Raw genomic sequence first — 57,671 nt, forward strand, 5'->3', positions numbered from 1 at the left:
AGGAAGGGGATTGGGTGTAGGGGGTGTGGGGTGCTGTATGAGGATTTTGATGGGAAAAGCTTGAAATGCAATCATTGCGGAGGGAAGGAAAGTTATACCGCAGCGATCATGCGTGCTGCAGAAGAATATAAGCTACTTTTTCCGGATAGGAAATTGACTACTAATGGGATTTATGAGTGGTGTGGGGTTATTAAATGCAGTAGAACTATTCGGAAGGCACTATCTAGCCATTATGATTTAAAAGGACATGGCTACTCTTCTCACTTTATAGAACGCAGTTAGCCTTTCGGGGATGGAAGTCAGGGTTTTTTAAAAATGTGTTGATTTATAATACAAGGTTCCTGACTTTCTTTCTGGAACCTCTTTCTAATTTCAGTTTTCAATCCTAATTCTACTATAACACTGGTTAGGGAGCCTCACACCCTATTCTTAAGGCACTCTGGTTCTATGTTCTTCGGTGAGAGTGACTCATATTCTCTTTTTGAGGCACTCTGATTCTATGTTCTTTGGTTAGAGTGACTCATATCCTCTTTTTGAGGCACTCTGATTTTATGTTCTTTGGTTAGAGTGACTCATATTCTCTTTTTGAGGCACTCTGATTCTATGTTCTTTGGTTAGAGTGACTCATATTCTCTTTTTGAGGCACTCTGATTCTATGTTCTCTGGTTAGAGTGACTCATATCCTCTTTTTGAGGCACTCTGATACTAAGTTCTCTGGTTAGAGTGACTCATAAGGCACTCTGATTCTATGTTCTTTGGTTAGAGTGACTCATGACCTCCTTTTGAGGCACCCTGGCTCACTTTTCTTTGGTTAGGTGACCCATTCACTATCTCGAGACCTCTCTTTTTATTTTGTTCCAAGGTCGTCCAATTCCACCTAAGATAAAGACCGCTGCTCCTGCCTATACCAACCCTCCTGTTCCTATCACTACCTTCCCTCCTTCTCAGCCAACTCCCTCAACCCCTCAGCCCTAAACATTATAAACTCCCGCATATACCTCTCCAAAAACAGCTTATCAGCAGCAATTCCCAGCAGTCCCAAAGGCGATTCATATTGGAATGTATCAATCATTACCGTTCCTTCAGCTTCCTCGAAAAATTCATGAGTATGAACAAACGACTTGAAAGCGCCTTTCACCATGATATCGACAAAACGAAAAGGCTTTTCCATAACTGTCACTTTGGCCGTCAGCCTCTGTCTGATACCGAAATGCACGGCCTCCCAAGTTACCATATCGCCTTTTTCAAGCAATCCGCTGGTCACTCCTCCAACTGCCCTTTCCTGTGTTCTAGATGTTGTTTGCGTATGTACTTCAACACTTCTAGCAAGGTCAAAACATATTTCAATTGGTGCTTTGATGAATTGTGAATGTCTGATGGTTGGCATAATGGAGACTCCTCATTTTTTTCATTAATACTATTTTAACTCAACAACAAAAAAAGGACAGTCTTCCAAAGAGGACTGTCCTTTCCAGTTTAGGAGTTCAAATAATTATTCCAAATAAATCTTCTTCTTAATGAGGTGTATAGATATTCCTTGCATGGTCTCTGAAAGCACTAACTAATACAGGATGTCCTTACCTGCTAACAGCTATATCTGTTGTACTCAGCTAAAGAAAATAAGAACCTACTCCTGCCTGCTTAACACTCTCCCAATCTTATCAACGGACCGACGGGAAAGCGCATAGATTTTATGTGTATCATCAATATTCATAATCGTCCCATGACCTTCACCAATCCAGAGAAAATAAATCTTATTCCCCATAGCTACTTTGTAATCCGGCTCCGCCATATCTGCGATACCAGGTTGTTTCTTAGCGTTCCTGAAGGCATTCCTAAATATCTGGACTGATTTAGTGTCGGAAATTGTAATGGACCTTTCCCCTTCTAATGCATGCATCTTATACACTTCCACTTTCTCAACCTTCTCCGGCCACAGGTTCCAGCCGGCTAAAAGAACAAATGCCGCCAAAATAATCAGGAGTCTTTTTTTCAAAAAAATCACCTCTAACAGGTTAGACGTTTTTCCATTCAAGAGGTTACTTCAAGATTTTTCGACTAGCCCTTCACTTCCCAATCATCATAGCACTCTGCATCAACACTCAGCTTTTTAGTCCTAAGCCATTCAAATGCTTTGAGCACCAATGGCGACGCATTATCCCAGCTTGCTTCATACTCAGCAAGCCACAAGGCTCCAAACGAATCCTGACCATCAAACTCCAGCGGCTGAGTCAGTCTGCCAGTCCCCTCGACTTCATAAAAAACACAGATATGATGCACATGGGTATATTCCTTCCAACCCCAAGGAAGCATGAAATCAATAACGCCGATATTCCGGATGAATTCTATCTCTAAGCCTGTTTCTTCAAGAAACTCTCTCCTTAAAGCCATAGCCAGGCTTTCTGAATCCTCAAGGCTTCCTCCCGGCAGATCATAGCGATTGGTGTATGGACCGCCTTTTTTGTTTATCACCAGGAGTTTGTTTTTCTTGAAAAAGAGGCCATACACACCATAAGCCCGGTGCATTTTTGATTTCATATCAGCGGGCTACCACCAGTTTGCCTGCACGTAAAAAGTCAGGAGGACTCTTTTTAGCAAAGTGTCTTTCCACACTCATCAAAACCGCATCATTCCCCGGCAATGAGGCGGTTTCAATCGCTTCCGCAAATGACATCCATCTATAAGCTGAATGTTCATGATTTAAGATAACTTCCTGATGCTCCGGAACATAGCCGACAAAAACAGGCGCCATGTAAATATAATTGTCTTTCGCAGAGTATATCTGATCATATTGGTTGGATACATAAAGATAGGGCAGCGAGATGCCTGTTTCTTCTTTTATCTCTCTTAAAGCCGCTTTCCAGGCTGTTTCCCCTTCCTCTATGCTGCCGCCAATATAGCACCAGGCATCCGGCAGCACAGTTCCGGCTCTCTTTAAAAGTAATACCTTGCTTTCCTTCTCAAGCTTTTTAATTAAGATTGCTGCAATGCCTGTGCATCTTATTGCGACTTCTGACATAGATATACCTCCGAAAAATTTGTTAGCTTTTTTATAACGCATAGGTTTATTTCGCAAGATACTATCCAACCTTGGTCATTTTAAGTTGGATTTCAGGGGTATCTTCAGAAATATGATAAACCCTCCAATAAACCCCCACCAAAAAAATCCCCATTCCTACAAAAATAAAAGTAATCCCTATTTCCGGTATATATGCCATTGCCCAGATAAATAAACTGGAGATCATCCCTCCAACCGCCCCCACCAGTCCAAGGACTGATAGATGCTTTCCTCTTGAATGGGCAGGAAGCGATTTAGCGGTGATGGCCTGAAGGGTTGGCAGATAGATGAGCCCGCCGGCAGAAATGAAAAGCATACCCAGCATTAAGAGGGCTGGATGAATGAAATAGCTCAGGCAGATATAGCCCAGTACAAAAAGCAGCAAGCCCAGCATGAGGGACATTTTTTCCGAAAGCCTTTTGGTCAGCTTGAATATGAAGCCTGCTGCTATGGTGATGATGATCGTTTCTTCGAGATTCAGATAGCCGATCATCTTGTATCCTGAAATATCAATATCCCCAACAGGATATTTTGACACGATCCTGATGCTTAAATAATTGGGGAATTGTTCTTTCAATATATTGATAAGCAGCTGTCCTATGCATAAGAAAAGAAATAATTGTGAGGCAAAAATACTTAGTTTCTTTGCCGGTGCGGCTGGCAGCTCAGTGATTGCATCAGCAGCTTTAAGAGGAATGTCTTTTATCAGCAGGGAGGTCAATACAGCGGATAATATGGAAGTCAGGCCAACTATAAAGAACAGCATGGAAGAATGATTTTCAAAAAAGAATCCGCCCAATAAGCTTCCGCCGGCAAATGCAGTACTTGTAATCCACATAAAGTAGGTATAGATGATTTTTCTGTCCTTCTCATTGCTCGCATCAATGATCAAAGCAGAATAGGCGGGATTTGAGGCACTTTCAAAGAAATAAATAAAGCTGAATGCAACTACAATGGGAATGGCGTAAAAATGGTGGAGTGAATCAAAACAGTACACAATTAAAAAGCCGATTCCAGTCATCATTTCACTGGTGATGATGACTCTTTTCCGTCCGATCCGGTCAGCTGCTTGTCCGCCTAAAAGATATCCTATGATACTAATGATTCCAATGATGATAATCATCATAGTTGTTAAAGAAGGGCCAATTTTCGCTGCAAAATAGACAACCGTGTAAGGCATGACCATCGTATGAGCAAGCACGGTGAAAAATTTCAATAGCATTCTTACCCGGATGGTTACATCAAAAGATAAAAATTGTTTCATATATTTCTCCTCGCTAATTTAGAAAAAAGCACAGAGTATACCCCTGTGCTCCCCCTATTCTACACCTGATTGCCTCTCATAATTTCTGAATACCATTCCGCCGGCCCTAGTCATTCCCGCCTTCTCATAGAACGGAGCATGGGAATCATCACAAAGCAGATCAATCATATAAAGGCCATCAAGTTCTTTAAGCATCCTGTTTAACAGCTCTTTTCCTATCCCTTGGTGCTGATATTCCGGGAGGACTTCGAGCAATGGGATATACGCAGATAGAACATTGTCACTGATGGCAGTGATGAAGCCGGCTGCCTGCTCCGCTTTTTCATCAATGGCGAGGACCACTTTAAAGCTGTTTTCCAGCAATTTCAGATGCGTCTCCGGGGAGGGAGGATTCGGCCAATCTGCAAAAAAACCATTCAGCATGTCAGATGAAATGCCCTTTAAGGAAGATGTATAGATCATAAGAAATTCAACCCCTGTCATTTATTAGGTATGTCGATTTCCCGGATCTCAATAAAATAATAAGAACACAGACTACCTCCGAAATGTTTAATAAGGAGTATTTCGACAAAAATCTCTCAAAACCTTTTTCTTCCAGTAATATTTTTGCTAGTCCCGCAGCTTTTTCTCAAGGATGATTTTATGCATTCCTTTTTCATCTATGTATGTTTCCATTACATCAAATCCATGCTTTATGTTCAGGATCAGCATGTCCCGCCACTTGTTCATCGTTTTTGTCCGGACCAGCCTGTACCCGCACCCCTTGATATATTCATGCTGCATCTCCATCAGCCTGGAAGCGATTCCTTTCCCTCTGAACTCCTCATCCACACCGCCAAGCCAGCTGTAAAACTTGCTCTCCTCCAATTCATAGCCCATCTTGTAGCCAATTACCCGTTCTTGACAGGCCGCAACTGAAACAAGCAGCTTAGGCTTATCAGCCATCTTACTTTCCAGCTGGCCCGATTCCCCGAAAATGGAAACATGCAATGCAAGGATTTTGTCCAGCATTTCCTGTTTTGGCATTCCGGCATAAATTTGATAGTTTACTTCCACTGGCGCTGTCCCCCCTGATGCAAATCGTACCACTTAGGCCTCAATCTAGAGAAATAATCATGGTCTTCCAAAAACAGATACACTTTTTCCATCATTCCCTCAAGGTTTTCAGGGGTATGTTTTAATGTCCAGATAACCGTGGAAAAAGCACACATTCCCAGATAAACGGAATATAAGGTCCAAAACGCCTCTCCCGGTTCTTCCTGATTATGGTAGCCTTTTATTTGGCCAATTGAAAAAGGAATGCTTATATTACGGCTGAAGATGCCGATTTTTAGAAATTCATGTATCGGATCTCCCCAGTCAAACCGGTTAAAGTCAATAATGCCGGCCAGCCTTTTATTTTGGATAATCAGGTTACCCGGATGAAAGTCATCATGCTGAAAAAGGCTGGGACGTTTTTTCATCCTGTGAAGGTTTTTTTCAATAAACTGGATGATTTTATCATCATGTTTGATTTTTACACCGCATGAAGAATATGCTTCCATATACTTCTTATGCTTTTCTGCTTTCCTTTTATACCAGGAAGGCATTCCTTCAGGAGCATGAAGCTGATGCATTTTCCTTAATTGACTTCCGGCCTCTAACCCTATTGCATACTGATCCTGATCAGAAAGGAGCTTTATTTCTTCCTCCGCATCCTTCCCCTCGATAAACGAGGTTATCATATATCCTCTCCCTCCTGCCTCGCCCATCTCAATAGGCTGGGAGCAAAGGATGCGATAATCCTGCATTCTTTTTAAAATATCGAACTCTTGCCTTTTTGATGGAAGTCCTGACAAATAGAGCCTCAGAAGTAATTTGCTTTTATCCAAAGAAACCATATACTTCTCATCTTGTGAAAATCCTTTCTGTAAACGGACAATTCCGATGCTCTTCTTGAGCAGCGGTATTTCCTCTGCCAGCCTTTCCAGCATCCTGTCACCTCCGATGATAAAAAGGCCAAATCTCCGTGATTTGGCCTTCCGTTTTCAATTTAAACCCACTTCAGCATCACAGAATCAGCTGCCGGCTTATAGCCGATTTCCTGGTAGATATGATTGGAGGTTGGATTGGCTAAATCTGTGTAGAGTGAGCAAAACTTATAGGATTTCAGCAATTCCCTGCTCAATGCCGCCACACAGGCTGAAGCATAGCCTTTCTTCCGCTCCTCGTCAGGCGTATAGACGAGATTGACAACAACACCATGTTTGGTTGGCCTTGCTTTTTTCGCCATGGAAACCGGCCTGCCATCCTTTAGCCATAAATAAAGGGATCTTTCCGAGATAAACTGCCGGGCCTTTTTCCTTCCCTCTTCTATGCTCAGGGTATTTTCAGGAGTGGCTCTGCTGAAATCGGATATCCAGCCTGCAGCGAGCCCCTCATCCTTTTCAGAAGCCAGTGACAATGTTCCGCCTGCATATGGAAGATCGTTCACCTTCTCCAGGATATAAATCCTCTGATCCATCACAGTTTCGCTGCCTGCACCGGTCAATTTCTTCCATTCCGCTTCAGCCTTCCGCGCTGTTTCCTTTGGTGCCACGATTCCCGGAAAAGATATGTTTCTTTCAAAAAGCTCGCGCAGGACCAAAGCAGCCGCTTCATCAGGAATGTCTCCTGCAGACCATATCAGATAGTGCGGCGGTGTCATGATCAGTGCTGCTATGATTTCTGCCTCCCTTTCTGCCAATGCAAGGAAAGGATTTTTATAAGGGCTGTCAGGTTCTGCGGCCTGGTACAGCAGCCCAAGCGGAAGATTGTTTTCAGCTTCACGTTTAAGCAGGAACCTTTCTGTTCTCTGCAGAAATTCCTGCGGGTTTTCATATATTGTAAAACGCAGTCCCATTCTGCTTCCCCCAAGTCCTTTAATTATGTATTCAGCAGCTGCTCAAGGACTTCCTGCACTTTGTATCCTTGATTAAAGCTGACTATCCTTGCTTTTCCCCCATCAATGCTATGGCAGATTTCGCTGACAAGATCCATATCATTTTCACGCTCGACAGGCAGCATTTCTGCTTCAGCATCAATCGTGCTTTCAGCAAGCTGGCTCCAGTTTTGCAGATCAATGGTCCCTTTTTCTCCAAAAATCTTGAAAGAAATCTTTTCCTGCTGGCCGATCCCGCTCGCACCGTTGAAGACGACAGGAATATTCTCGCCAGCCGTCATCACTGCCACAAAACCTGTCTCGCATAAATCCGTATCTTCAGGATAGTCAACAAAGGAACGGACATCCTTAATATCGCCGAAAACGTCCATGATCATTTGGATATAGTGCGGCCCGACTTCGCGGATGAATCCGCCCTGCTCCCTGCCGGCGATCCAATTATTCTTCTGCCATTTCCTTGGCCATTCAGTGAAATGAAGATTTACTTCCACACGCTTAATTTCACCGAGCGACCCATCTGCTGCTTTTTCCTTTAAAAGGCGGAACACATTGCTGTACATCATTGGAAAATTGATTGCATTGACGATGCCGGCCGCCTCTGCAGCCTCTGCCATTTCCTTTGCTTCCTCAATTGAATTGGCAAGCGGCTTTTCACAAAGAATATGTTTTCCTTTTTTAATTGCATCCAAAGCGATCTGATGGTGGAATTTTGGAGGCACGGCTATGTATACTAGTTCGATTTCTTCATTATTTAATAGTTCCTCATAGTTGCTGTACAAAGCAACTTCCCCTAGTTCGCTTTTAAGAGCTTCGAGCCGGGTTTCGTTCGTATCGCAAAGTGCTGCGACTCTTGTTCCTTCATTATACTGAAAATTTCTCAGCACTCTCTCTCCGATGGCACCGAGTCCGATAATCCCCACATTTTTAGACATGCTAACACTCCTATTTCTAATCTTTTGACAATTTCTATTATAGCTTATTGCGGCGGAAATGGGGATTGGAATGTTTGAGCCTTTGTAGTTTACATAATAATATTATAAACTACAATAGATAGGCTATTCTTCTATGAAGCTCCTTAACTCTTATCCCCGCTGCTTCCCCCTGTTTTGGATCAATGCTTTCAGTATGAAATAACACGGCAAGCATTGCGGCTGTATCAAACTGATAAAGATACTGAACAGCCTCTGGCACCCTTGCTATTTCCAACTCCGCCCCTGCATATCCCAGGATAAATTCATCTGTCAGAAGCCCATAATCTTTTATTCTCATAAGCTCCAGGACAGGATCTCCAATCAGCGCATTTGTCCAGTCGATGACAGCAGCCGCCTTTCCTTTTTGGAAAATAAGGTTTTCCGGCCTCAGATCCATATGCAGCAGCCGCTTTTTCTGCTTGAATGAAGATAAGATCCCGAATATATCTTCCGGGTCAGGCAGCGGCAGGCTACACTTCAGAACCCTTTCAGCTGCTTTTGCCCTAAAGGCAATCCTCTCAGCCAATGACTGGTGTACATCCTGCTCAGAGATGCCTGACTCTGGCAAGATTTCAATGCTGTGCAGCTCCATTGCAATTCTTCCTATTTCTTCAATGGAGACACTCTGATCTCCCTCCACAAATTCCTGAACCAGAAAATCTGCTGTTTCACCAAGGTGCAGATGGCAGATGGCCGGCACCGGCAGGCCATACTTTCTGCCATGGCCAGTCAATGCATATTCTTTCAGTAATCCCACCCTTGAATCGCTGATGGTATCTGTTTCCCTATCAATCTGCCGGGACCAGGGAGTCCGGATGGCTACCTTTCCCCACTCAGGTGAATAGCCCTTGAACACGCAATTTTCAACACCAAACGCAAATGGTTCAATATCTGAAATGTGGGTTCTTCCTTCGCATTCTTCCTGTACATTCTTTAATAATCCTTTTATTCTCTCATCCATAGCAGGTCTCCTATTCTTTCTTTTGAAAAAGCGCAGTCAGCAGGCCGGAAACACCGAACTCTGCATCATCCCCGTTCTTCTTTTTCATCGGTCTGATTTCAACTGCTCTGTAATCTCTGAATAAATGGAGGAGTTTTTCCTCTGTGAAGCCGAGTCCGCCCTTCATGCTGCGTTCTCTATAGACATCCCAGTCTGATTGAGACGAGCCGCCCAGCTCCCCGTTTTCTTCAAAGCAAGTTAGCGCAAAAAAGCCATTTGGCTTCAGCCTGTCACGCAAGATGGCAAAGTAATCGGCTCTCCGATGCGGCGGGATATGGTGAAAGCAGCCTGAATCGTAAATAAAATCGTATCCGGCAAAGCTCTGGTCCAGCTGGAAAATATCCGCTTCAATGAAACGTATATTCGCAAGATTCTCCCTCGTTCTCTCCCTTGCCCAATTCAGTGCTTCTTTAGAAGAATCTACAGCATCCACCGTGCACCCTCTTTCTGCCATGTAAATGGCGTTCCTTCCTGGTCCGCAGCCGAGTTCCAGCACCCTGCCTGCTCTCACCTGTCCCTTATTGAAATAAGCAGCCAAATTCTCATCAGGAACATTCCTGAAAAATGGGACATGGTTTTCCCTTCTTTCATAAAATTGGTCCCATTGAAATGAAGTTTTCTCTTTAAGCAGGAGATCCAGCATGTTCATTACATCTTCTGCTGTTCTAATCGTTTCTAAGCCAGACATCTTTCTTCCCCCTTCATTGCAGAGACAGTAATAAATCTGGGTGAAGTCCCTGCAGCTCGTTTATTTTTCCCTCCAGCTTTGCAGCATCAAATCCACTCTTAAACACTTTTTTATCCGGCAGAAAGGTGATGCTCGTTCCCGTTTCATTTGTTTCCCCTATAGGAACCACCCGGGAAAGAGCCTTGCCATATTGATATTCCTGTCTGTAAATCATCGTGTCCTTTTTGATCAGCACTGTCAGCTTTTCTGAAAAAGCGTTGATTGCCGCAACAGGAATACCGGCTTTTTCATTCGATGAATCTTCCAGATAGTTTTTCTCAACATCTGTCAGCACGTCCTGCAGCCTGCTCATGCTGGTTCCCTCCAGCAGGGAAACCGGGATGCCGCGGCCATCATCGGAAACAGTCGCACTTCCATCACTATGCAGGTATATATTTATTCTGGACGCGAAACCTGCTTCATACTCCTGGACTGCGTGATGGATGAGTGAAAACAGCAATATGTTTGCGTCAAAATCTCCTTCAGTTTTCATGTCCATTTTTTCTGGTTCTTCCTTAAGCGCTTCCAGTGCTAAATAGCGGCTGCTCTCAAACATTTCTGCTGCGCCAGCCAGCTGGAGAAGTATTGGAAGAATTTTATCGCCTGCGATTGAATAGCTTCCTCCCCTTTCCTTCTGTTCAATAATGCCGGCATGCAGCAGCGGCTTCATGTGGTGGTAGAGCTTGCCGGTCGTCCCCATCCCGAGTTCTTTGACTAATTCCGCTGCATTCTTCGGCTCCTGCAAAAGAGACTTGATTATTTCTATTCTTTGTTTGTGGCCAAGAGAGGAGAGAATATTCGCAAGGCTGCCGCTGTCTGGCGCCAGCACTTCCCCGAGGGTTTTGGACGCCGGCCTCCATTTTCTCCTTCCTTCATCGGTTGTTATTGTCCCTCTATAGGAGATACTGGTAAACAGGCTCTCTTCTTCACTTTCTTGGATCAAAGAAACTGCATCTATGCTGTCTGCTTTCTTTATAAGAATCTCCAGCTGCTGCTTGATATGGTTAAGTTCTTCTTTGAATGGCATAATGACCTCCGTAGTTCTGCATCACCTTTTATGTTATTACGTAATTACATAATAGCATAATATCTACAAATGATCTTGATTTTTCAGAAAGTTTTATTTGTTTTCAACAAGGAATGTTTTTTTAAATATTTGATGACCATTCCGCTTGCTTACCTACCTTTAATTACGGTTATAAAACAAAAAAATCCCCCGCTTATAAAAGCAGAGGATTTCTCCAGCATATTATTTTCCAAATATTTCGGCCTGCAGCCTTTTTCCTGTTGGAGTGGCGGCAAGCCCGCCCTCTGCTGTTTCACGCAGTGAGGATGGCATTGTCAGTCCGATTTTATACATAGCAATGATGACTTCATCGCATGGAATCCGGCTGGTGATGCCGGCAAGAGCCATGTCTGCAGCCGTCATGGCGTTCGATGCTCCCATTGCGTTTCTTTTTACACATGGGACTTCAACCAGACCTGCAACTGGGTCGCAGACAAGGCCGAGCATATTCTTCAAGGTGATGGCCATAGCCTCTGCTGCCTGGGAAGGAGTTCCCCCTGCCAGCTCGACAATGGCAGCCGCAGCCATTCCGCTCGCTGAGCCCACTTCAGCCTGGCACCCGCCGGCAGCTCCGGAAATGGAAGCATTGTTAGCGACAACAAATCCAAAGGCTGCTGATGTGAACAGGAATTCAATCATTTCCTGCCTTGTCGGGTTCAGCTTTTCTTTTACTGCGAACAGGGTGCCAGGCACTACACCAGCTGATCCGGCTGTCGGTGTGGCACAGATGACGCCCATTGCGGCATTGACTTCGTTGGTGGCAACCGCTTTGCTGACAGCATCAAGCAGCAGGTTTCCGGATAAAGCTTTTCCACTTTTGATATAATTCTGCAAGAGGACCGCGTCTCCGCCTGTAAGGCCGGAAACCGACTTGACGCCTTTCAGGCCGCGTTCGACCGCTTCTTCCATTACGGTCAGGTTACGGTCCATCTGGGCAATGATTTCCTCGCGTGTCCGCCCTGATACTTCTATTTCCTGCTGAATCATGATTTCAGCTATTTTAACGCCCTTGCTTTCGGCAAGTTCGACTACTTCTGCTACATTGCGAAATAACATTGTATTCCCTCCCGGCTCCTAATCTTCTATTCTGCCATTCTGATGATTTGTGTGATATTAGGAAGCTGTTCCAATTCTCTGATCACGTCCAGATCGATGCGCTGATCCACTTCAATGACCATCATTGCCATCTGGCCCTTTTCTTTGCGGGAAACTTCCATATGGCCGATATTGATCCGGTGCATCGCCAGTACATGAGTGACAGCGGATATGGCGCCGAATTGGTCGTTGTGGATGACCAGTATGGCAGGATTTCCAGAAAGCTTTAGTTTGAACGAGTTAAGCTCTGTAATTTCTATAGTGCCACCGCCGATGGAGATGCCTGTCAGGTCAAGCTCATGCTTACCATCAGTCAAGTGAATGGATACAGTATTCGGATGGTCCATGACAGTGTCTTCTATTCTGAATTCAATGTCAAGGCCGGCTTCCTTTGCCAGGCCCAAGGACTGCGGAATCCTTTCATCGAATGTGTCGAAATCGAGAAGCCCGCCTACAATGGCCACATCTGTTCCATGCCCTTTATATGTTTTGGCGAATGAACCGTACAGGGAAATGACCGCTTTGTTTGGCATGTTTCCAAAAAGGGTCCTTGCCACCCTGCCGATGCGTGCAGCACCAGCAGTATGTGAGCTCGATGGACCAATCATGACCGGACCAATAATATCAAACGCAGATCTATATTTCATTTTGCAACCCTCGCAATATCAGATGATTTTCAGGCAACTTCCTGAACACTTTGGTTTTTTCCTTCTTTTAGTTCAGCTACTGTTCTTATTTTATAATTTTTAAACAAGATTGACCCAACAAGGCCGCTGACTGCTCCGGCAGCTGCACATGATAGGGCAATGATTGTCACTTTTACAGGGTCATTAAAACCATACATAACAGCCAGGCCGGCAATTGGAGTCGCTGTTCCTGTCGCATTATTGATCAAGCCTGACAAGGCAACAATAACGCCGGCAGCAGCGCCTCCAATGAAATTTGTCACATACACTGGAATTGGATTGGCTGAAATGATATGAGCCTGTGTCAGTGGCTCGATGGCTACGGAAATCGTTGTCTTGCGGTCACCGAATTTTAAGCGGCTGAACAGCACATAGTTCATGAAAGATGAGCCGAACACTGCGAGTGCCCCGATGGCCATGGGAACCCCGGTCAGCCCCAGCATGGCTGTAAGCGCCATGGAGCTTAATGGTGCTGTTGCCACGACAGTAATGACTCCTCCGAGTATGATGCCCATAAGAATCGGGCTGCTGCTGGCTGTTTCTGTAATGATACCGCCGATATTCAATAGTGTAGCATCTACAACAGGCTTTAGATATACGGCAATCAGCCTGACTAAAGGCGCCGCCACAATGATGGTCACAATTAAGTCAAAGCCCGCAGGCACTTTTTCTTCTATCTTTTTCACAATAAAAGCTACCAGATATCCTGCAATAAATCCAGGCAATAGTCCGAGCCCGGCACAAGATACCCCAAGCATTAAAGCATACACCGGAGAGACGCCGATTGCAAGCGCCACGAGTGCTGCAGCTGCAACTCCGCCCATGCTCCCGGCTGCATCCCCTACTTCCCCCAGGAAAGCAATCCCGAGGAGATCGCCCCCAACATATCGCTGAAAAGCTTCTACCAAAAAGGCAGCTACTGCAGCACTGGCAAGAGCCCCCATCGCTTTCATCCCTTTAGGTGCTTTAAAGCTGAATAGTGAAAAGAAGGCTAGTACAATTAATAATAAGACTGTTCCTTTTAAGATTTCCATTGCAAACACTCCTCTAAGCTGTCATAGTCCTGCTGCTGTTCACTGCTTTTGAAATTCACTTTCGGTGCGGATTTTCTGCAGATAGTTGTAGACCGTGAACTTGGAAACTCCCAGTACATTCGCTACATAATCTGTTGCTCCTTTTATTAAAAAGGCGCCTTTTTCCTCAAGCTGCCGGACGCATTCTACTTTTTCTTCCAGCTGCATGATAGAGGGAGATTTCTTAAACCCGTTAAGCACCTGTTCTACCATCCCGTGGATTACATCCTGCACAGACGAATAAAAATTCTCTTCTTTTGTTTCGCCCGAATGGATAGAAATAAAATCTTCTATTTCCCCTCCGAATTGCATGAATAGACTAATGTCGTAATTGATGCAAAGGGCGCCGACCACATGATTCTCCCCATCTCTCAGGAAAATGGTAGAGGATTTTAAAATCGCCCCTTTTTTTGTCTGTGTGCGGTAGTTTGGGATGTCATCAACTTTATCTTTTTTCTTTGCCAATTCATTCAGCACCAGATCTGTAATAGGCGATCCGATCTGACGGCCTGTCAGGTCGCCTGCTATATACACAAGCGAGTTCTTCAGGCTTGAAAAATCATGGACGGCTACTTCACAGCGCTTCCCGAACATGGCAACCAGCATGTCTGCTGTTCTCGAGGCTAAATCAAATACAGGCTTAGCAGACTCCTTCACAGCATTGCACCTCAATTCCTGTAATCGCTTTCAAATTATCGCAGGTTCATAATATCATAGATTCTATAAAGTTAAAATAATTTTTTAACCGTTACAAAAAAATTGTAACATTCAAAAGAAAAAGAATCTCCATCAATGGAAATTCTCAGGCTGTCGAGAAACTCTCGGCAGCTAAAACCGGCTGCCTGTCAGCAGGCAGCCGGTCTTCTTTCCGTTAAATCACTTACTTCAAAATGTCCTTGAACGCCTTTGCCCTGCTATCAAGCGATCGGGCTGCACTCTCTATGCCCTTGAATTCCGCCATTGCCTGTTCGTTCAGCAGTCTGCTTTTTTCAATTCCGTCCCTTGATTGCCTGGTGGCTTCACTGATATTTTTTACCTCGCCTGAAATGCCTTCGATATGGGCGTTCACTTCACCGATGGATTCCTGGACCCTGGTGGCAAGCTTTCTGACCTCGCCGGCAACAACATTGAACCCTCTCCCATGCTCGCCTGCACGGGCTGCCTCGATGGCTGCATTGAGTGCAAGAAGATTTGTCTGGGCAGCTATTTCGCGGATTGTTTTGACAATGTCGCCAATGGACAGTGCCTGCATTTTAAGAGTATCCAGCATTTTCAGATTCTCTCTTGAATCTCCAGCAAGCTTCTCGGATGCTTCCGCAGCTTCTTCGCTCCTGGTAATCCCGAGCTCGGCCCGATTTAGCAGCTCTCCCGCCATGTTTTGGAGTTCATTTGCAACCGCAACCGTATTGCTTTCTCTTTCATTTATATTTGTAGCCAGTTTTACCACGGCGATGACATTTCCTTCTTCATCTCTCACTGGGGTATATGTAGCTTCAAGCCAAATCAGGTTTCCTCTCTTCGTCACACGCTGGATTTTTTCCTGAAAGCTTTTGCCGCTCCGTAAGTTTTTCCATAGTACAGAATAAGCGGGACTGCTGGCAAATTCATCTGTACAAAATTTCCGGTGATGCATGCCCTTCATTTCGTTCACATCATATTCCATGGTACTTGCAAAATGATGATTTGCCCATAGCACAGTGCCTTGCGGGCTGAACTCAATCATCGCATGTGACCTTTCAATGGCAGCCAATACGGCTCCCTCGTCCAGAACCTGTGATGTGCTTGGAATATTGTTAGCTGGGACAGTCAATGTCATGCTTTTCCTCTTCTCCTTATATTTAGGCCGATGCTTCTGCGGCAGAGTCTCCGAGGAAGCATGTCAGCCTGATCCTGCAGGCCGGCTGCACTGCCGGCTCCTGCTCATGAAAGCGCCGAAACATACGTAAACTCCACGCCTCCACCTATATAAGACTATTGTACTAGCCAGTGTAAGCAGTAAACAACCAGGAGTGTTCCGCTAAATGTAACAAAACAGCTACACAGCTAGATTTGACATGCCATTTTTAAAACTATTCTCTCACATCTCAAAATAGATTTTCGCCTTTCAAAGCAGGACTGTCTCTTACCCTCTGCAGGTTTGTCCCCGGCACTGAAAGGGAATAGAAATGGAAATAAACCGAGGAGGTATCCCGCTATGAAGAAATTGGTGAAAAATATCATTAAATGGGCTCCTATAGCCTATCCGATCGTGAAAAAAATGTGGGGAAAAAGGAAAGCGCGCCAGTTAAAAGCATCGTCATAGTTGTGAGTAATCGAAGGAAGTCGGGCCGGGAGACCGGCGCCTTCTTTTTTTATTGACAGCTTCAGGACTGGAGTAGACTTAAATGTTTTTTGTATAAGCAGATGCTTTGACCCATTCAGCCTGACTAGCTATAATAGCCAATATCCACTTATTATCTTGAATTAAAAGTATTTAATCTGCGGAAAACTTCTTAGTAACTAACGGAGGAATTATTCTTATGTCAAACGTATTATTCATCAAAGCAAACTCACGCCCAGCTGATCAGGCAGTCAGCGTGCAAATGTACGATGCATTCCTAAGCAGCTATAAGGAGAACCACCCGGAAGATACCGTCACTGAACTGGATTTGTTTGAAGAAAATCTTCCTTATTATGATAATCTTCATATTACAGCAATGTACAAGCTAGGCCAGGGCATGGAGCTGACTGCAGAAGAAGAAGCTGCTGCAGCCCGCGTCACAAAGTATTTGAACCAATTCCTTGAGGCGGATAAAGCTGTGTTCGCATTCCCGCTCTGGAACTTTACGGTCCCAGCTGTCCTTCACACATACTTTGACTATCTGGCACAAGCCGGCAAAACATTCAAATACACTGAAAACGGTGCTGTAGGACTTCTTACTGATAAAAAAGTCGCTCTCTTGAATGCAAGGGGCGGAGTTTATTCAGAAGGCCCTGCTGCAGAGGTCGAAATGTCTGAGAAGTATGTAAGTACACTTCTGGCTTTCTTCGGAGTACAGGACGTCACTTCCATCGTGACCGAGGGGCACAACCAGTTCCCTGATAAAGCGGAAGAAATCATTTCTGAAGGCATCAAGCAGGCTGCTGATACAGCTGCAAAATTCTAAATACAAGAAGAGATTTCTGCCTGGCAGAAATCTCTTTTTTTCATGCTTAAAAGGTTTTGGCTTTCTCTTTCGCCTTTGCCACGCCTTCTTCTTTAATTTGCTGGGCGCGGTCCGGGAATTGATTGTGGCCTTCGATAAAGATGCCTTCAAAAGAAGGAATCCCAAAGAACTGCATAATGATTCCTATATAGCGGTGGCCCATTTCCATCTCTGCAGCCGGACCCTCGGAATAGATCCCGCCGCGCGCCTGGATATGAAGGGCCTTCTTATCAGGAAGAAGACCTACCGGCCCTTGTTCTGTATATTTGAATGTCTTCCCTGCTGTACAAACAGAATCAAGATATGCCTTCATCACTGGAGGAAATGAGAAGTTCCACAAAGGAGTAACAAAAACATATTTATCCGCAGAAACAAATTGCTCAGTCAGTTCAGAAAGCCTGTTCACTTTTTCTTTTTCTTCCTGAGACAAGTCATCAAAAGAGCTGCCTGTGCGAAGCTTGCCCCATCCGCTGAATACATCTGCATCAATCTGGGGAATATGCTCTTTATACAGATCAAGCCTTATGACTTCATCCCCTGGATTGGATTCACGGTAAGATTCAATAAATGCCGTTCCGGCAGCCATGCTGAATGATTGTGTTTCATCATGGGGATGTGCAGTGATATATAATAAAGTTGCCATAGAATACCCGCCTTTTTATTGAGATTTACCTTTTTAGCTTTCTCAAAATGGCAGGATTTCAGTTCTGTTAAATTCCGCCGTCCCTGTCAAATCCTTTTAGAAACGTATACCATGGACAAAAAGACCGTGCTGATTGTCAGGCCGATAAAATTTGCAGCAGCTCAAGCGCAGAAATATCAATAATCCCAAGACCAAGCAGCAGAAAAAAGATGAAGAAATAGACAATGAGGGCAAAATAAGCGTGAAAGAGGCCTTTCTGGCGGATCATCTTCATTCTTTCGTCCTTTTGCTTGAATTGAGGATAAAGGTATCCCATTGAAAAGCTCATAACTGTCATCGAAAGAAGTGTCCATGTCTGCGGCAGGATGCTTTCCCCTGCCGATATAGCAATGACGGCCATAAAGAGGGTCATGATTAAAAATAAGCCCCCGCATATATAGAAAGTCAGTCTTGATTCCATCCGTTCATTCTCCTTTCTTGTTTGTTTCTTCTTCATAGATAAAAATATGTTCAATCGTTGTATCAAAGGTCTTCGCAATTTGAAATGCAAGCGGAAGAGAAGGTGAATATTTTCCTTTTTCAATGCTAATGATCGTCTGCCTTGAGACACCCAGCCTGGCCGCAAGCCGGTCCTGCGAAAAACCATGCTTCTTTCTCAGCTCTGCCAAATTATTTTTCATAAACGTCCTCCTTGGTTTTACTATATTGTAAAGGGAACTTTACGTCAAGCGTGCTTTACATATGATACTGAGGGGTGGACAGTAATCACTATTTCTGCGAATAGCCATAATTGTGGTTCTAGGCATGCTCGCTGGGACCACTATTTCTGTGTAAAGTTAAAATAGCGGTTCTAGCCATGCTCGCTGGAACCACTATTTCTGTGTAAAGCTAAAATAGTGGTTCTAGCCATGCTCGCTGGAACCACTATTTCTGTGTAAAGCTAAAATAGCGGTTCTAGCCATGCTCGCTGGAACCACTATTTACGCGTAAAGCCAAAATAGCGGTTCTAGCCATGCTCGCTGGAACCACTATTTCTGTGTAAAGCTAAAATAGTGGTTCTAGCCATGCTCGCTGGAACCACTATTTCTGTGTAAAGCTAAAATAGCGGTTCTAGCCATGCTCGCTGGAACCACTATTTACGCGTAAAGCCAAAATAGCGGTTCTAGCCACGCTCGCTGGGACCACTATTTCTGTGTAAAGCTAAAATAGTGGTTCTAGCCACGCTCGCTGGGACCACTATTTCTGTGTAAAGCTAAAATAGCGGTTCCAGCCACGCTCGCTGTAACCACTATTTCTGCGAATAGCCAAAATAGCGGTTCCAGGCTAACACGCTGGGTCCACTACTTCGCTGAAAGACCACTAAAATAGCCAGCCATACTCCCAAAAATCACTTTTCTGACAAAAGAAAAGCTGAAAACAACACATCAAAAAAAGGAAGACCCCATATTTCCCAGGACCTTCCACAAAATATCAATCAAAGACTATCCCCCATCAGCTCAAGAAGCCTTTCTCCGCTCATTTCAGTTTCTCCGCCTCCCTGGGCAAAATGCTTGTTTCCCCCGCCTCTGCCATGAATGGCAGGAAGAATGGACTGGATGATCTTTTTCATATCTGCCTCCGTTTTTGTTCCGCTCGCACATACGGCCTGCAGCTGCCGGCCGTTTTCCGCTGCAAACAAGACAATCGCCTGGTCATTTTGAATGGCAATAGACTTGGCCAGTTTCTGAAGCTCCTTAACATTTCTATCGCGAAAAACCTTCCGGATGATGGGTGATCCATCAAGGACGCTTCTGGCATATTCCTTTCCTTCCTGCTCAAGCAGCTGGTTCTTTAGTTCCTCCAGTTCTTTTTCCATCTGTTTCTGCGTATCGAGCAGCTTGATGATGGCATCGGGTATTTCACCCTCAGGCGAACTGACCAGCTGGCTTGTCCGATTCACAATTACATTCTTAGTGTGCAGCTGCTTCAGCACCCTGCCGCCGCAGACAAATTCTACCCTGGTCTGCTTCTTCTGCCGGCTCCAGCCGAGAATTTTTATCGCCTGGACTTCCCCGGTAGCTCTTGGGTGGGTTCCGCCGCAGCCGTTATAGTCAAATTCAGGAATGATAACAAGGCGGATATTCTCTTTTACCTTAGTTTCTTTTCTTAATGTGTAGGCCGCAAGCTCACTCTCACTGACCCATTTGGTTTCGATCGGAAGATTATCGGTAATAATTTCATTCGCTTTTCTTTCTGCCCTTGCTGCTTCTTCCTCACTCAGGTTCTCTGTTTCAATATCGATAGTCAAAGTCTCTTTTCCAAGATGAAAGCTGACAGTCCTGTACCCAAACAGCTCATCAAAGGCAGCAGATAGAATATGCTGGCCTGAATGCTGCTGCATATGATCGAATCTTCTCTGCCAGTTAACCCTTCCATCGACTTCTCCTGATTCCGGAAGCCTCTCTTCAAGATAATGCCTGATTTCGCCTTCTTCTTCTTCAACATCAGTTACAGAGATACCGTGAATCGTCCCTGTATCAAAGGGCTGGCCTCCTCCGGTCGGATAAAAAGCAGTCCGGTCAAGAACTGCATACCACTTACCGTCAGAGTTCTGATCCTGGCAGATGACCGAAGCTGTAAATTCTTTTATGTAAGGATCTTGATAATATAACTTTTCCATCTGGGTTTTCATTCCTTTTTATTATTTCTTATGATTATTTCCCACTTAGCGAAAAACCGTCAAAGCATCTGCCGCCAAATGGCTTCATGATGTCATCCACAAGCTCAATGACGGGCTGTTTTTCCCCGAATTGATAAAAGCCGTCGAAGCATTCCGCAAACCTGTATGCCAGAGCTTGATCATAATAGGATAATTCCCTGTAAATCCATTTAGACTGGCCAATCCATTGTTTATTGGTTCTAAGAAGAAATTCATGCGCCAGCTCAGCCAGCTTTCCAGCAATAAAAAGAGATTCATGCCTTTTGGCGCTGCCGATGAAATCCTCCAGTGCATCAGTCAGGAAATAGCGCTTAAATGTCAGCTCAGCATCTGTCCACAGAGCAGGGCCCGCAGCCATCAAGGCGGCAGCTTCCTTCCTAACCCCGCCAAGAAAGTCCTTACCTCTAAGCACCAACCCTTCCGCCACCATCCGTGGAAGCGTCGGCCTGGCCCTTTCTGCATCCTTCTGGAAATATCCCCTGCACGAATCTTTGGTATGTACAAAAAGCTCAACCGGCCATCCTTTATAATAGAAGGATTCTCTTCTGACAGAACCAGTTTTATCATAGATTACAATGATATCCAGATCTGAAGTGGAGGTTGCTTCTCCCCTTACGACACTTCCTCCAAGGATGGCCCCACTGCAGTCCGGGAATCTTTCATTGATGAGCATTTGTGCAGTTTCGACCGCAGGCAGCCTTACTATTATCTCTGTCATTTTTTCTGTCTCCCCATGCTTTTTATCCTGTACAAATCATAATGATATGGCCGTCAGGATCTTTTACGTTGAAAAAGCTGAAATCGTCAAAGCGGGTTATCTCTGGGTCAACGGCAAAACCCTCGCTTTCCATCCAGCTGTATGCCTCTTGAATGTCCTCAGTATGCAGGTTGAACAATGGATAAAGCCCTGCCTGCGGTCTTTCCCTTTCACCGTAAGGTCCTGCATCCAGGGTAAGACCGGTTGCCCCATTCATTTTTACATTATATACCGGGTTCTCAACCGGCTCTGTGACTTTCTGGCCAAGAAGCTTACAGTACCATCCTGCTGACTTTTCCAGATCTGCCACATGTACAAAAACGGTATTCATCCTATTGACTATAGGTGTTTTCATCTTCCCATCTCTCCCTGTCTTTTAAATAGAACCTGAACAACAGCTCTTCAAGATCTATAACGGGAAAAAGATGCCAAATTATACGCGGGATTTAAAAAATATGATAAAAATATTCAGCTCCCAGTTTCACATCCAGCTCTTTTGCAGCTGCATTCATTAAATCCCAGGAAAAGCAATAAAATTTCCAATACACTATTTTATCATTTTCCAGTTCCATAAAGTGAATGTTCTGCAGCAGCTTCTCTCCGGATTTAAGAGCAAACTCCAAAATGACCTGCCTGCCCCATAGCGTCGTGATGGCGGCTTCGGCCCCTTCCTGCCTGGATACCATCTCTGCCCAGTCTTTGAGCGAATTTCGTTCTGTTTCTCTTTTTCCAAATTCCACTCCAGCATGGGTAATATCTGTGAGAAGATTCTCGTCAAGAAGAGAAGCAATCATGGCCATGTCTTTTCTTCGGAAGCCTTCGAGCAGGGTGCTGATTGTTTTGTCAAGTGAGGCAGATATAGCTATCCCTTCCTGCAGTCTATGATTCTGCTCTCTTTCAGGGATATTCTTCAACACATCTCTTGCTCTCTGTACATTTGCATAGACAGCACCAGGCGAAAGACTGACGATATCTGCAGCCTCTTTTGCTGTAAAAAGAAAAACGTCTGTAAGCAGAAGGCAGACAAATTGCTTCAGACTCAGCTGGCGGGCCAGATAATCGAGGGCTGGGAGAATCTCAAGCTCCTTCTCGCTGCCGCTTTCCAGAATTTCTACAGGGTATGAATCTGTATAGGCAATCCGATTTCTTCTTTGCTGATCGATCCATGTATTAGTGGCGATTTTGAATAAGTAGGATTTTACATTCAGCTCTTGAAAGACCTTTGAGAGCATAGCCAGGGATTTCAGCAATGTATCCTGGACGAGGTCTTCTGCATCCCATGGAGAGCCCGTCAGTCTGTAGCAATATCTCCACAGTAAAGAGCGATAAGGTTCTATCTCCTGCTTGAATCTTTTTTCCAGGTCTTTGATTTCCGTGCTTATTGTGTGTAAACCTTGATTACCTTCCATGGAGACTCCTTTGTTAAAATGAAAAAATTCGTTTTTTTGCTTCTCACCTAACAACTTCGACGATTTTCGGCAATTTCCTTTAACAGACAGCAAAAAAGAGCCATTGTGGCTCTTTTTGATACTCAGAAAATTATAAGTATGGTTTTAAAATTTGTTTTACTTTTAAATGGGGCTGGTGTTTTCCGTTCCAGGCACTTCGCTTTCCGCGGGACGAAGCCTAAGCCTCCTTGCGCTGCGCTGCGGGGTCTCAACTCTTCCGCTATTTCCCGCAGGAGTCTGTGTGCCTTCCACTGCAAACACCAGGGCTTTTTTAATTATATGGCGATTTTGCAGCTGTATGAAGCTCACTTCTTCAAACATAGATAGCTGCTCATATCACTGTGGCTATTTAAAAATACATGATGCATTCTTAACCCGATTACAGCAGCTCTCTAATCTGCTGTTAGACATTATTAACAACCAAATACAGCCTTATCTCCCGTTCTTCCTTCTCGTCTTCAGAAGCCAGGTCATATTTCTTCAATAGATGAAATACGTCATTCAGGATTTCCTGTGTGTGTTCTTTTTGCAGGAATTCTTCCATCAGCGGCTGGAGCTGGCTGGGGAGATGTTCCTTTTGCTGTTCATATTTATTTTTAACATCTTCTGCTGAATGGTTCAGTTGGCATTCACTCATGTTTACCTCTCCTTCCTGTTATATAAAGTCTGTGGCTATTTAGATAGCTTCCCTATTTTAAGGGGATTTACACCTGCCTTGGAGTATCCTAACATGGAAAAAGCAGAAGCCGGGGCTTCTGCTTTTTGGTGTTTTATTTTTGAAGCCCTGTCATTGGGTTCGCTTCCTCGGCAGGCTCTTCTTTGATATATTTGTAATCCTTGCGGTTGATTGGTTCAAAGCCTTCTGGATTGTGGAATCTCAGCAGATCTTTGTACACGATATTGTCAGACATCAGCAGTTCTTTTTTCGCCTGTTCTGACAGCCTTACACAAGCACTGCCTTCCTCAAGCTCTTCACCGGTTTCCGTGGAGTAACATTTTTCATCAACAGAAGTGTATTCCGGGCTGATGAAGTCGCCGTTGCGGAAAGGAATAACTTCCCGGTGGGTTTCAGACAATAAATCTGAACCGATCTGCATATAGTCTTTTGTGCTGACGCCAAGAAGATGCATCAGGGTCGGCATTACATCCACCGCGCCACCGTATGTGTCCATCGCGCCGCCTTTTACCCCAGGTACGTGGATGAAAAGAGGGACTCTCTGCAGCTGGGCATATTCAAAGGAATCGATTTCCTTGCCTAGAACCTGCTCCATTGCAGGGTTGTGATTTTCAGAAATGCCATAATGGTCACCATACATGACGATCACTGTATTATCATACAGGCCGGATGCTTTAAGGTCGTTAAAGAACTGCTCAAGCGCCTGGTCCATATAATTGGCAGAAGTAAAGTAATGGTTAACAACACTGTCTTCTGTTTCTGCCGGCTGGAATTCTGTGTCCCCTTCATCCATTTTGAATGGGAAGTGGTTGGACAGAGTGATGAACTTTGTATAGAACGGCTGCTTCAGGCTTTCCAGCATCGGCATGGATTCTTTAAAGAAAGGCTTATCCTTCAGGCCATAGTTCTTGGTGTTCTCATCTGTCATGTTGTAATATTCGGCATCAAAGAAATGGTCATAGCCGAAGGATTTGTAAATTTCATTCCGGTTCCAGAACGTTTTATAATTCCCGTGAAAAGAGGCCGACGTATAGCCGCGCGTCTTCAGTATCGCAGGTGCTGCCTGGTAGGTGTTCTGGGCCTTGTTGACAAAAACAGCCCCCTGGGACATCGGATACAGTGAATTCTCCATCATGAACTCGGCATCGGATGTTTTACCTTGCCCTGTCTGGTGGAAATAGTTCTTAAAGTAAAAAGTCTGTCCATTATGAGCCAGGGAATTCAGGAACGGTGTTACTTCCTGGCCGTCCAGCTTATAGTCGATCAGGAATGTCTGGAAAGATTCCAGTGAAACATAGATCACATTCATGCCTTTTGCTTTTCCGAAATAATCAGGATTCGGTTCTGCATAATTGGCTTTCACATAGTTTTCAACCTCTGTGATATCACTGCTGTCTGCCATGGCGCGCTGACTGGCAGATCTGGCATTTTGAATAATGTCATAAACCGTGAAATTATAGGCGCCCAGATACTTGACCAGATAATTGCGGTCAAATGAGCGTGTCAGGAGTTCAGGACGGTCTTTTTCAGCAAGCCCAAGATTAATGAAGAATGTGATGACAGCAGCAGCAATCACCAGGCTTGCCGTCATTCTCTTCCGTGTATGCTTCGCCGGTCTGTACCATTTGACTGCTGCCAGCACAACCAAAAGGATCGTGTCGGCAAAGTACAGGATATCAAACGGTGACATCAGCGAAAGTGCACTGTCTCCAAGCTGTCCGGCATTTGTTTTTGTCTGCATAAGGACAGGTACTGTAATAAAGTCATTGAAGAAACGGTAGTACACCACATTGGCGTACAGCAGGAAAGACAGCAGAAACTGAACAGCAATCAGTACGCCTGACTGTATCTTTCCTTTAAAAAATAGTGCGATCCCCAAGAATAGAAGGGATGAGCTCAGCGGGTTCAGGAAAAGCAAAAATTCCTGCATGCTGTTGTCGATTCCTAAATTGAATTCAATCTGGTATGCAGCATATGTTTTCAGCCACAGCAAAACAACTGCCAGGAAAAAAACGCTCATGCTGTTTTTAAATAGCTCCTTAGGCGATTTTAAGATCGATTTCATCCTTTTACACCTCTTAATTTGTAAAGTTATTGCAAGAGCACAAATTCCTATTTCATACTTCCTGCCAAAACTAGAAAAACTTAGCAGCCGCTAAGTTCGGAAAAACGTTATACTCCAAACCCACGGGCTCAGAACCTAGTTTTTGTAAAAGATTCGTTAATTAATAGTGAACGAATGTTAAATACTATACCATATTTTAACCCACTTGAAAACATTCATCAAATTTGAAGCAAAGTTTATGTTGGGAAAAAATTAATCTTTTCATAAGGCAAATGGTGATGATACAATGTATCTTCCGCATGAATCCGCTTTCTCTCATGCGGCTAAAACAGGAAAATAAGGTGTAACAGCCTGATAAAGGAGAACAACATGAAGGAAAGAATTTTATTTTTTGCAGCAGGGCTGCTTGTCCTCACGTTAGGTGTGGCGCTTATTATCAAATCTGCCCTCGGCGCCTCTGCTTGGGATGCACTGGCAGTTGGCGAGTCCCATCTTTTCGGGCTGACCGTAGGGACTTGTGTATTCATAAATGGAATTGCTCTGATCATCATCAACTCTATATTATTGAAGAAAAAGCCGGAAATCCTGGCGGCAGGAACCATTCTGGTCATTGGTGCTTTGATTGATTTCTGGCTGCTGGCAGTATTCAAGGACTTTTCTCCAAGCATGCTGCTCACCCAGTCCTGTACTTTGCTCTCAGGCATATTGACAATGGGTCTGGGGATCGCCGTCTACCTTCAGGCAAAATTCCCTCCAAGCCCGATGGATACCTTGATGGTCGCCGTTCACACCAGGTTTGGCCTTTCTTTAAGGACTTCCCGTATAGCCAGTGAAGGATTTGCCCTTATTCTGGCGTTTCTTTTCCAGGGAGCGATCGGCCCTGGAACCATCCTGGTCACACTGACACTCGGCCTAGTGGTGCAGTATTTCCATCCTAAGCTGGAAATTATAATGGCAAATGGGTTGAAGAAAGCTGTTGTATAAAATATTTCGGGTTCTGTCAGTATAAAGTCCGAATTGGCAGTACTTGCAGCAGACTCTTTAGCAGTGAAATTAGCACACAAAAAGCTCGGAGCTATAATGCTCTGAGCTTTTTTTATAGAGATTGCACTTTGTTGAAGATAAGCAACCGTATGTTCAATTAACGATTTTGTTGTGAGGCAGGAATACCAGCTAAAAGAGCAATTTTTCCCCACCCCACCCTACTAAAAGAGCTGGCCTTCCAGGGACAGGATGAGGTTCAGCGCGGTTTGACAAATTAGCGGAGAAATTCCCGTTAATTTCAAAAGAGCTCTAAAAACAGCTTAAATAGAGGGAGAAATTCCGGCTATCGACCCGAAAAAAAGGAAAATTCACCATTTTGCTTCGCTTAACCGGAAAATCTCCGCTTATTTATACCCTTTCGAGCCCTATTATCAATTTAACCGGAAAATCTCCGCTTATTAATTTTTTGTTGGCAACCCACTCCATTCCTTCACTATCCTGCTCCTTCCATCCGGAATTGAAGTCACACTATCAAAAAAGGCCGCTCCCAAATGAGCGGCCTTCTTCTATTATTATCACACTCTGCTGTATTCCCTAACCTTAGCCTGTTCTTTTTCAAGCTCGGCACCGAGGAATTTGGCGGCTTCAAGCATGCCGTATTTGCCTGCTTTTGCCTCTGCGTCAGAATTATAATTTGTGTTTGTGTTGACATCATACGTATAAATATCCCCATTGGCATTTTTAATAAATTCAATGCCGGCGATTTGAATGCCGTTATTCCTGAGGAAGGTTTCGTATTTTTCAATGATCGGGTCGTTGAAGCCTTCAATGATCTTAAACTTTGGCTTTTCTTCCACCTCTTCGCCAACAGGACAGAACAGATCCCCGATTTGGCAGGCATCGGCCGGGCAAAGCTCAAAGCCTTCTGATGTATCCACCTGGACGGCATAGACGAATTTTCCGCCCACGAATTCGCATCTGGTAATATATGATTCTGGCGACTCAATATATTCCTGGATCAGAGTGATGCCATCGACAGGCTCTTCAAAATTCGGCCCTTCGACATATTCCCTCAATGCGTCCAGAGAATGGAACAGCTGGACGCCGAGCCCTTTGCCTGCGCGGTTATGCTTCGTGATGAACGGAGCGCTGTCGAGCTTTACAGCTGCTTCAAGAATTTGATTTTTTCCGACAGCTGCTATTGTTTTCGGAGTGGCGATTCCTGCAGCATTCAGCGCTGTATATTGATTGACTTTGCTGACCTCCAGCCTTAAAGCGCGGCTTCCGTTGAAAACGGTGCGGCCATGCTGCTCAAGCCATGACAGGACAGATTCCGTCAGCTCCGGTGCAAAGCGGTTCCCCCTTGTGTGGGAAGATGCGCTCATCCTGCTGTAGAAAATCCCCTCCGGAGGTGCACTGGTCAGGTCAACAATCCCTTCATTCAAAAACCATTCCTCATAAGGAAGACCCAGCTCTTCCAGCCTTTTTGTCAAATGGGCAGTCCATTCGCTGTTTTCGTGTATGATGTGTATTTTGCTCATATGTTCTCCCTCTTTTACTTTAAGATTTTCCTTTTGGCTTCAACCAGCGGCATGACTTTTTCCGAAAATCTCTGCATTTCCTCCAGCTGTGGAGAGAACTGAAGCAGAAGCAGATCGACGCCGGCTTCTTCATAAGCAATAATCTGTTCAGCAATCTGTTCAGGGGTTCCGATCAGATTTGGCCTGAGGCCCCGGTTGGAAACGGAATAATCGTACAGCTTTACCTGCTGCTCAAGCTGCGATTTGCCTACAAAATCTTTGTAGCCTGCATAGCCGCTTGATTCTTTTACATTGGTGATGCGGGCAAGCTCTTCCTGCGCCTCTTCTTCTGTGTCGCGGCAGACAATGTAGGCTGCCATGCCAAAAGACTTAAATGGCTCATTCCCGCTTTCCTGCCTGCGTGCTCTCATGTCATCAATTTTAGTTTTTACTTCTTCAACTGTCCCGCCGTGCATCACATAGGCATCGCAGTGATTAACAATTGCTTCCTTGCCGCGGGGGCTTTCTCCGCCTGCATAAAGGATCGGATTCGGCCTTTGCACCGGCTTAGGGGACAAATGGGCGTTTTTAATAGAATAATAGCTGCCGTCAAAATTAAAGGTTTCTTCTTCCCATAAACCCTTCATGACCTTGACGAATTCTTCTGTCCGGTCATAGCGCTCATCATGTTCAGTAAAGATGCCGGCATACTGGCGCGCCTCTTCCTCCCACCATGCGGATACAACATTCAGGGTAAAACGGCCATTGCTGATATGGTCGATATTGCTTGCCATTTTTGCCGTCACCGCAGGATTATGGAAGCCTGGGCGGACAGCCGTCATAATTTCTATTTTCTCAGTCACCGCAGCAAGAGCGGCCGCAGTTGACCATGCTTCAAGTGAATCCTGCTCCGGGCCTTTTATATCATTCAAGTAAAGTTCTGCTATTAATGTGGTATCATATCCCCACTTCTCTGCTGCCTGGATGACTTCTTTCGCATAGCTGAAGGTCGGGGGCATCTTCTCGTCTTCTACATTGCGCAGCCAGCCGCCAAAGATCGGCAGCCAAAATCCGTATTTCATCTGTCTCTTCTCCTCTCACTTGCACCTTGTTGTCAGCAATAAAAAAAACTTCTCCGATAAGAAGAAGTTTGTATGCCTCTATCTTATCTGCCAAAGCATTGCGCTTTGCTGGATTTAGCACCATTCTGACTAAGTCAGCGGCTGCCGGGTATCACAGGGCCAGTCCCTCCACCACTCTCGATAAGAAATATTCAATTGATTTCATAGTAATCCTACAACAAAGGTCGGCTTTCTGTCAACTGACTAGTCTAACTATTTTTAAAAATGTTTTTTTTCCTGCAAGCCTTTTTTATCGTGTGAGCCTTTTTAGCGGAAACCATTCTGCAGGGAGCAGTTGTTCATATCTTTTTTGAAGGAAGCGGTCATCAATCAGCAGGATGGTTCCTGTGTCTTCCTCTGAACGGATGAGGCGCCCGCCAGCCTGGGCTGCTTTATTGGCTCCCGGAAAAGTATACGCATAATCATAGCCGTTTTTTCCTTCAGCCTGAAAATAATCTTTAATCAGATTACGCTCAAGACTCAGCTGTGGAAGCCCCACACCAACAATAATGACACCGCCGAGCCGGGTTCCCTTCAAGTTGATCCCTTCTGAAAAAATTCCGCCCAGCACAGCGAACCCAAGAAGGCTTTCTTCAGGTTCCTCCTTAAAGGAAGACAAAAATTCTTCTTTTTCTCCCTCTGCCATCCCCTGTTCCTGTACCATCATCCTGATAGTGCTGGATTCTTTCATTTGTTCATGGATTTCCCTCATATATTGGTAAGACGGAAAAAAGATTAAGTAATTCCCGGGCCGTTCAGCTGCCAGCTTTTCTACCGATCGGATCAAAGCTTCACCTGTCGCGCTTCTGTCCTTATATCTAGTTGAAAGCGGCAAAGCAAGAACTTCTGCATTTTCTTTCGGGAACGGGGAAGGCAATGACAGGGAATAATGATCCTCATTCCAGCCCAGCATGTTCTTGAAATAATCGAATGGCTGGAAGGTAGCCGAAAAAAAGAGTTTGCTGCGGAAGCCCTTGCCCATTTTCTGGACAAGATAGGATGGATCTAAACAAAACAGCTTGAGTACTACATCCTTTCCGGACTTTTCTGTATAAATGACAAATCGCTCATCTGCCAGCCTTGATATCCTCAGGAAAGCCTGTACAGAAAAATAAGTATCAAGCAGCAGTTCCTGGCCCTCATCTCCCCTGCCGCTGATCAGCTCCTTTTCTGAGCAATGAGCAAAGTCCTCAAGATGCTCCAGCAGATTTTCCGGCAGCTCTTCGTGAATGCGATAGCTTTCCTCCTTTAATTCTCTATTGAAAGAGATAAAAACATCATTCATCTTTTTAGCTGCTGCAGAAAGCTGCGGGGCCGTGTTTTTATAAGCCCTTTTCAGCTGAAGGAAATTCTGCTTCCCCAGATCCGCCGAAAACATATCCCTCGCCCGGTCCACCAGATTATGCGCCTCATCGATCAGAAGAGCTGTCTTTTTCTTGCCTTCTGTATGAAGCCTTTTCAGGGACACCCGGGGATCAAAGATATAATTGTAATCGCATATGACTGCGTCTGCGGCATATGCAAGTTCCAGGGAAAATTCAAACGGGCAGACTGTGTGCTTCATGGCATATTTTTCAATAACACTCCGGTCAATGATGGATTCATGAGAGAGGATATCAAGGACTGCTTCATTGAGGCGGTCATAAAACCCGTCAGCGAACGGACAATGCTCTTTCTGGCAGACCGTCTGCTCCTGAAAGCATATTTTGTCCTTGGCCGTTATTGTTACCGTGTGCATATGGAGGCCTTTTTGCTGCATCAATGAAAAAGCTTCTTCGGCTGCCTGCCTTGTGATAGTTTTGGCTGTAAGATAGACCATCCTTGACAGCAGCCCCTCTCCCATCGCCTTGATGGCGGGAAAAGCAGTTGAAATGGTCTTTCCTGTCCCGGTCGGCGCCTGGGCAAACAAGTCCTTTTCATCCAGAATTGATTTGTACACAGCTTTTGCAAGCCTTCGCTGTCCCTTCCTGTATTCCGGAAAGGGAAAAGGCAGGGCTTTAATGCTGGTATCCCTTTTTTCCCTATGATGGAGCATGAGCCGTGCGTAAGGATAAAAGTCAGCAATCAGCCCCTTCACATAACCTTCGAGGAAGGATAAAGTCTCCACCTTCCTGAAGCGCTTTTCTTCTTCAGTGTGGATCTGCAAGTAGGTAAGCTGAACGGTGATTCTCTCAAGCCCGCGCTCTTTTGCAAGCATAAAAGCATAGCATCTTGCCTGAGCCCAATGCACAGGATGGGTATCTTCATCGAAAGCTGACAAATCCTTTGCCGTCGACTTGATTTCATCTACAACCAGTTCCCCATCCTCCTGAATAATCCCGTCACATCGCCCCTCAAGAAGGAACTCAATCTCCTCATGCTGAAGTGCTTCCTTCAAGAAAACCTCATATTCATCTTCTTCCTTATAAGTACTCTGAATTTTCTTGTGCGCTTTCGTTCCTTCAGCCATCGAGGAAGCTGCTGCAAACCCGGACTCAATGCTTCCGGAACGATAGACATATTCCGCCAGGCTTCTGGCAGAAATTCTCCAGCTTTTAGTCATCACAAGGTCTCCTTGCCATCTATGATAGTACCATTATAGCACATATGTTCCCGGATTCAGGCAAACAAAAAGGGCGGGATTGTCCCGCCCTTGGTTATCATAATTAAATTCGTTTAGCTCCATAATAGGCTTTGCTCCAATAAGGATTGGACATAGAATCAATCTTAACGCCCTTAGAGCTTGACGCATGGATGAATTTGTTGCCTCCAAGGTAAAGGCCGACATGTGATGGACCTTTTTTATAGGTGCTGAAAAAAACGACGTCCCCTTTTTTCAGGCTTTTCTTTTGTACGGCTTGTCCCGTTTTATAAAGCTGCCCGGTAGTTCTGGGAATCTTTTTTCCGGCTTTGCTGTAGGTGAATCCGACAAGGCCGGAACAGTCGAAGCCCTTAGGCGAAGTGCCGCCCCATTTATAAGGAACTCCTATGTATTTTTGGGCCACTGCAGCCGCAGAAGAACCATAGGAAGCCGCTTCTGTATTTTCTCCCCCAAACAATCCGGCAAAAAGCAGGCTAGTGCAAAGAAAAACGCTTGTGATCAGCTTCTTCATGTTGTCCCCCAAGTAATTTTCTCTCTCTGTTTTGTGATGAACTTAGTTTCTCACATGCTTCCTGAAAAATAATTTACAAAAACATGTTTGTTATGTAACAAAAGGATTACAAATATTGACGTTTTTCGACCAATAAAATTATAGTAAGCGATTACAAAGTACCCAATCCTCCAATTTAGTAGATACATATACTGTAAATAAAGGAGGTGTTCTTAGTGCAGCAGCTTCCCCTTCTATATCTTGCCTGCATCCTTGCAGGGTATGCACTGATTCAAACAGCCGGACTGGCTTTTGTGACAGGGGGCTTTGCCGCATTTATTACCGCTGTTGGTGTAACAGCCATGATAATATTTGCAGCTGCCCTGCTTTTCCTCGGCTTGAAGGCTTTATTGGGCCGCAAGCTTTAGTTTTGATTACTTGCAAAAAACAGAGGCCAGGTGCCCTGGCCTCTGTTTTACATACCTGCCTCTTTCTCTGCAGCAGGAAAGGAGGCAAGGCTGATATCATGTTCATAAAAGATGCCGGCTATAGCATGGCGCAGGAGGCTTTCATATTTTTGCTTAGTATCGAAATTTTTGACCGGGACCTCGATTAAAAACAGCATCGTATCATACTTAAAGTCAACCAGCCTGATTTCAGCAAGGTTTACTTTTAAATACGCTGAAAAATGATCAGCTTCCTGAAGGACCGCCTCTTTCAGCAAGTTTTCAATTCTGCCTGTATCTTCTCCGAATTTTATATTGACCTCCACAGAAGCAAGCATTTCCGATCCAGTCCGGTTTTTGATGATCTGTTCAATAAAATGCTGGTTTGGAACGATCAGCGTTCCCTCTTTCGCAGTTCTTACTATCGTGGAACGAAGCCGTATGCTTTCAATGGTTCCGATTTTATTATTGATCTCAATCAGTTCCCCTACTTCCACAGGCCGTTCAAACAGGATGATGATGCCTGAAATGAAGTTGCCGGCAATATTCCTCATCCCAAAGCCGATTCCGATCCCCAGCACCCCGAGAGCCGCTCCTGCCGCAGTAAGGTCAAGACCGACCGTTGTCAGGCTGACGGCAACCGCCGCTATCATGATCGCATAATAGATGAAGCGGTTGAATGTATATCTCAGCCCCCTGTCGACATGATAATGTTCATAGACAGAAGACAGAATCTGCAGCGTAAGAACCCTGACAAACTTATTCGCCAGAGAAACAATAAGGAAGGCCGTAAATATCAGCCGCAGTGAGACTTTAACGTCCCCTGCCTGATAGAGCGTATAATTCAGCCAGTCCTGCGTTGAAAAAAAGTTCAGGAACAGTATCAGGGAAGCGTAAAAGGCCGCCCAATTGAGGACCGAGAGCATGCCTTCTTTTGCTTCCGGCTGGGCCCATCGCCTTCTTGCAGCAAAAAATTGCAGGATGAACTTTAGAAGCCAAATAGCCGCAAACCAGGAGAAAAACTGAATATATTCTTCTCTTGTTAATTCTTTAAAAAAGTCCATTGCCGTTCACCTTTACTTCTTTTATTTCTCTTTGTATTCCTTATAGGGCCGCTTTCTAAACAGGGATAATTTTAAAAGCCGATAAAAGAAGGGGTTTCGGTCCCGGCGGCAAGGGAAAAAAGGAAGGATACTATCAATTGAATTCAGGGATTCCAGGGGGATAATATGTGGATTAAAAAGCCGTTTTTTATGTATATAACAGGAGCCATACTCGTGCTGGTTGTTATTTTTCTATTGGGTAAGATCGATTGGTTCATCTGGCCATTCCGGAAGCTTGTGGCGACCATTTTCTTCCCCATCCTGATATCGGGTCTTCTTTATTATATCCTCAGGCCAGTCATCCGCTGGCTGAGCGGCTATATGCCGAAGACCGCTTCCATCCTTATTGTATTCGGTACGCTGATTGGCATTGGAACCGGAATTTTTTATTTCGGCGGAAGCCTGATAGCAGAACAGATCACCCAAATATCAGACTCTTTCCCTGACAAAATGGAGGATCTTACATCAGAGACAAAGGAAATGGTGGATGAGAATGACTTTGGCTTCCTTTCCTATGAGGAGATCGAGCAGAAGGTCCTTTCCTATTCGCAATCATTCATTAATACAGTCGGCAGCAACCTTACCGGGATCATTTCAGCCATAACCAGCATCGCAACCGTCCTGGTAGTTGTTCCCTTCATTCTTTTCTATTTTTCAAAAGATGACGAAAAACTCCGGCCGAAACTGCTGAAATGGATACCGGATGAGCATAAAATAGAAGGCAACCGGATTTTGCTGGACATCGACAAAACCTTATCAACTTATATTATCGGCCAGTTTATCATAGCTTTTGCCGATGGTGTCCTGATGTATATCGGTTATCTGATCATCGGCCTGGATTATGCTTTAGTGCTGGCATTGTTCGCCACGTTCCTGACAGTCGTCCCTTTTCTCGGACCGCTTCTAGGCATCATTCCTGCCATTTTTGTCGGTTTGATGCAGGAACCTTTCATGGTGATTAAAATCCTGATTGTCCTTGTTGCGGTCCAGCAGCTGGAGGGGAATCTCATAACACCGCAGGTAATGGGAAAAAGACTGAACATCCATCCGCTGACAGTCATCCTTGTCCTGCTGGTGGCAGGTTCCCTTTATGGCTTCATCGGCATTCTGGTGGCCATTCCATTTTATTCTGTTGTTAAGGTGATTGTGAGGGATTTCTGGAAGTTCTACAGGCTCCGCCACCTGGCAGGCTCAATTGGAAACAAAGAATGATAGATAGAACAAGAACCGCCTGGAGACGCAGCCAGGCGGTTCTTGTTCTTTTTCGAGGTTTTTTCACATACCGTGGACCGGAAAATATACTCTTACCGTAGTCCCTTTGCCCTCATCGCTTTCGACTTTCACCCTCCCATGATGATCGTCAGCGATTTTGTAGCTTGTCATCAGGCCAAGGCCGGTTCCTTTCTCCTTTGTTGAATAAAAAGGCTCTCCCAGGTTTGCAAGCCTTTCTGCCGGGATGCCGCATCCGCTGTCCTTGATGATGGCGCATAACTCCCCATCCGCCTTTACCGTGCTAATGATGCTGCTCCCTTTTTCTTCGATGGCATCAAGCGCATTTTGAATGATATTGATAAAAAGCTGCTTTAATGAATTAGGATCTCCAAGCAGTGGATACGGTCCATTTCCTGGCTCGAATGTGAGTTCTTTATTGTTCATGAGCGCCTGCGGCATCATCAGGTCAACAACATGCCTGATGACATCATTTAAATCAAGAACTTCGACCTTTGTGCTGTGGGGCTTTGCAAGAGCCAGAAATTCAGTGATGATATTGTCTATTCTGTTGATTTCATTGATGATGATGGAAGAAAAAGCAGGATTGAAGCTCCGGCCATCTGAAAACAGCTGCATGAATCCCTTGATAGGCGTCAGCGGATTCCTGATTTCATGTGCAACTGCAGCAGCCATCTGGCCTACAACAGCCAGCTTTTCTGACCTTCTCAGCAGTTCATTGGTCTCAATCCTTTGCTGAATGTCCCGGGAAACGGATAAAATCTGAGCGCCGCTTTCAAATGTATATTCATCTATTCCTTTAACATGGGATTCCATCCAGATGTAGCTCCCATCCTTCTTTTTTACACGATGAGTGATCAATAACGGCTCTCCGATTCTCAGCATAAGCTGATATCTTCTGCGGACTTCTTCGATATCATCAGGATGAATGAGCTTAAAGGCATTCAGCTCCAGCATCTCGTCAGGCTCATACCCCAAGATCCGGTTCACTGATGGTGAAGCATATAAATACGTAGCGTCATATTTGTGCAGGATAATCAAATCAGAGATATTGTCTGCCAGAAGCCGGTAATTCTGCTCGCTTTCTTCTCTTTTACTTTCCAATCGCTTTTGTTCGGTAATATCCACGATCTGGCCGAACATATATTGATCATCGGCACTTTCTCCCTTAACAAGGGATAGATTGAGCTGCCCTGTCTTATGTGAGCCATCCTTGCAAATGTAACGCTTTTCCAGCTCATATTCTGTCCGTTTTCCGTCCAGGATTTCATTGAGCAGCTCCAAATCTTTTTTATAATCATCCGGGTGGCTTATGTCCTCAATTGTAAGGCCTGCCCACTCTTCCATTGAATAGCCGAGAAATTTGCAGAATGCCTCATTTACAATCACTTGGTCTATATGGCCGATCACTACAGTCTGCGGGATCCTGGATTGATAAAACAGCTGCATAAACATGTTAGAATTCTTCATATTGCCTCCGATAAACCTCTAAGCGTTACTCTCATCTTACTAAATATTAACCTTTTCACTCAATCATAATCTGGAAAACCTGAATATCATCAGATTTAACAAAAGTTTTTTTCCTAGTATAATGGAAAGGAATCCAATCATATTAGGAGTGATCTTTTGACTAACAGCAATGTAAAGCAAACGGCAGACCTGATCAGGGAACTCGTTTCCATACCCAGTCCATCCGGGAATACCAGCGAAGTAATTTCCTTTGTCCAGAACTATCTTGAACAGCTTGGCGTACATACATACCAGAACAGGAAAGGCGGCCTGATCGCCACACTTCCAGGAAAAAATGAAAAGCAGCACCGGATGCTTACGGCTCATGTTGACACATTAGGGGCGATTGTAAAGGAAATCAAACCAAATGGCAGGCTTAAAATCGATTTGATCGGCGGATTTACATACAACTCGATTGAAGGCGAATACTGCGAGATTGAAACGGCAGAAGGAAATAAATATACCGGCACAATCCTCATGAAGCAAACCTCTGTACATGTGTATAAGGATGCTGCGAAAGCTGAAAGAAATCAGCAGAACATGGAAGTGCGCATAGACGAAAAGGTTCACAGCAAAGAGGATGTACTTGCTCTTGGCATTGAAGTGGGAGATTTTGTATCTTTTGATCCGCGTGTCCAGGAAACAGAATCCGGATATATCAAATCGCGCCACCTGGATGATAAAGCCAGCGTCGCGATCCTGCTTCAGCTGATCAAGACTTTAAAAGAAAAGAATATCGAGCTGCCTTACACGACCCACTTCCTGATTTCGAACAACGAGGAAATCGGCTATGGCGGAAACTCCAATATTACACCGGAGACTGTTGAATACCTGGCTGTCGATATGGGCGCGATGGGTGAAGGCCAGTCAACAGATGAATATACGGTGTCCATCTGTGTGAAAGATGCAAGCGGTCCGTATCATTATGGATTGAGGAAGAATCTTGTTAAGATTGCAAAGGACAATCATATCGATTACAAGCTTGACATCTACCCTTATTATGGGTCTGATGCTTCTGCTGCCATCCGTTCAGGTCATGATATTATTCACGGACTGATCGGTCCGGGGATCGACTCCTCGCATGCCTATGAGAGGACCCACATGGAATCCCTGGACAACACAGCAAGACTGCTGTTCCATTATGTACAATCTGAGCTTGTCAACTAATGCAAAAGAGGATGCGTTTCGGCGCATCCTCCTTTTTATTCCTCCTCAGGAGGCCTCTTCCCTCTCTGAAGCTCCCATATGCTCAGCCCGAAATCATATTGCAGATGAGGGTAATCTTTGAAGCTGCGCCAATCGCCGCCCCATTCAAATCCGAGACCCTTTGCGATCTCGACGACCTCATCCCAGTCAGCACGGGAATTGCCGTTGCCGTCATAATTCATATCCCATATGACAGCTCCGTTTAAGGAAAGAAGGGCAAAATCAATGGCGAGGCCGAAATTATGGTATGACTCCCCGCCTTTGGCATTTGTCACGATTTCTCCTTCTGCCGTCCTGCCTTTTGCGTATAATTCATTCTGCTCTTCAATGCTGCGGAAATCCTGTGTAATGACAATATTGATCCCTTTATCCGCCGCCAGGCTGATCAGTTCATCCTTTTTGGCACTTACCACCGGATGAAGCTGGACCGGCAGGGGCGCATCCTCATCAAAGCCATTATCCATATCAATATGAAAATCAATTTCCGGAAATTGCTCTGCCTTCATGAGAAAAAGCAGATAAATCATCCCGGCAATCAATATAAAAATCCAGAAGCCTGATCTTTTAACCGGCACTTTGTCAGTCCTTTCTATATATAAGGCTGTGTTAAACAATGCTGTTGAATAAAGCCGTATACAAATAAATATAAAAAAAGATGCGGGGCATCATCTGGAAATATGCCTTACATCTTGTTTCTTATTATACTAGGAAATTGTTTATTCAGTCTAGAATGAAGCTGCTTAGCGTGCTGGCTGTAAAATTTCAGGTAAATAAAATGGCGTTTCTGATTAAAAGGGATATATGAAGGAATCTTTTGCAGCTGAATTATTATAAAAAAAGACAGCTCTTTCGAAAAGAGCCTGTCTAATGTAATTCCCATAAATTTTATTGCAGCTAATTGTATCTTTCTCCGATTTTTTTCTTTTTGCCCGTAGCTTAACACTGCAAAGCTTCAACACTAGAATACTTGCAGCCCATTACAGCAAAGACTTTGCCCCAAGATACCTAGTCTTCCAATAAGATAAATTCATATCGCTGATTGTTACACCCGTGGAAGAGCCAGAATGGATGAATTTGTTTCCGCCAAGATAGATGCCTGCATGTGAAGGGCCTGTCCCGGTCTCAAAGAAGACGATATCTCCCGGTGATGGTGAAGATACCGCTTTTCCGGCGCCCCAGATCGTTGCAACAGTTCTTGGGATTGATACTCCCGACTGCTTGAAGACATAGTTGATATAGCCGCTGCAGTCAAAACCTGCCGGTGTGCTTCCTGCCCATTTGTACGGGACGCCGATATACTTTTTCGCTTCGCTGATAATCGCATCGGCTTTGGAGGAAACAGATACTGGTGCTGGAGGCTTTGCAGCTGCTGCTGTGCCATTCAATTGAAGCTTCTGCCCTGCATAGATTGTATCGCTGGATAGATTATTCAATGCTTTTAATTGAAGTACAGAGGTATTGTTCCTGCTGCTAATGCTCCAAAGCGAATCTCCTTTTTGCACAGTATAACTTGACCCTGTTTGGGCTGGTGCCGGATTCAGCACTGGAGCATTGGCAGAGCTGCTTGCAGAAGCGCTGATTGAGAGCTTCTGGCCTTTATAAATCGTATCAGTTGACAGACGATTCCATTGCTTTAGGGATGCGACACTGACATCGTATTTCAGGCTGATTCCCCATAGCGTGTCCCCTGCCTGCACAGTATGTACTGTGGTGCCTGATGCTGCAGGCTGAGATGTGTGGCTGTGCGGAGCAATGACGGAAAGCTCCTGCCCCGGATAGATGACAGCACCGCTAAGCTTATTCCAGCTTTGAAGCTCGCCTACATTTATATTGTATTGCCTCGAGATCTTCCAAAGCGTATCTCCGGAGGCTACTTTATGTGTCTTTTCATGTGCGCTTGCTGAACCTTGAAAAGGAGTCAGCATCAAGCCTGCTGCGGCTGCCATTGTTATAAGTTGTTTTTTCATGGTGTACACTCCTTTAATTTCTTTCACATCCTAATTTTAGTAATCATTACACTAGAATAGTATGTGTAAAAAATGGAGTGCTTGGAATTAACTATTTTTATAGGTTAATTAAGGAATATCATCTTCTATTTCCCACAAACAAATAGGTTATATACCCCATGCTTTCATCTTCTAAACTTATACAAAAATAATTTCTACCTTCTTAAGACTCAAATTTTACGACAATATCCGGAAGGAAATTTATTCCTTAATGAATTTTCTAGTCAGCACCTCCTGATTAAATAGTCGCTCCAGCAGGATGCCGGCCGAAAAATGAATGCAAAGGACTAAAAAATGCAGGAGTTTTTTACCTTATAGAAAAATTGAGAATATTCTAGACTATTAGTTGCCTATTAATTTTATCCAGGGAGGAATACTATGAAAAAAACTTTTGTTTCTATGTCATTAGCAGGCGTTTTGGCCTTTGGGGCAGTACATGTTCCTGCGCTGGCCCAGCCAAAGGAAGCTCCGAAGCTGGAAGCTATTCATGGCCTTGAGAATAGTCTTATCAAAAGGATATCAGCGGAAAAAATCTATCAATCCATCACAGATCTCTCGCAGTCTCCGCGCGTGGCAGGAACTGCGTCAGAAGATCAGGCAGTACAGTATATAAAGCAAAAATTCGAAAGTTATGGCTATAAAACAGAAATCCAGCCTTTCACCTTCTATGGCTATACGCCGCCTGAGAAGATTGAATTAACCGTCCAGGGAGCGGAAGAGCCATTATCCCCTGCCCCTTTCACTTATACAGTCAACGGGAATGTCACTGCTGAATTGGCAGAAGCAGGCCTGGGAACAAAGGAGGACGCTGCAGCTGCTGATCTGGAGGGTAAGATTGCACTGATCCAAAGAGGGGAAATCAGCTTTGCCGAAAAGGTATTGAATGCAGCTGAACAAGGTGCTGCAGGCGTTCTGATCTATAATAATGCTGATGGCCCTCTCAGCGGGACACTTGGAGAAGCCAATGAGGAGTACATACCTGCTGCAGCTTTATCAAAAGCTGAAGGTGAAAGCCTGTCAGCAAGACTTGCAGAGGGAGAAACCTTCACAGCAAACCTTGTCATTGAGGGAGCTGACGCCGGTGAAAAAACATCTCATAATGTAATTGCCGTTAAAAAACCAACTAATAAGAAGAAAGATACAGGAGAAGTCATTGTGCTTGGCGCACACCATGACTCTGTCGCAGGTGCACCGGGAGCGAATGATGATGCATCAGGCACAGCGATGACACTGGAATTGGCAAGAGTGTTCAAAAATATTCCCACTGATTCAGAAATCCGCTTTGTCACATTTGGTGCTGAAGAGCTCGGCTTGCTTGGATCACGTCATTATGTAGAGAATCTGTCAGACAAGGAGCAGGATAGCATCATTGCCAATTTCAACCTTGATATGGTCGGAAGCAGGGATGCAGGCGACCTGGTGATGCTGACGGCTGATGGCGAACCGAATCTGGTGACAGAACTTGCCCAGAAATCCAGCTTAAAGCTGAATGGCACAGCAACACCGTATGGACAGGGAGGACGGAGCGACCATGTGCCTTTTGCAGAAGCAGGGATTCCGGCAGCACTTTTCATCCACAGCCCGAGTGAGCCATGGTACCACACACCGGAAGACACCATTGATAAAATCAGCAAGGACAAGCTTCAGGATGTAGCTGAAATTGTGGGATCAGCAATTTATGATCAGGCAAAATTCGACCGGAAGCTGCCTAAGCCGAAAAAAGGGAAAAAGCATAAAACGCCTCATTTATATCAAGAACAGGAAGTAAAATAATAGAAAAGCACCCTCACTGGGTGCTTTTCTCTATTTTTTCCAGATCCTTTTATTATCTTCCCGCACGGTCAGCTTCAGCTCATCAAGCCGCTCAAGGAGAGGGATGATATATTTCCTCGATAAGCCCAAAAGATCTTTAGCCACACCTACATCAAAGCTGCCTCCGGTTCCAGCCTTCAGCTTTTCAACCGCTTCATTGAAAATGTCTGCATGATAGTAATACTGGCCATCAATCGGCACGATTTTATCAGTATCTGTCAGAAAGCGGATCATATCTGGCTTTAAATCTCCCGGAATACCCGATTTGGCGAAGTAGTCGTCTAGGTATTGAACCTGCAGTCCATCTTCCCTTAACTGGTCCAGCATATTGCCAGCCCGTTTTTGCCAGCTTTTCGGAATATTCCTTTCAAAGGTTGAAGAAAACAGCCACTGCTCTTCTTTTATCCATTTTCCATCCAGGATCCCTTTTTCAACCGTAAAACCCACCAGGCTTTTGCCGTAGGTGCCAGCCAGCGACTGGACCAGCTCTGCTTTAAGGATCCCTTTCCTCATCGGAAAAGCAGAGTGGAATTCGCCAAGCTTCCCTGCTGCTTCCATGAAGGCGTTCTGCACCGTTTCGCTGTGAGCAAAGTCATTGGGCCCGATTTTTACAAAGCCGTCTTCCTGAAGCACCTGCAGGACAGTTTCTTCGTCCACACCGGTTAAATGGGCAAGCTCTGAAGGCTTCATGCTGCTGTTTATTCTAAGGGCATCGCTGATCCTTTCGTGGGTAGAACCTTGTTTTTTCTTATCGAGAAGCTCAACGGTATGCTTGCCAAACTTATATTTCCGGCCATGAGGATCAATGACCCATCCTCCGCCGATGGTTTCAGCCGGGCTGGGCCTCCTGAGGATGAACCGGTCTCCCCGCTTTGTAACCACCTCTTCGTCCAGCCTGATCTGGCACAAGATTTCTTCTTTATCTTCCTTGAGCTCGTTGCGGTCAAAAAATACAATTCGGCCCATCACTTCTGCAGTTCCGATATGGCATTTGACAGGCATCCGCTGCTTGATGGCAGACTCCAGCCCCTCTGCTGTCCTGATGCTTGCATCAAACACATTTGTCACTGTAAAACTGTCAGCGGAGACAAGGACCTGCCCCCTGGCGGCATCTTCTTTTGCGACCCCGGATAAGTTGATGGCTGTCCGCTGCCCTGCAAATGCCTTTTCTGCCTGCTTCCGGTGCACCTGGATCTGCCTTGCCCTCGTTTCAATGCCTGAGGGCAGGATCTTCAGCTGCTGGCCTTCTTCAACAGATCCTTCATAGACGGTTCCGCGGACCACAGTCCCCTGCCCCTTTACCGAAAAGGCCTGATCGATCGGCAGCCTGAAGGCGCCTGTTGTGCCGCGGGGGGTGATTTCTTTGAGTTCATCCTCAATCAGCACTTTCAGTTCTTCTATCCCTCTTAGAGAAAGGCTGTCCACGAGAACCGAAGGCGAGCCTTCAAAGACCGTTCCTTCAAGCTCCAGCAGAATCTCCTCCTCAACAAGGCCAATGAATTCTTCATCCACCCGATCAGCTTTAGAGATAACGACGATTCCTTTCTCAATGCCAAGGAACCCAAGAATCTGGAGATGCTCTTTTGTCTGCGGCATCACACCCTCGTCGGCTGCAACGACGAGGATCACAAGATCAATGCCCGCAACTCCGGCAATCATCTGCCTGATGAACCGCTCATGCCCTGGGACATCAATAACAGATACTTCCAAATCCTCATCTTCATACAAGGGAGCAAATCCCGGCTCAATGGATATCTGCCTTTCTTTTTCTTCCTTCAGCCTGTCTGTATCTATATTGGTCAACGCTTTGGTCAGCGATGTTTTGCCATGGTCAATATGGCCGGCCATACCAATCGTAAAGTATTTCTTTCCCACAAATGTGCACCTACTTTAATTCATTAATTTATCATTTCAACTGGATAAGTACGCACCAAGTGCACCGCTGTATTCCCCATTAGGCAGAAAGGCGGCATCCAGGCCTGTCATCCTGCTGTATGTAAGAAGTCCCTTTTTCAGTATTTCATTACCCTGCAGGGAACTTCCGATATAATAAATCTTTTCAGAATGATGGATATCAGCAGCCCCTTTGGTCAAAAGAACCGTTGTTTCGGCAATCATGTTAGCAGCCGCTGCCATAAGATCCTCTTCGGAAGGCTCACCCGTGATATTGGCAAAATTGCCTGCCGTCAGCTTGCCGTCAATAGGAGCTTCAACATCCTTTACCCTTTTATTCTGGCCTGCTGTCGAAGGAAGCCAGCTTCTGTCTCCATAAATATCGCTCACCAGCAGGTCGGCCTTTTCCCTGTTACCTTCAGCTGCCAGCCCGGCCAGCCTCTGATGGTCCGCTTTTCCAGTGAAAATCCTGCCAAGCCCCATAAAAGTACCTCCGCCCACACCGCTGCCCAGGATTCTTTCATGCTTTCCATCCTCTATTTTATACCAGGAAGTCCCTGTGCCGATGTTAACGAGCAGCAATCTTTTATGCGGGTGGCCCGCTTCCTTGATCAGATGGAGAGCCCCTTCACAAGTGGCCGTAAATTCAGGGATGATAGCGGCTTCGGGAAAAAAGGCCTCCTTAAGGATGGCGGCTTTACCGCCAGTAAGGACATAATCCGCAGAAGGAGCCAACGTCTTAAGCCAGTTCATCGCCTGCTCAGCCTCATTATATTCAATTCTTTTAAAATGAAGGCCATTTTCTTCGTAAACGATCTTAATCAGAGTCCCGCCAGCATCAATCCCTATTCTCACACAAATGCCTCCCCTGAATATATTAACCTCATTATAAGCAATCTTAGGAGGGGCCTGCCAGCATTAAGGCCTTTATCCAGTGATAGTTCTCGCTAAAAATAAAACCCCCTTGCAGAAAGGGGGCCAATTACTACTCCAGCATCTCGCCGGTCTGATAATCCTTCATGAAGCTCTCAATTGTTTCTTCGATCATGCCGCTTTCATCAGGAACCTGGACAATCACTTCATTTCTGCCCGTAACCGGTGTTACACTCACATTCTGATAGCGGTTGACATCCAGCTGGACGCGGAGGTCTTTTGCAATCTGCGCACTTTCCGCTCCATCTTTCAATAAAAAACGAAGGTTTTTCATGTAGGCAAAGCTCCTTCCAACTCAGTTTCTAACGCTTATTATTGGGCCGGAAGAGACAAACTATACTTTCTGCTTGGCCTGATTTCCCGCTTTATTGTTTCTTTCTAAAAATGTAAATCAACCCAGCAGCAGCAATCAAAATGCAGGCTGCTGCAGCAGTCCAGACCACTGAAGCCTGCCCGCGCTGCTCAACCGTAATCCCAATATATCCCCATATGAATACGAGCGGGTAGATGATATCTTTTTGCAGCAGCATAAAGCCAATAGCAAGCAAAGCTCCCGCAATAAGCATGATGTTTGTCCACCCCAGCTCTCCTATAGCAAGGAACTCCCCGATGCCAAAGTCTGTAAACTGCTGAAAGATAATCACAATAACAGCAATGGAGGTCCATCCAAGATAGAATGAGAACGGAACTCTGAAAAAAGTCCGATGGTATTGGCTTTTCTTGATTTTTACATAAACCATACAAAGTGCTGCCAGTGAAGCAATGAGCAGAATGGCATCTAGACCTTTTACAGCCAATCCAGCTGTAATCGACAGCCCGCTCAAGACGGCGCTGATTGAAAACCAAGGTGCTGTGCCCCTATAAAGCTCCCTTTCATCTCCTGATGAGAGAAATCCCCTGACCAGCCAGATGGCGATCAGCACATATATCAGCCCCCAGATGGAAAAAGCATAGGGCGCCGGCTGGAATAGCGTTTCATTCATCTGCCTGTTATCCCCGCTCTCTGATACTGGAGACAAAAAAGAAGCCCATAAAACGAAAAGGAATGCCAGGCAGCTGATGCTGTGCAGGATGTAAAATTTCTTCATATGCACCCTTCTTTCTAAAATGATTTCATCTTGGCTGTTTCTCCTGCTCTACCCCAGCAAGATGCCTTCTAATCCCGGCATGTGCAGTCAGCCTGCCGTAAATAGCATATTTTGCCACCCTTAAAAAAGGTGCTAAAATACTCTTCCAGGAGGCGGATGCTGCTCGTGCTTGCTAACATTCAACTACCATACCCTTCCTGCATGAGGTATAAAAATCCGCCACTGCTATGATGGAATGACTGTATTTCTTATTACGAAATAACTCCCGTTTGTTCATTAAGCTAGTTGATGGGTCATTCCCCCGTACTGACATAAAAGAGCAGACTAGAAGAGGAAGTCCGGGACAGGGTAAAAATAAACGGAGAAATTCCCCCTAATTTCGAAAAACATCTAAAAATAGCTCAAATAGACGGAGAAATTCCGGCTATCAACTCAAAAAACTGGAAAATGGGCTACTGCGTTTCGTTTAAGCGGAAATTCTCCCTTTATTTACACCCACTAGTGCCATTTTCAACAGCTTAACCGAAAATTCTCCGCTTATTTAATGGCCTGCTGGTCACTCACTCAAATAAGGTTAAGACTTTTTGCAAAATCATTCCTTCCTCTCTTCCTTAACAACGCTCTTACCAAAAGAGCCAAAATTAAAACCCTGCCAGAGGCAGGGCTTTTCTTTTACTTTCTCTTCCGAAAACCAAACGGAGCAAGCAGCACATAAAATAAGAAAAGTGCAATCCCTTCAAGGGACAGGATATAAAATGGATAAGGCCCCAGAAAATCAATCAGCGAGCCATTGGAAGGCTTATAGGCAAGAAACATATAATTTCCCCCGGTCCATTTATTGGCCAGGTATGCAATGCCTGCAGATAAATTAAGGAACAGGAAACTCAGCCACATCCCTTTATGATCAGGTGCAAAGCCCTTTGCAAATACATAGAAAAGGCAGGTCCATATGATCAGTATATGAGTGATGAAAAATTGGAAATAACGAAAATGCGGATAGCCAAAAAATAATTCTGGCGTCAGCACCGCCATTAAGGCACCTGCTATCCCGATAAAATAAACAATGTTAAAAACGAGTCTTGATCCTGATGCGAGAAGGATCAGGCAAAGAATCAGGCTGATGGAGCACAGCTGAAGCGGCAGTGTGAATGAAACATCCCATATTCCTGCACGATACAGCCAATAGTGATAAAGCGACTCCAGGATGAATAAGCCTGAAAAGAACGTCCATCTGACCGCTAATTCATTTGCTGCGAAAAACTGCCGGTAATAGTATAAAGCAAAAGAGCCTGCCGCAAACACAAACAGCATGGTCCAATGGCCTGCCGAAAAAGCCGCAAAAGGATAGAGATCCGAATTTTGCCCGAATAGCTCTGCCACAGGGGGATCCTCCTTACTTATGTATTAAGCTTTTTCTTTTAAAGTGAAGTTTTCAAGCTCAAGCCGCTTGGTTGTCTCCAGCTGAATAATTTCTCCAGTGTCAAAGCTGACTTTTTTACGGAATAGAGGGCCGTCATAGACAAAAGTATGATATTCCCCTGCTTCACCCATCGGACAGCTGGCTGTATCTTTAATATCCCTGGCAAAGGATGCATCCACTTCGCGGCCAAGCCACTCAGTAGCAAGAATCTCATCTCTTACCCTGATCACTTTAGCCTTGTATCCAGAATCCGTGAATGCTTCCAGGGCTGATGGCGCTTCCTCTTTTTTCATCCATAAGGGATAGGATGCTTCCAGGCCTGCCGCTGCCGCCGCCTTTTCGCCCCAATCTCTGTGCTCATCTAAATAAAGATCCCCAAACGCAATCGCATCAAGTCCGTATTCCTTTTTTGCCTCTTTTAAAGCCGCGACAAAGGAATCCGTATATCCGTCAAACGTGCATTCTATGAAGCGGACCGGAATCCCGAGAGCTTCCCCCTGAAGGGATATAAGCTCCTGCTTCTCACCATGTCCAAAAGTCCTTCCCAGCTCTTTAGGGACTGTTGTCAGAAGGCACTCAACCTTTATCCCTTTCTTGACCATTAGATCAAGAGCCATGCAGCCGTCCTTGCCTCCGCTCCACGAAAGTGCTGCTTTCTTCATCTTTCCAACTCCCTGTTATTTGAATCTTCTGCCACCATTTTACCATGAAAAGGCACTGTATGGCAGAACAGTGTTGACTGCCTGTATTCACTTCCACAGTCAGTCATTCAGGATTTCCCTTTCCAGTTCCTTGGCTTCCTTCCGGATATCTTCCTCACCCTTCAGCAAAGCAAACAGCCCTTCCAGGATGATTTGTTCAGGATTGGATTTTTTGGTTTCTTCGGAAATCCGGTTTGCGATCTCTTTTAACCATGAAGATTTCTGCGGTTCCAGACTGTTCAGCTTTTGATAAAGATCCTTCCATGCCTGTTCCCTTTTTTCAAATGATACAAAAGCGCCTTCCTTATCCATATGAACGACAAAATGCTTCATCATTTCATCCGTAAGAACCGGATATCCGCCCTTTTCAAGAAAATCATTCGCCACCGCATCAAGCTGCCGGACTAAATGGACGCCGATCTCATCCGGTTCGATCTTTGCCTGGTCAGACACCATCAGCATCATATATGTCCGATAGATTGATTGAATCATGAACAGCAGATCCCATTGATAAGTCCTGATTCTTTCCCCATACAGCTCCAGCAGGCTTTTTTGAAGCCAGGAAAACAATCTTCCCCTCATCCTGTGCTCCATCCCTGCAATCTTTTCGCTGTTAACAGCCGTCTCTCCCCTCATCTGCATCTTCATGTAAGCCTTATATTCCAGAATCCCTTCAAACTGGGCACTGAACTGCTTCTCCAGCTTATGCTTAGGCTCCAAGTCCCCATCCAGTCCGATGACAAGGACTCTTTCAAAGACGAGCTGCTGGTAATGCTCATAAATGGAAATAATCAGATCTTCCTTTGATGAAAAAAAAGAATACAGTGATCCTTTTGCAATCCCTACACCGTCCGCAATTTCCTGCATGGATGTCTGGCTGTACCCTTTTTCAGCAAAAAGTTCAACAGCTGTTTCTAAAATCGCTTCGCGTTTGTTCATCATCACACCTCATATCTTTATGCCAGCACATTCTATAAACACATTCATTCTTGACTATTTAAATGGAGTCATGCAAAAATGACCATGTAGTCAAGAGTTTTCCCCTTGATAATATTAGATTTCATTTTACATTAAACAAAATTTGACCGACCAGTCAAACCTCAGGAGGAATGCATTATGCTTGAATGGATACTAAAGAGATCCAAAATCTTTATCATTTTGTTCTTATTATTTATTATCGTTGGCGTCTTCACTTTTCTTCAGCTTCCGCAAAGGGAAATTCCCGAGACTTCCATCAATATCGGAACGGTCAGCACCGTCTATCCTGGAGCAACGGTCGATAGTGTGGAAAGAAATATTACCAACCCGATAGAAACAAAGCTGCAGTCCATTGAGGGAATCGAGGAACTAAGCTCATCCTCAAGCGCAGGCTTTTCTTCTATTATCGTAACGGTTGCCGACGGAGAAGACAAAAAAGAAGTGTTCGGCAATGTGCGCCAGGCTATCTCTGACCTTACAGCTTCTTTCCCGGAAGAAGCCTTTGAACCGGAAATCAGTGAAGCAAATGTCAAGATGCCAATTGTATCTTACCATTTGACGGGCAGCGACAGTGAAAGCCTTTTTGCTCTTCAGGACGAACTTTCACGCTGGAAAGAAGAGGTTGAATCTGTACCTGGGATTTCGGGCGCTGTAATCAAAGGCCTGCCTGACGAGAAAATTTCTATTGAGCTGGATCCCGAGCTGCTGAAGGAGAAAGGCATTATTCTGCCGGATGTAATCAGCAGCATCAATGATGAATTCTATCCTGCACCATTAGGAAAGCAGGAAATGGATCAGGAAATCGTGCAGCTTACATTAGAGCATTACAGCTCTGTTGAGGATATGGAAAAATTATTTGTCGGCAAATCGCCGCAGGGTGAATCCGTTTTGCTTGGCGACATCGGAAAAGCTGAAGTCGTGCAGCAGGAAACGGAGGATATTGTCACTATTGATGGAAAGCCTTCTATATCTTTTACTGCCTTTGTCGAAGCAGGACAGGATATCCCCTCCGTTGACGAATCAGTCAGCAGCCTGGTCGAAGATTTGGGAAAAGGACTGCCTGACGATATTGAACTTCAGCCATATTATTCACAGGCAGATCAGGTATCCGATATTTTTGACGGCCTCTATTTGTCTCTTGCCATATCAGTTGCGGCAGTCATCCTGACTACGGCTCTTGGACTGACCGCCTCAGGGGCATTCGTCGTTGCACTCGCTGTCCCGATTTCCGTATTGATGGGGCTGATCCCCCTTCCGTTCGCCGATGTCGACTTGAACCAGATTTCCGTCATCGGGGCGATCATCGCGCTAGGTATCCTTGTTGATGACAGTATCGTCGTCAATGATAATATCCAAAGGCGCTATAAAATGGGTGAAGGGGCGATGCTTGGCGCAATCAATGGCACAAAGGAGATTTGGGTTTCCATCGTCACATCATCGCTGGCGATTGTTTTCACCTTCCTTCCACTCGTCTTTCTTTCCGGGGGGAACGGGGCTTTCATACGAGCTTTGCCGACCGTTTTAATAACGACCATTTTGGCATCAACACTCGTCGCATTGATATTCGTGCCAATGATGCGCTTTATGCTTTACCGGAAAACGAGCAAAAAAGTTTCTGACGCTCCCGGGCTGCTCGGGAGGCCGCTCAATCTAATGGCAGATATTTATGCAGACAAAATCCTTAAGCCATTTTCCAAAAGGCCGAAGCTTGTCGGTTTTCTTGGCTTAATTTTTACAACGGCGATCTTTGGGCTCGCTGTACTGACTCCCTTTGAGTTCTTCCCAGCCGCCGACCGTGAAGAGGTGACCATTGACGTTACACTCCCAATCGGTGTGACCCTCGAGGACACAGCCGGGCAGCTTAGGGACATTGAAGAAATGCTGCTGACTGACCCTGGCGTCAAGGAAACAAGCGTATTTGCCGGAACCGGCCTGCCTAACCTTTTCAACAGCTCCCTGCAGGCAACCGGAGAGAATACGGGGCAGATCGTCGCAAGGGTTGACCGCAAGAACCAGACTGCCCAGGGGCTTATTGACGACTGGTCATCTGTTCTGAGGGAAAAATATCCAGATGCTGAAATATTCATGGAAACCATCCAGCAGGGCCCTCCTGCAGGCGCCCCTGTCACAGTCACGGTAAAGGGGCCTGAAATAGAAAGGCTCCTTGAGCTCAGGGATACACTGTCCGGGAAAATAGAAGACGCTGGGGCAGACTTTGTAGTCGACAATATCGGAACTCCAGAGCCGGCTGTAAAATATGTCCCTGACCGTGCCAAATTAGAAGAATACGGCATTACCATCAATCAGATCAGCGAACAGATCAGCCTTGCAACTGAAGGCATTCCGCTGCAGGCATTTGATAATGGTGTATCTAAGCGCGATATGAATATCATACTTGGGGACCCTGAAGAACCCCTGAACCTTGAAGAACTCGAGATTCCGGCTGCCGGCAGCACACAGGCCGGGCCGCCGGAACTTGTTCCTGTCTCAGAGCTTGTGGCTGAGGAAAGGACTGAAGAAATTCAGCGCATCCCCCACCAGGATGGAGACCGGGCGATTACCATAAGGGCCTTCCCTAAAGAGGAGGAAGGCTTCAAGGAGAATGTCCAGAAAATCGTAGAGGAAGAGCGGGAAGCTTTGGACAGCAATGATTACAGCATCCAATTAGGCGGAGAGAACCAGGCGCAAAATGACTTCTTTGCCGAAATCACCGTTCTGTTCATCATTGTCATCTTCCTGGTGTATCTGCTGATCGCCTTCCAATTCAATTCACTGGGCCTTCCGTTCCTGGTTCTGACAGCCGTTTACCTGGCAATTGCCGGCAGCATCCTCGGCCTGTTCGTTACACAGACGCCGATTTCTTTCCTCGCTGTCATGGGAATGGTTTCACTGACGGGAATCGTTGTCCGCAACTCTGTCGTCCTGATCGAATTTATGGAACAGGGCCTGCGTGAAGGAATGGCCATTAAGGATGCTGTAGTGGAAGCCGGCCGTGTGAGACTGAGGCCGATCCTTCTGACTGCTTTAACATCCATCGTGGCGCTGATACCAGTTGCAGTCAGCGGAGATGCCCTCTTTACACCGCTGGCCATAACGATCATTTCAGGGATACTGTTCTCAGTTATCCTTACTGTAATCATTGTGCCGATGCTTTATCTTGGATTTAAGAAAGTGCCGGCTGAGAGCAAGTAGAATGGGAAAAACATCCTGCGGCATGTGCTGCAGGATGTTTTTTTGATATGGAGAGGATGATGTGGTTGGAATTGATGGAATTTGGCTTTTTCAATACAGTTGGGGATTTGTACGTGGATCTTGCTTTGATTTGGATTCTTTCTATGCATGATTGGATTTCCTTACGATATTGGTGCATTGATTTTGTTTTATTCTATGCGTGGCTTGGCTCTTTTCAGGGGACTCATGCATTGATTGTGCTCTATTCTATGCATGATGGAGCTTTTCTCGCGAGTCTCATGCATCGATTACTCTCTTTTCTATGCATGACGCAGCTTTTCTCACGGGTATCATGCATTGATTATTCTTTATTCTATACATGACTCTGCCCAGTCTAATGCACTCATGCATCGATTACCCTCTATTCTGTGCATGTGTCGGCTCTCTCCATTGCACTCATGCATCGATTACTCTCTATTCTATACATGACTCGGCTCTTTCCCCTTACACTCGTTCATCAATTACACTTTTCTATATAAAACAACACCCTTGCCCTTCCTGCTCCAATCATCAAACATCCCAACGCAAACCAAACAGGGCAGGAATCCAATTCCTGCCCCGTTCATTTTATCCGTTTAAAAAGTGGAATTCAGTCCTGCTTCCCTGCTGGGTTGCGGTGACTTCAAGCCTGACATCGATGCGCTCCTTCAGTTCAGGCACATGGGAGATGATGCCCACAAGCCTTCCTGTGCTCTGGATGTCGATCAGTGCTTCTATGGCCTGGTCAAGTGATTCGGGATCAAGCGTCCCGAATCCTTCGTCAATGAACATCGTTTCAAGCGAGACACCGCCTGCATATTGCTGGACAACTTCTGCCAGACCCAGCGCAAGCGACAATGCCGCCTTAAAACTCTCGCCACCAGACAATGTCTTAACATGGCGCTCCTGCCCTGTGTACTGGTCAAAAATGAGCAGCTCAAGTCCGCTTTGAACATTTCCTTTGGAACGGTCCGTCTTCCTTAGAAGCCGGTATCTGCCGCTCGTCATCTTGCCCAGCCTGCCATTTGCTTCCCGCAGGATATCATCAAGGAAAGCTGCAAGCACATAGCGCTCAAATGTAATCCTGAATGTATTCTGTCCCTTGGAAATCTCAAACAGATGGCCAAGGAGGTGATACTGCTCCTCAAGCTGTTTGATGTCTTCGTTGATTTCTGTGACCTTTTTGTGGATTTCCCCGTTTTCCCGCTTTTTCACGAGCAGGCCGGTATACTGCTCCTGCAGTGCAGCCAGCAGCTTGTCCACTTCCCCGAATTGCTCCTTCAGGGCCTGGATATCAGGCTCCTTAACATCCTTCAGTAATTCTGTAAGCTCATGGTACCTGTCGGCAGCGGAGCGGAGTTCTTCCCGATAGCTTCTGAGCTCTGCCTGCAGGCCCTCAAGCTCCCTTTCATTCCTTTTGGCATGATGATAGTCCTGGTATACAGTAAAGCCCTGCCCGACCATCCTGTCCCGGAACAGCTCCCGCTCGGCGGAAAGCTTATCGCCGGTCTGCTTCAGCTGGTTTTCCGCAACCTCAAGGCGAGTCTTCTCATTAGAATGCTTTTCCCTTGTATCGGTATAGGCAGCCTGTGCCTCTTCCAGCCTCTTAGTAAGTTTTTGCTGATGCTGTTTGGCCGCCTGCAGCTCTTCCTCATATGCCTGCCGGGAGCGGAGGTTTTCAGGAACAGTTTCCATCATTCTGGAAAGCACTGTATTTTTCTCCGCAAAAAGAATGCCTGCTTCCTGATTGTCCGCTGCGGCCTGGCGAAGCTCATCAGCTTGCCTGCTTTTCTCACTTTCAGCTCTTTTGATTTCCTGCTCAAGCCTGTCAGCCTGAGCCGCTTTCCTGCGGAACCCTGCAAGCTCACTTTCCATCCTGCTTCTTTCCGAGAGGAGCTCCTGTTTATAGGACGTGATGCTATCCTCTGAAAGCCCCGGTTTTTGTTCTGCCACTCTGGCAGCAAGTTCAGCAATCGACTCTTTCAGGCTGGTGGCTGCCGACTGGATTTCATAATAGCGTGACTCTGCCTTCGAGCGGTCTTCCTCGCAAGAGAGCTGCTGCTTCTTTGCTGCCTCAATATCCTTTTCATCGGGAAAATCCGGGCCGCCGGATACGGCAGGCAATGGATGCTCCATGGATCCGCATACAGGGCATGCTTCTCCATCCTGAAGCTTGCCGGCAAGTATGGCCGCCTGGCCATGCAGCCATTTCTGCTCAAGCTCTGCCACCAGCTGCCTGGCATCTTCAGCGCGGGCCTGCTGCTTTTCCAGCAGCTGTTTTTGCTGTTCCAATTTTTCAAGAGAATCAGCCAGCTTCTGTTCCTGACTCTCATATTTATTGATATTTTCAAGAAGAGATTGGGAGCCTTCAAGCTTCCTCTCCATTTCCACGGATTGCAGGAGGCTTCCATCGGCCTCTTTTTTCTCAGCATTGAGCCTTTTTAATGTTTCCTCCCACTGCTTCTGGCCTGCTTCAAGATTCTCTATTGTTTGTCTCGAGGAATCGAGCCTCTTTTTCAGTATTTCAGCCTCTGATTTAGTTTTGGACAGGGCGAGGACATCTTCTTTCATCGCCTGCAGCCTTGAGACTGCTTCCGCTGACTCGTTTCTTTCAGCTTCCCTGTTCTTTTCATGCTGATATGCAGCTTCTTTTTGCTGGAGAAGCTGATATAATGCCTCCGTACTTTTCTCGAGCCGTTCAAATTCAGCTTTGCAAGAGTCCAAATCACTCTTCAGCTTATGGCACAGCTCTTCCTGCTGCTCAAGTATTGCCGCCTTTTGAGCGAGGATGATTTCCTGCTCTTTTGCTTCTGACCATTCCTTCCGGCTTTCCAGCTCTTCTTTTTTCGCCTTGAGCTCCTCTTTTTGAGCCAGCTGCTTCAGGACTGCTTCTGCCTCATAGATTTTCTGCTGGAGAGAATCCCTTTCCTCCTGCTTCTTACGGCCCTCATGGACAAGCTTATCCATTTCCCCGTTTAAAAGCTCGATCTCTTTTTCGAGCAGCCGGAGGATTCTGCTGTCGTTCAGCGTATCTTCTTCCAGAGCTACGATCAGGTCTTCCTGATAGGAGGCATGGATTCCATGCAGAAGTTGGTTTCTCCTGTCAGCCTGCTTTTCGACACTCTTCTTCAGCTCTGTCGCTTCAGTCCTGAGCTTTTCTTCGATTTTTTTATAGATCTCCGTATGGAACAGCCTTTGGAGGATAACCTCTTTTTCTTTGCTGTCTGATGTGAGCAGCTTGCGGAATTCCCCCTGTGGAATCATCAGAATCTGCCGGAATTGGCTGCTGTCGATAAGCATGATCTCTTTTATCTTCTCATCCACATCCCTGACATTGGCAGCGAGCAGCACTTTCTCATTTTTTTCATCATACATATAAAGCTCGGCCCTGGCGCCGATAGTTGTAAAGCCTTCGCCCCGCTCCTTCTTTTTTTCCTGCTGTGGAGAACGTGTGATATAGTAGGTGCGGTCTCGGAGTGAGAATTGAAGCGACACCTCTGTCAGCAGATTATTTTCAGCGAATTGGCTTCTAAGCTCGGGGCCATTTCTGTCTTCCCCGCTTGCTTTTCCATAAATGGCATAGCTGATGCCGTCAAAGATCGTGGTTTTGCCCGCTCCGGTCTTGCCTGAGATTACGAACATGGTTTTGCTGCCGAGCGAGGAAAAATCAATCTCTTCGGTCCCTGCATAAGGCCCGAATGCCTGCATTGCCAGCTTCAAAGGCTTCATTTCAATCCCTCCTCCTTCAGCACAGACTGGATGATATCCGCCATCGCTGACTTTTTATCCTCTGTGAATTCAGCTTCTGTCATTTCTTTATAAAATTGCTCAAAAAGATCCAGTTCGGATTTTTTCTCTTCTTTCACAGCCTGGAAGGCTATTTTCCTTTTCAGGTCGGTCTGTTCGATTTTTCTGTCCAGATGGAGGACGTTCGGATATAACTGCCGCAGTTTGCCCATCGGATCAATGAGGCTGCCGTCATCCAGCAGGGTGATTTTCAGATAATCCAAATGATTCTGCCCTTCCGCAAACGATGGATCGAGAAGCTCCTCCAGATAGCCTTCCACCTCGCGCATATCCTGCTTGGGAGCAAGAGAATGTTCGCGGATGTCAAAAGAGCCATTATCATTCATCTCAATGATGGAAACTGACTTTTTCTGCTTAGCTTCAGAAAAAGAGTACTTCAGCAGTGAGCCGGCATACCTGACTGTATCATGCTTGATGGCGTCCGGGCTGTGAAGATGGCCGAGCGCCGTATAGGAGAAAGGCGCAAAAAGATCCGCAGTGACGCAGCCGGAACCGCCGACAGATAAAGTCCTTTCAGAATCGCTGGTTTGTCCTCCCAGCACGAAGGCATGGCCGACAAGCACATTCGGTTCATTAGGATTGATTGTTTCTTCCATTTTTCCGATAAGGCTCTTCATGGCATCCTGATGGGAGTGGATGGAATCGTCTCCCAATAGCTGTCTGACAGTACCGGGTTCTGCATAAGGCACCAGGTAGAAGTTAACGCCATTTATATGTACAGGACGAAAGCAGGCTTCAATATTGCCGTTCAGATAAAACTGGCTGTGCTGATACCACGAGCTGCCGAAAGACAGTCGTTCAGCACTGTCATGGTTCCCGGAAATCGCCACAATCGGTGTTTTAAGATCAATATTAAGCTTAAACAGGGTTTCGTCTAGCAGGCGTACAGCATCTGTCGGCGGGACAGAACGGTCATAAAGGTCGCCTGCTATAACAATGGCGTCCGGCTTTTCTTCCTCCACCAGTTTGACAAACTGCTGCAGCACCTCCCGCTGATCATCTGTCATATACACACCATGGACAAGCTTGCCCAGATGCCAGTCTGCCGTATGGATAAACTTCATGATTCTCCCCCTCTTTTAACCTTATTGCTTCTATTCCAGAATCCTATCATTATATCAAAAAGAGGATAGTGAAGGTTTCTGAAAAAATAGGAAGCTTTCATCCAGAATGTTTGTTCTCTTATTTTAACAGAAAACGCACTTTCTCACCGAGAAAATTTTTCCAGAAAAGACTGAATTTACTTAGGCAGGTTTCAAATGACTCATTATGGGTATATAGTAGTAGTAATATAAGACTAAAATGGAGGCAGAGAAAAAAATGACAGAACAAATGATTTTTTTAAATGAATTGAAAGAGTTATTGAATGAATACTGCCGCTGCAATGTAAAGCCGGTCAAAAAGGCTATTTATAAAGATATCCTTCTGATCTGCAGGGCATTTGCCAATATGGATGAAGGCCGCGCAGCTTGAAGCCCCTGCTTTTTAAATAAAAAAACAGTCCAGCCGCGGAGGCTGAACTGCGATATATGGTATTTCTAATTATAGTTTAGTAACGTTAGCCGCTTGAGGTCCGCGAGCTCCTTCAACAACTTCGAAAGAAACTTCTTGGCCTTCTTCCAGGGATTTAAAACCTTCTGATTGGATAGCAGAATAGTGAACGAATACATCGTTTCCGTCTTCAGCTTCGATGAAACCAAAACCTTTTTCTGCATTAAACCATTTTACTTTACCGTTTTTCATAAGAAAAATCCTCCTAATGGCCAGCTTCAGCCATGTGTAAATTCACCATTTACAGCGCATATAGCTTTTACGAATCTTCACTTCTCCAAGCAAGTATTAACCTCTGGAACAAGCAGCTTTGCAAATCTATCACGGTGCAGAACGGCTGATTTAAATGTAGCATTATTCCAATTTACTGTCAAGGATTGGCACCTGTTTCATTATAGGCCGGAAGCACTGTCATGCCTGGCTTTTTCCTTTAAACTGCCGGGCAGATTCTGTATGGATTGCACCACTGAATCCAGCTTCGCCTCAATCCTGTGAAGCAGATACAAAGTGACAACAATCGGGAATCCTACATCGCTGATTAATGGAATTAATTGGTCCATACTGTTCCTCCTCCTAAGGCTTTTGGTCTCTTCTTCAAAGAGTTGTAAAAAAGAAAGTGGCCGGCCCATGACGGGACCGGCCCTGCTTCTATTACACTAGTTCATAGTCAGTTACATTGCGGTCAATTACTCTGGCTCCTTTGACAGAAACCAGCTTTCCGCTAGGCCCTGTAAATATGTCAGCTGCGAT

At 45.4% G+C, this 57,671-nt stretch carries 56 protein-coding genes, 2 pseudogenes and 1 riboswitch (1 of these 59 running past the window's edge); of the genes and pseudogenes, 9 read left to right on the forward strand and 49 right to left on the reverse strand.

Annotated elements, in window-relative coordinates; all coding sequences use genetic code 11:
* A pseudogene (locus RBB45_RS16045) lies at positions 1-282 on the forward strand (nuclease-related domain-containing protein); the annotation flags it as partial.
* A gap of 646 nt (positions 283-928) precedes the next feature.
* On the opposite strand, the gene RBB45_RS16050 reads toward RBB45_RS16045, so the two are convergent.
* The 19 genes and pseudogenes from RBB45_RS16050 to RBB45_RS26355 form a co-directional block, all read right to left on the reverse strand.
* Positions 929-1,387, reverse strand: coding sequence for an SRPBCC family protein (locus tag RBB45_RS16050; protein WP_306009945.1), 459 nt, complete (start codon positions 1,385-1,387; stop codon positions 929-931).
* Between the two features lie 240 nt (positions 1,388-1,627).
* On the reverse strand, positions 1,628-1,996 hold the full coding sequence (locus RBB45_RS16055) for a YhfM domain-containing protein (RefSeq protein ID WP_094767281.1): 369 nt from the start codon (positions 1,994-1,996) through the stop codon (positions 1,628-1,630).
* A gap of 62 nt (positions 1,997-2,058) precedes the next feature.
* Entirely contained in the window at positions 2,059-2,538 is a 480-nt protein-coding gene (locus tag RBB45_RS16060) for an NUDIX hydrolase (RefSeq protein ID WP_129612296.1), read from the reverse strand.
* Position 2,539: 1 nt separating this feature from the next.
* Positions 2,540-3,019: an NUDIX hydrolase gene (locus RBB45_RS16065; RefSeq protein ID WP_240684029.1), complete on the reverse strand. Its 480-nt coding sequence runs from the start codon at positions 3,017-3,019 to the stop codon at positions 2,540-2,542.
* 61 nt (positions 3,020-3,080) lie between these two features.
* Positions 3,081-4,322, reverse strand: coding sequence for an MFS transporter (locus tag RBB45_RS16070; RefSeq protein ID WP_198018088.1), 1,242 nt, complete (start codon positions 4,320-4,322; stop codon positions 3,081-3,083).
* Between the two features lie 54 nt (positions 4,323-4,376).
* Positions 4,377-4,784 carry a GNAT family N-acetyltransferase gene (locus RBB45_RS16075; RefSeq protein WP_306009946.1) on the reverse strand — a complete coding sequence of 136 codons (408 nt, stop codon included), beginning with the start codon at positions 4,782-4,784 and terminating at the stop codon, positions 4,377-4,379.
* Between the two features lie 147 nt (positions 4,785-4,931).
* Positions 4,932-5,378 (reverse strand): GNAT family N-acetyltransferase, encoded by a 447-nt coding sequence (locus tag RBB45_RS16080; RefSeq protein WP_306009947.1) that lies wholly within the window; start codon positions 5,376-5,378, stop codon positions 4,932-4,934.
* The gene (locus RBB45_RS16085) at positions 5,369-6,295 is read right to left on the reverse strand and encodes an aminoglycoside phosphotransferase family protein (protein ID WP_306009948.1); all 927 of its coding nucleotides are present in this window, start codon (positions 6,293-6,295) and stop codon (positions 5,369-5,371) included. Before RBB45_RS16085 ends, RBB45_RS16080 begins: the two co-directional genes overlap by 10 nt.
* A 59-nt stretch (positions 6,296-6,354) precedes the next feature.
* Positions 6,355-7,203: a GNAT family N-acetyltransferase gene (locus RBB45_RS16090; protein ID WP_224951848.1), complete on the reverse strand. Its 849-nt coding sequence runs from the start codon at positions 7,201-7,203 to the stop codon at positions 6,355-6,357.
* A gap of 23 nt (positions 7,204-7,226) precedes the next feature.
* A complete protein-coding gene (locus tag RBB45_RS16095; RefSeq protein WP_224951847.1) occupies positions 7,227-8,174 on the reverse strand; it encodes a Gfo/Idh/MocA family protein in 948 nt (315 codons plus the stop codon).
* A 109-nt stretch (positions 8,175-8,283) separates the two neighbouring features.
* Entirely contained in the window at positions 8,284-9,174 is an 891-nt protein-coding gene (locus RBB45_RS16100) for a phosphotransferase family protein (protein WP_224951846.1), read from the reverse strand.
* Positions 9,175-9,184: 10 nt separating this feature from the next.
* Positions 9,185-9,901, reverse strand: coding sequence for a class I SAM-dependent methyltransferase (locus RBB45_RS16105; protein ID WP_224951845.1), 717 nt, complete (start codon positions 9,899-9,901; stop codon positions 9,185-9,187).
* Between the two features lie 13 nt (positions 9,902-9,914).
* Complete coding sequence (locus RBB45_RS16110) at positions 9,915-10,967, reverse strand: ArsR family transcriptional regulator (RefSeq protein ID WP_306009949.1); 1,053 nt, start codon at positions 10,965-10,967, stop codon at positions 9,915-9,917.
* A gap of 222 nt (positions 10,968-11,189) precedes the next feature.
* Positions 11,190-12,062 (reverse strand): L-serine ammonia-lyase, iron-sulfur-dependent, subunit alpha, encoded by an 873-nt coding sequence (sdaAA, locus tag RBB45_RS16115; RefSeq protein ID WP_009790789.1) that lies wholly within the window; start codon positions 12,060-12,062, stop codon positions 11,190-11,192.
* Between the two features lie 26 nt (positions 12,063-12,088).
* Entirely contained in the window at positions 12,089-12,748 is a 660-nt protein-coding gene (sdaAB, locus tag RBB45_RS16120) for an L-serine ammonia-lyase, iron-sulfur-dependent subunit beta (protein ID WP_094767293.1), read from the reverse strand.
* 29 nt (positions 12,749-12,777) lie between these two features.
* Complete coding sequence (locus RBB45_RS16125; protein ID WP_101547621.1) at positions 12,778-13,821, reverse strand: PTS sugar transporter subunit IIC; 1,044 nt, start codon at positions 13,819-13,821, stop codon at positions 12,778-12,780.
* A 39-nt stretch (positions 13,822-13,860) separates the two neighbouring features.
* Positions 13,861-14,517, reverse strand: coding sequence for a helix-turn-helix transcriptional regulator (locus RBB45_RS16130; protein ID WP_224951842.1), 657 nt, complete (start codon positions 14,515-14,517; stop codon positions 13,861-13,863).
* A 223-nt stretch (positions 14,518-14,740) separates the two neighbouring features.
* Entirely contained in the window at positions 14,741-15,235 is a 495-nt protein-coding gene (locus RBB45_RS26350) for a methyl-accepting chemotaxis protein (RefSeq protein WP_253619078.1), read from the reverse strand.
* Positions 15,236-15,283: 48 nt separating this feature from the next.
* Positions 15,284-15,676, reverse strand: a pseudogene (locus RBB45_RS26355) (PAS domain-containing protein); the annotation flags it as partial.
* A gap of 703 nt (positions 15,677-16,379) precedes the next feature.
* On the opposite strand from RBB45_RS26355, the gene RBB45_RS16145 reads away from it, so the two are divergent.
* Positions 16,380-17,006, forward strand: coding sequence for an FMN-dependent NADH-azoreductase (locus RBB45_RS16145; protein WP_101547620.1), 627 nt, complete (start codon positions 16,380-16,382; stop codon positions 17,004-17,006).
* A gap of 46 nt (positions 17,007-17,052) precedes the next feature.
* Here RBB45_RS16145 and RBB45_RS16150 read toward each other — a convergent pair whose 3' ends face one another.
* The 10 genes from RBB45_RS16150 to ltaS form a co-directional block, all read right to left on the reverse strand.
* On the reverse strand, positions 17,053-17,688 hold the full coding sequence (locus RBB45_RS16150) for an FMN-dependent NADH-azoreductase (RefSeq protein ID WP_009791632.1): 636 nt from the start codon (positions 17,686-17,688) through the stop codon (positions 17,053-17,055).
* A 136-nt stretch (positions 17,689-17,824) separates the two neighbouring features.
* The gene (locus RBB45_RS16155; RefSeq protein ID WP_306009950.1) at positions 17,825-18,148 is read right to left on the reverse strand and encodes a permease; all 324 of its coding nucleotides are present in this window, start codon (positions 18,146-18,148) and stop codon (positions 17,825-17,827) included.
* A 4-nt stretch (positions 18,149-18,152) separates the two neighbouring features.
* Positions 18,153-18,368 (reverse strand): helix-turn-helix transcriptional regulator, encoded by a 216-nt coding sequence (locus tag RBB45_RS16160; protein ID WP_101547618.1) that lies wholly within the window; start codon positions 18,366-18,368, stop codon positions 18,153-18,155.
* A 794-nt stretch (positions 18,369-19,162) separates the two neighbouring features.
* The gene (locus RBB45_RS16165; protein ID WP_248138229.1) at positions 19,163-20,347 is read right to left on the reverse strand and encodes an alanyl-tRNA editing protein; all 1,185 of its coding nucleotides are present in this window, start codon (positions 20,345-20,347) and stop codon (positions 19,163-19,165) included.
* A 34-nt stretch (positions 20,348-20,381) separates the two neighbouring features.
* Complete coding sequence (locus RBB45_RS16170) at positions 20,382-21,104, reverse strand: nucleotidyltransferase domain-containing protein (RefSeq protein ID WP_101547616.1); 723 nt, start codon at positions 21,102-21,104, stop codon at positions 20,382-20,384.
* 22 nt (positions 21,105-21,126) lie between these two features.
* The gene (locus RBB45_RS16175; protein WP_101547615.1) at positions 21,127-21,498 is read right to left on the reverse strand and encodes a VOC family protein; all 372 of its coding nucleotides are present in this window, start codon (positions 21,496-21,498) and stop codon (positions 21,127-21,129) included.
* Between the two features lie 91 nt (positions 21,499-21,589).
* Positions 21,590-22,552: an RNA polymerase sigma factor gene (locus tag RBB45_RS16180; protein ID WP_306009951.1), complete on the reverse strand. Its 963-nt coding sequence runs from the start codon at positions 22,550-22,552 to the stop codon at positions 21,590-21,592.
* Positions 22,553-22,714: 162 nt separating this feature from the next.
* Positions 22,715-22,912, reverse strand: a complete 198-nt coding sequence (locus tag RBB45_RS16185) for a multidrug transporter (RefSeq protein ID WP_306009952.1) — start codon at positions 22,910-22,912, stop codon at positions 22,715-22,717.
* Between the two features lie 82 nt (positions 22,913-22,994).
* Positions 22,995-23,228 carry a hypothetical protein gene (locus RBB45_RS16190; protein ID WP_306009953.1) on the reverse strand — a complete coding sequence of 78 codons (234 nt, stop codon included), beginning with the start codon at positions 23,226-23,228 and terminating at the stop codon, positions 22,995-22,997.
* A 133-nt stretch (positions 23,229-23,361) separates the two neighbouring features.
* The gene (gene ltaS, locus RBB45_RS16195) at positions 23,362-25,332 is read right to left on the reverse strand and encodes a lipoteichoic acid synthase (protein ID WP_094767303.1); all 1,971 of its coding nucleotides are present in this window, start codon (positions 25,330-25,332) and stop codon (positions 23,362-23,364) included.
* A gap of 369 nt (positions 25,333-25,701) precedes the next feature.
* On the opposite strand from ltaS, the gene RBB45_RS16200 reads away from it, so the two are divergent.
* Positions 25,702-26,316, forward strand: coding sequence for a YczE/YyaS/YitT family protein (locus tag RBB45_RS16200; protein WP_094767304.1), 615 nt, complete (start codon positions 25,702-25,704; stop codon positions 26,314-26,316).
* A gap of 575 nt (positions 26,317-26,891) precedes the next feature.
* On the opposite strand, the gene RBB45_RS16205 is transcribed toward RBB45_RS16200, so the two are convergent.
* From RBB45_RS16205 to RBB45_RS16220, 4 genes are all read right to left on the reverse strand, one after another.
* Positions 26,892-27,857, reverse strand: coding sequence for an ATP-grasp domain-containing protein (locus RBB45_RS16205; protein WP_101547613.1), 966 nt, complete (start codon positions 27,855-27,857; stop codon positions 26,892-26,894).
* Between the two features lie 14 nt (positions 27,858-27,871).
* On the reverse strand, positions 27,872-28,918 hold the full coding sequence (locus RBB45_RS16210; protein WP_009791620.1) for an LLM class flavin-dependent oxidoreductase: 1,047 nt from the start codon (positions 28,916-28,918) through the stop codon (positions 27,872-27,874).
* Positions 28,919-28,998: 80 nt separating this feature from the next.
* Positions 28,999-29,105: riboswitch (SAM riboswitch) on the reverse strand.
* A 102-nt stretch (positions 29,106-29,207) separates the two neighbouring features.
* Complete coding sequence (locus tag RBB45_RS16215; protein WP_101547612.1) at positions 29,208-31,499, reverse strand: helicase C-terminal domain-containing protein; 2,292 nt, start codon at positions 31,497-31,499, stop codon at positions 29,208-29,210.
* A gap of 103 nt (positions 31,500-31,602) precedes the next feature.
* Entirely contained in the window at positions 31,603-32,049 is a 447-nt protein-coding gene (locus RBB45_RS16220) for a C40 family peptidase (protein WP_009791082.1), read from the reverse strand.
* Between the two features lie 215 nt (positions 32,050-32,264).
* Between RBB45_RS16220 and RBB45_RS16225 the strand changes: the two genes are divergently transcribed.
* Positions 32,265-32,456 carry a hypothetical protein gene (locus RBB45_RS16225; protein ID WP_009791081.1) on the forward strand — a complete coding sequence of 64 codons (192 nt, stop codon included), beginning with the start codon at positions 32,265-32,267 and terminating at the stop codon, positions 32,454-32,456.
* A gap of 47 nt (positions 32,457-32,503) precedes the next feature.
* Here the strand turns inward: RBB45_RS16225 and RBB45_RS16230 are convergent, their stop codons facing one another.
* Positions 32,504-33,538, reverse strand: a complete 1,035-nt coding sequence (locus tag RBB45_RS16230) for a mechanosensitive ion channel family protein (RefSeq protein WP_306009954.1) — start codon at positions 33,536-33,538, stop codon at positions 32,504-32,506.
* Positions 33,539-33,703: 165 nt separating this feature from the next.
* On the opposite strand from RBB45_RS16230, the gene RBB45_RS16235 reads away from it, so the two are divergent.
* Entirely contained in the window at positions 33,704-34,789 is a 1,086-nt protein-coding gene (locus RBB45_RS16235) for an AI-2E family transporter (protein WP_101547611.1), read from the forward strand.
* 63 nt (positions 34,790-34,852) lie between these two features.
* Here the strand turns inward: RBB45_RS16235 and RBB45_RS16240 are convergent, their stop codons facing one another.
* Positions 34,853-36,277: a PAS domain-containing sensor histidine kinase gene (locus RBB45_RS16240; protein WP_306009955.1), complete on the reverse strand. Its 1,425-nt coding sequence runs from the start codon at positions 36,275-36,277 to the stop codon at positions 34,853-34,855.
* 156 nt (positions 36,278-36,433) lie between these two features.
* Here RBB45_RS16240 and RBB45_RS16245 point away from each other — a divergent pair, with 156 nt between their 5' ends.
* The gene (locus RBB45_RS16245) at positions 36,434-37,483 is read left to right on the forward strand and encodes a M42 family metallopeptidase (RefSeq protein ID WP_224951828.1); all 1,050 of its coding nucleotides are present in this window, start codon (positions 36,434-36,436) and stop codon (positions 37,481-37,483) included.
* Between the two features lie 35 nt (positions 37,484-37,518).
* Here the strand turns inward: RBB45_RS16245 and RBB45_RS16250 are convergent, their stop codons facing one another.
* On the reverse strand, positions 37,519-38,028 hold the full coding sequence (locus tag RBB45_RS16250) for a M15 family metallopeptidase (protein ID WP_232217729.1): 510 nt from the start codon (positions 38,026-38,028) through the stop codon (positions 37,519-37,521).
* Positions 38,029-38,499: 471 nt separating this feature from the next.
* Positions 38,500-39,489 (reverse strand): C40 family peptidase, encoded by a 990-nt coding sequence (locus tag RBB45_RS16255; protein WP_101547606.1) that lies wholly within the window; start codon positions 39,487-39,489, stop codon positions 38,500-38,502.
* A 417-nt stretch (positions 39,490-39,906) separates the two neighbouring features.
* On the opposite strand from RBB45_RS16255, the gene RBB45_RS16260 reads away from it, so the two are divergent.
* Positions 39,907-41,301, forward strand: coding sequence for a M28 family peptidase (locus tag RBB45_RS16260; protein ID WP_101547605.1), 1,395 nt, complete (start codon positions 39,907-39,909; stop codon positions 41,299-41,301).
* A 30-nt stretch (positions 41,302-41,331) separates the two neighbouring features.
* Here the strand turns inward: RBB45_RS16260 and selB are convergent, their stop codons facing one another.
* The 7 genes from selB to RBB45_RS16295 form a co-directional block, all read right to left on the reverse strand.
* Positions 41,332-43,215 carry a selenocysteine-specific translation elongation factor gene (selB, locus tag RBB45_RS16265; protein WP_306009956.1) on the reverse strand — a complete coding sequence of 628 codons (1,884 nt, stop codon included), beginning with the start codon at positions 43,213-43,215 and terminating at the stop codon, positions 41,332-41,334.
* A 36-nt stretch (positions 43,216-43,251) separates the two neighbouring features.
* Positions 43,252-44,088 (reverse strand): acetate and sugar kinases/Hsc70/actin family protein, encoded by an 837-nt coding sequence (locus RBB45_RS16270; RefSeq protein WP_009791071.1) that lies wholly within the window; start codon positions 44,086-44,088, stop codon positions 43,252-43,254.
* Positions 44,089-44,218: 130 nt separating this feature from the next.
* Positions 44,219-44,440 (reverse strand): hypothetical protein, encoded by a 222-nt coding sequence (locus RBB45_RS16275; RefSeq protein WP_009791070.1) that lies wholly within the window; start codon positions 44,438-44,440, stop codon positions 44,219-44,221.
* Positions 44,441-44,531: 91 nt separating this feature from the next.
* On the reverse strand, positions 44,532-45,254 hold the full coding sequence (locus tag RBB45_RS16280; RefSeq protein WP_306009957.1) for a hypothetical protein: 723 nt from the start codon (positions 45,252-45,254) through the stop codon (positions 44,532-44,534).
* 672 nt (positions 45,255-45,926) lie between these two features.
* Positions 45,927-46,634 carry a YwaF family protein gene (locus tag RBB45_RS16285; protein WP_148949600.1) on the reverse strand — a complete coding sequence of 236 codons (708 nt, stop codon included), beginning with the start codon at positions 46,632-46,634 and terminating at the stop codon, positions 45,927-45,929.
* A gap of 24 nt (positions 46,635-46,658) precedes the next feature.
* On the reverse strand, positions 46,659-47,336 hold the full coding sequence (locus RBB45_RS16290) for a Dph6-related ATP pyrophosphatase (RefSeq protein ID WP_306009958.1): 678 nt from the start codon (positions 47,334-47,336) through the stop codon (positions 46,659-46,661).
* Positions 47,337-47,435: 99 nt separating this feature from the next.
* Positions 47,436-48,317 carry a TetR/AcrR family transcriptional regulator gene (locus RBB45_RS16295; protein ID WP_101547599.1) on the reverse strand — a complete coding sequence of 294 codons (882 nt, stop codon included), beginning with the start codon at positions 48,315-48,317 and terminating at the stop codon, positions 47,436-47,438.
* A gap of 174 nt (positions 48,318-48,491) precedes the next feature.
* Here RBB45_RS16295 and RBB45_RS16300 point away from each other — a divergent pair, with 174 nt between their 5' ends.
* Positions 48,492-51,545: an efflux RND transporter permease subunit gene (locus RBB45_RS16300; RefSeq protein WP_306009959.1), complete on the forward strand. Its 3,054-nt coding sequence runs from the start codon at positions 48,492-48,494 to the stop codon at positions 51,543-51,545.
* A gap of 606 nt (positions 51,546-52,151) precedes the next feature.
* Here the strand turns inward: RBB45_RS16300 and RBB45_RS16305 are convergent.
* Positions 52,152-55,292, reverse strand: a complete 3,141-nt coding sequence (locus RBB45_RS16305; RefSeq protein ID WP_306009960.1) for an SbcC/MukB-like Walker B domain-containing protein — start codon at positions 55,290-55,292, stop codon at positions 52,152-52,154.
* Entirely contained in the window at positions 55,289-56,434 is a 1,146-nt protein-coding gene (locus RBB45_RS16310; protein WP_306009961.1) for an exonuclease SbcCD subunit D, read from the reverse strand. The genes RBB45_RS16305 and RBB45_RS16310 overlap by 4 nt, the downstream gene beginning before the upstream one ends.
* A gap of 256 nt (positions 56,435-56,690) precedes the next feature.
* On the opposite strand from RBB45_RS16310, the gene RBB45_RS16315 reads away from it, so the two are divergent.
* Positions 56,691-56,843 (forward strand): hypothetical protein, encoded by a 153-nt coding sequence (locus RBB45_RS16315; RefSeq protein ID WP_009791060.1) that lies wholly within the window; start codon positions 56,691-56,693, stop codon positions 56,841-56,843.
* A gap of 69 nt (positions 56,844-56,912) precedes the next feature.
* Here RBB45_RS16315 and RBB45_RS16320 read toward each other — a convergent pair whose 3' ends face one another.
* The 3 genes from RBB45_RS16320 to RBB45_RS16330 form a co-directional block, all read right to left on the reverse strand.
* Positions 56,913-57,113, reverse strand: coding sequence for a cold-shock protein (locus tag RBB45_RS16320; RefSeq protein ID WP_009791059.1), 201 nt, complete (start codon positions 57,111-57,113; stop codon positions 56,913-56,915).
* Positions 57,114-57,313: 200 nt separating this feature from the next.
* Positions 57,314-57,481 carry a YvrJ family protein gene (locus RBB45_RS16325; protein ID WP_022543781.1) on the reverse strand — a complete coding sequence of 56 codons (168 nt, stop codon included), beginning with the start codon at positions 57,479-57,481 and terminating at the stop codon, positions 57,314-57,316.
* 91 nt (positions 57,482-57,572) lie between these two features.
* Positions 57,573-57,671: the end of a DUF2922 domain-containing protein gene (locus RBB45_RS16330; RefSeq protein ID WP_094767324.1), read on the reverse strand. The gene runs 120 nt beyond the window's last position; 99 of the gene's 219 nt are visible here — the last part of the coding sequence; its start codon lies off the right edge, out of view; it ends in the stop codon at positions 57,573-57,575.

The organism is Bacillus sp. MMSF_3328 (assembly GCF_030733525.1).
GTDB lineage: Bacteria > Bacillota > Bacilli > Bacillales > Cytobacillaceae > Bacillus_AB > Bacillus_AB infantis.

Excerpts from the sequence above, each read along its gene's own strand:
- RBB45_RS16050 (WP_306009945.1), bottom strand. The coding sequence starts at position 1,387 with ATGCCAACCATCAGACATTCACAATTCATCAAAGCACCAATTGAAATA.
- RBB45_RS16060 (WP_129612296.1), bottom strand. The coding sequence starts at position 2,538 with ATGAAATCAAAAATGCACCGGGCTTATGGTGTGTATGGCCTCTTTTTC.
- RBB45_RS16065 (WP_240684029.1), bottom strand. The coding sequence starts at position 3,019 with ATGTCAGAAGTCGCAATAAGATGCACAGGCATTGCAGCAATCTTAATT.
- RBB45_RS16070 (WP_198018088.1), bottom strand. The coding sequence starts at position 4,322 with ATGAAACAATTTTTATCTTTTGATGTAACCATCCGGGTAAGAATGCTA.
- RBB45_RS16075 (WP_306009946.1), bottom strand. The coding sequence starts at position 4,784 with ATGATCTATACATCTTCCTTAAAGGGCATTTCATCTGACATGCTGAAT.
- RBB45_RS16085 (WP_306009948.1), bottom strand. The coding sequence starts at position 6,295 with ATGCTGGAAAGGCTGGCAGAGGAAATACCGCTGCTCAAGAAGAGCATC.
- RBB45_RS16090 (WP_224951848.1), bottom strand. The coding sequence starts at position 7,203 with ATGGGACTGCGTTTTACAATATATGAAAACCCGCAGGAATTTCTGCAG.
- RBB45_RS16095 (WP_224951847.1), bottom strand. The coding sequence starts at position 8,174 with ATGTCTAAAAATGTGGGGATTATCGGACTCGGTGCCATCGGAGAGAGA.
- RBB45_RS16100 (WP_224951846.1), bottom strand. The coding sequence starts at position 9,174 with ATGGATGAGAGAATAAAAGGATTATTAAAGAATGTACAGGAAGAATGC.
- RBB45_RS16105 (WP_224951845.1), bottom strand. The coding sequence starts at position 9,901 with ATGTCTGGCTTAGAAACGATTAGAACAGCAGAAGATGTAATGAACATG.
- RBB45_RS16110 (WP_306009949.1), bottom strand. The coding sequence starts at position 10,967 with ATGCCATTCAAAGAAGAACTTAACCATATCAAGCAGCAGCTGGAGATT.
- sdaAA (WP_009790789.1), bottom strand. The coding sequence starts at position 12,062 with ATGTTATTTCGCAATGTAGCAGAAGTAGTCGAACTTGCCGAAAGCAAG.
- sdaAB (WP_094767293.1), bottom strand. The coding sequence starts at position 12,748 with ATGAAATATAGATCTGCGTTTGATATTATTGGTCCGGTCATGATTGGT.
- RBB45_RS16125 (WP_101547621.1), bottom strand. The coding sequence starts at position 13,821 with ATGGAAATCTTAAAAGGAACAGTCTTATTATTAATTGTACTAGCCTTC.
- RBB45_RS26350 (WP_253619078.1), bottom strand. The coding sequence starts at position 15,235 with ATGGCGGGAGAGCTGCTAAATCGGGCCGAGCTCGGGATTACCAGGAGC.
- RBB45_RS16145 (WP_101547620.1), top strand. The coding sequence starts at position 16,380 with ATGTCAAACGTATTATTCATCAAAGCAAACTCACGCCCAGCTGATCAG.
- RBB45_RS16150 (WP_009791632.1), bottom strand. The coding sequence starts at position 17,688 with ATGGCAACTTTATTATATATCACTGCACATCCCCATGATGAAACACAA.
- RBB45_RS16155 (WP_306009950.1), bottom strand. The coding sequence starts at position 18,148 with ATGGAATCAAGACTGACTTTCTATATATGCGGGGGCTTATTTTTAATC.
- RBB45_RS16160 (WP_101547618.1), bottom strand. The coding sequence starts at position 18,368 with ATGAAAAATAATTTGGCAGAGCTGAGAAAGAAGCATGGTTTTTCGCAG.
- RBB45_RS16165 (WP_248138229.1), bottom strand. The coding sequence starts at position 20,347 with ATGGAAAAGTTATATTATCAAGATCCTTACATAAAAGAATTTACAGCT.
- RBB45_RS16170 (WP_101547616.1), bottom strand. The coding sequence starts at position 21,104 with ATGACAGAGATAATAGTAAGGCTGCCTGCGGTCGAAACTGCACAAATG.
- RBB45_RS16175 (WP_101547615.1), bottom strand. The coding sequence starts at position 21,498 with ATGAAAACACCTATAGTCAATAGGATGAATACCGTTTTTGTACATGTG.
- RBB45_RS16180 (WP_306009951.1), bottom strand. The coding sequence starts at position 22,552 with ATGGAAGGTAATCAAGGTTTACACACAATAAGCACGGAAATCAAAGAC.
- RBB45_RS16185 (WP_306009952.1), bottom strand. The coding sequence starts at position 22,912 with ATGTTTGAAGAAGTGAGCTTCATACAGCTGCAAAATCGCCATATAATT.
- RBB45_RS16190 (WP_306009953.1), bottom strand. The coding sequence starts at position 23,228 with ATGAGTGAATGCCAACTGAACCATTCAGCAGAAGATGTTAAAAATAAA.
- ltaS (WP_094767303.1), bottom strand. The coding sequence starts at position 25,332 with ATGAAATCGATCTTAAAATCGCCTAAGGAGCTATTTAAAAACAGCATG.
- RBB45_RS16200 (WP_094767304.1), top strand. The coding sequence starts at position 25,702 with ATGAAGGAAAGAATTTTATTTTTTGCAGCAGGGCTGCTTGTCCTCACG.
- RBB45_RS16205 (WP_101547613.1), bottom strand. The coding sequence starts at position 27,857 with ATGAGCAAAATACACATCATACACGAAAACAGCGAATGGACTGCCCAT.
- RBB45_RS16210 (WP_009791620.1), bottom strand. The coding sequence starts at position 28,918 with ATGAAATACGGATTTTGGCTGCCGATCTTTGGCGGCTGGCTGCGCAAT.
- RBB45_RS16215 (WP_101547612.1), bottom strand. The coding sequence starts at position 31,499 with ATGACTAAAAGCTGGAGAATTTCTGCCAGAAGCCTGGCGGAATATGTC.
- RBB45_RS16220 (WP_009791082.1), bottom strand. The coding sequence starts at position 32,049 with ATGAAGAAGCTGATCACAAGCGTTTTTCTTTGCACTAGCCTGCTTTTT.
- RBB45_RS16230 (WP_306009954.1), bottom strand. The coding sequence starts at position 33,538 with ATGGACTTTTTTAAAGAATTAACAAGAGAAGAATATATTCAGTTTTTC.
- RBB45_RS16235 (WP_101547611.1), top strand. The coding sequence starts at position 33,704 with ATGTGGATTAAAAAGCCGTTTTTTATGTATATAACAGGAGCCATACTC.
- RBB45_RS16240 (WP_306009955.1), bottom strand. The coding sequence starts at position 36,277 with ATGAAGAATTCTAACATGTTTATGCAGCTGTTTTATCAATCCAGGATC.
- RBB45_RS16250 (WP_232217729.1), bottom strand. The coding sequence starts at position 38,028 with ATGAAGGCAGAGCAATTTCCGGAAATTGATTTTCATATTGATATGGAT.
- RBB45_RS16255 (WP_101547606.1), bottom strand. The coding sequence starts at position 39,489 with ATGAAAAAACAACTTATAACAATGGCAGCCGCAGCAGGCTTGATGCTG.
- RBB45_RS16260 (WP_101547605.1), top strand. The coding sequence starts at position 39,907 with ATGAAAAAAACTTTTGTTTCTATGTCATTAGCAGGCGTTTTGGCCTTT.
- RBB45_RS16275 (WP_009791070.1), bottom strand. The coding sequence starts at position 44,440 with ATGAAAAACCTTCGTTTTTTATTGAAAGATGGAGCGGAAAGTGCGCAG.
- RBB45_RS16280 (WP_306009957.1), bottom strand. The coding sequence starts at position 45,254 with ATGAAGAAATTTTACATCCTGCACAGCATCAGCTGCCTGGCATTCCTT.
- RBB45_RS16290 (WP_306009958.1), bottom strand. The coding sequence starts at position 47,336 with ATGAAGAAAGCAGCACTTTCGTGGAGCGGAGGCAAGGACGGCTGCATG.
- RBB45_RS16295 (WP_101547599.1), bottom strand. The coding sequence starts at position 48,317 with ATGATGAACAAACGCGAAGCGATTTTAGAAACAGCTGTTGAACTTTTT.
- RBB45_RS16300 (WP_306009959.1), top strand. The coding sequence starts at position 48,492 with ATGCTTGAATGGATACTAAAGAGATCCAAAATCTTTATCATTTTGTTC.
- RBB45_RS16305 (WP_306009960.1), bottom strand. The coding sequence starts at position 55,292 with ATGAAGCCTTTGAAGCTGGCAATGCAGGCATTCGGGCCTTATGCAGGG.
- RBB45_RS16310 (WP_306009961.1), bottom strand. The coding sequence starts at position 56,434 with ATGAAGTTTATCCATACGGCAGACTGGCATCTGGGCAAGCTTGTCCAT.
- RBB45_RS16315 (WP_009791060.1), top strand. The coding sequence starts at position 56,691 with ATGACAGAACAAATGATTTTTTTAAATGAATTGAAAGAGTTATTGAAT.
- RBB45_RS16320 (WP_009791059.1), bottom strand. The coding sequence starts at position 57,113 with ATGAAAAACGGTAAAGTAAAATGGTTTAATGCAGAAAAAGGTTTTGGT.
- RBB45_RS16325 (WP_022543781.1), bottom strand. The coding sequence starts at position 57,481 with ATGGACCAATTAATTCCATTAATCAGCGATGTAGGATTCCCGATTGTT.